General features: G+C 70.0%; 37 protein-coding genes and 1 tRNA gene (2 of these 38 only partly in view). 17 read left to right on the top strand and 21 right to left on the bottom strand.

The window, feature by feature from the left end; all coding sequences use genetic code 11:
- Positions 1–1,311 carry the 5' portion of a tetratricopeptide repeat protein gene (locus tag G6O69_RS29685; RefSeq protein WP_172306845.1) on the bottom strand. 333 nt of this gene lie to the left of the window's left edge, so 1,311 of the gene's 1,644 nt are visible here — the first part of the coding sequence; the start codon lies at positions 1,309–1,311; its stop codon lies off the left edge, out of view.
- Positions 1,312–1,431: 120 nt separating this feature from the next.
- Between G6O69_RS29685 and G6O69_RS29680 the strand changes: the two genes are divergently transcribed.
- The 4 genes from G6O69_RS29680 to G6O69_RS29665 all read left to right on the top strand — a co-directional run bounded on the left by G6O69_RS29680 (position 1,432) and on the right by G6O69_RS29665 (position 16,371).
- Positions 1,432–3,165: an ABC transporter substrate-binding protein gene (locus tag G6O69_RS29680; RefSeq protein WP_172306844.1), complete on the top strand. Its 1,734-nt coding sequence runs from the start codon at positions 1,432–1,434 to the stop codon at positions 3,163–3,165.
- Positions 3,101–3,973, top strand: a complete 873-nt coding sequence (gene rlmB / locus G6O69_RS29675) for a 23S rRNA (guanosine(2251)-2'-O)-methyltransferase RlmB (protein WP_255215907.1) — start codon at positions 3,101–3,103, stop codon at positions 3,971–3,973. Before G6O69_RS29680 ends, rlmB begins: the two co-directional genes overlap by 65 nt.
- 434 nt (positions 3,974–4,407) lie before the next feature.
- Entirely contained in the window at positions 4,408–15,213 is a 10,806-nt protein-coding gene (locus tag G6O69_RS29670) for a tetratricopeptide repeat protein (RefSeq protein ID WP_172306842.1), read from the top strand.
- A gap of 162 nt (positions 15,214–15,375) precedes the next feature.
- Complete coding sequence (locus G6O69_RS29665) at positions 15,376–16,371, top strand: hypothetical protein (protein ID WP_217909939.1); 996 nt, start codon at positions 15,376–15,378, stop codon at positions 16,369–16,371.
- 87 nt (positions 16,372–16,458) lie between these two features.
- On the opposite strand, the gene udk is transcribed toward G6O69_RS29665, so the two are convergent.
- Both udk and G6O69_RS40705 read right to left on the bottom strand, forming a co-directional pair.
- Positions 16,459–17,088 (bottom strand): uridine kinase, encoded by a 630-nt coding sequence (gene udk, locus G6O69_RS29660; RefSeq protein WP_172306840.1) that lies wholly within the window; start codon positions 17,086–17,088, stop codon positions 16,459–16,461.
- A gap of 152 nt (positions 17,089–17,240) precedes the next feature.
- Positions 17,241–17,948 (bottom strand): MopE-related protein, encoded by a 708-nt coding sequence (locus G6O69_RS40705; protein ID WP_255215906.1) that lies wholly within the window; start codon positions 17,946–17,948, stop codon positions 17,241–17,243.
- A 212-nt stretch (positions 17,949–18,160) separates the two neighbouring features.
- Between G6O69_RS40705 and G6O69_RS29650 the strand changes: the two genes are divergently transcribed.
- Genes G6O69_RS29650 through G6O69_RS29640 form a run of 3 tightly spaced genes read left to right on the top strand, consistent with a single transcriptional unit; the run spans position 18,161 to position 21,226 of the window.
- Positions 18,161–18,688 carry a hypothetical protein gene (locus G6O69_RS29650; RefSeq protein WP_172306839.1) on the top strand — a complete coding sequence of 176 codons (528 nt, stop codon included), beginning with the start codon at positions 18,161–18,163 and terminating at the stop codon, positions 18,686–18,688.
- Positions 18,685–19,815 carry a tetratricopeptide repeat protein gene (locus G6O69_RS29645; RefSeq protein ID WP_172306838.1) on the top strand — a complete coding sequence of 377 codons (1,131 nt, stop codon included), beginning with the start codon at positions 18,685–18,687 and terminating at the stop codon, positions 19,813–19,815. Before G6O69_RS29650 ends, G6O69_RS29645 begins: the two co-directional genes overlap by 4 nt.
- A 25-nt stretch (positions 19,816–19,840) precedes the next feature.
- Positions 19,841–21,226, top strand: coding sequence for an AI-2E family transporter (locus G6O69_RS29640; protein WP_172306837.1), 1,386 nt, complete (start codon positions 19,841–19,843; stop codon positions 21,224–21,226).
- A 12-nt stretch (positions 21,227–21,238) separates the two neighbouring features.
- Here G6O69_RS29640 and G6O69_RS29635 read toward each other — a convergent pair whose 3' ends face one another.
- Entirely contained in the window at positions 21,239–22,306 is a 1,068-nt protein-coding gene (locus G6O69_RS29635; protein ID WP_172306836.1) for a poly-gamma-glutamate hydrolase family protein, read from the bottom strand.
- Between the two features lie 366 nt (positions 22,307–22,672).
- On the opposite strand from G6O69_RS29635, the gene polA reads away from it, so the two are divergent.
- A complete protein-coding gene (polA, locus tag G6O69_RS29630; RefSeq protein ID WP_172306835.1) occupies positions 22,673–25,492 on the top strand; it encodes a DNA polymerase I in 2,820 nt (939 codons plus the stop codon).
- A gap of 70 nt (positions 25,493–25,562) precedes the next feature.
- Here polA and G6O69_RS29625 read toward each other — a convergent pair whose 3' ends face one another.
- Positions 25,563–26,390 carry a hypothetical protein gene (locus G6O69_RS29625; RefSeq protein ID WP_172306834.1) on the bottom strand — a complete coding sequence of 276 codons (828 nt, stop codon included), beginning with the start codon at positions 26,388–26,390 and terminating at the stop codon, positions 25,563–25,565.
- 179 nt (positions 26,391–26,569) lie between these two features.
- Positions 26,570–27,181 carry a phosphoribosylglycinamide formyltransferase gene (purN, locus tag G6O69_RS29620; protein WP_172306833.1) on the bottom strand — a complete coding sequence of 204 codons (612 nt, stop codon included), beginning with the start codon at positions 27,179–27,181 and terminating at the stop codon, positions 26,570–26,572.
- Between the two features lie 27 nt (positions 27,182–27,208).
- Here purN and hslV point away from each other — a divergent pair, with 27 nt between their 5' ends.
- The 4 genes from hslV (at position 27,209) to G6O69_RS29600 (ending at position 31,706) form a co-directional block, all read left to right on the top strand.
- Positions 27,209–27,754, top strand: coding sequence for an ATP-dependent protease subunit HslV (gene hslV, locus G6O69_RS29615; RefSeq protein WP_172306832.1), 546 nt, complete (start codon positions 27,209–27,211; stop codon positions 27,752–27,754).
- A 10-nt stretch (positions 27,755–27,764) separates the two neighbouring features.
- Positions 27,765–29,261, top strand: coding sequence for an ATP-dependent protease ATPase subunit HslU (gene hslU / locus G6O69_RS29610; RefSeq protein ID WP_172306831.1), 1,497 nt, complete (start codon positions 27,765–27,767; stop codon positions 29,259–29,261).
- Between the two features lie 149 nt (positions 29,262–29,410).
- On the top strand, positions 29,411–30,019 hold the full coding sequence (locus tag G6O69_RS29605; RefSeq protein WP_172306830.1) for a VTT domain-containing protein: 609 nt from the start codon (positions 29,411–29,413) through the stop codon (positions 30,017–30,019).
- Between the two features lie 226 nt (positions 30,020–30,245).
- Complete coding sequence (locus G6O69_RS29600; RefSeq protein WP_172306829.1) at positions 30,246–31,706, top strand: DUF2520 domain-containing protein; 1,461 nt, start codon at positions 30,246–30,248, stop codon at positions 31,704–31,706.
- Between the two features lie 15 nt (positions 31,707–31,721).
- On the opposite strand, the gene G6O69_RS29595 is transcribed toward G6O69_RS29600, so the two are convergent.
- Positions 31,722–32,939 (bottom strand): hypothetical protein, encoded by a 1,218-nt coding sequence (locus G6O69_RS29595; RefSeq protein ID WP_172306828.1) that lies wholly within the window; start codon positions 32,937–32,939, stop codon positions 31,722–31,724.
- Between the two features lie 120 nt (positions 32,940–33,059).
- Positions 33,060–35,477 (bottom strand): AAA family ATPase, encoded by a 2,418-nt coding sequence (locus G6O69_RS29590; RefSeq protein WP_172306827.1) that lies wholly within the window; start codon positions 35,475–35,477, stop codon positions 33,060–33,062.
- A 162-nt stretch (positions 35,478–35,639) separates the two neighbouring features.
- Here G6O69_RS29590 and G6O69_RS29585 point away from each other — a divergent pair, with 162 nt between their 5' ends.
- Positions 35,640–35,990 (top strand): NAD(P)H-dependent oxidoreductase subunit E, encoded by a 351-nt coding sequence (locus G6O69_RS29585; RefSeq protein WP_172306826.1) that lies wholly within the window; start codon positions 35,640–35,642, stop codon positions 35,988–35,990.
- Positions 35,991–36,134: 144 nt separating this feature from the next.
- Here the strand turns inward: G6O69_RS29585 and G6O69_RS29580 are convergent, their stop codons facing one another.
- The 8 genes from G6O69_RS29580 to G6O69_RS29545 form a co-directional block, all read right to left on the bottom strand.
- Positions 36,135–36,290 (bottom strand): hypothetical protein, encoded by a 156-nt coding sequence (locus G6O69_RS29580; protein ID WP_176397158.1) that lies wholly within the window; start codon positions 36,288–36,290, stop codon positions 36,135–36,137.
- Entirely contained in the window at positions 36,287–36,598 is a 312-nt protein-coding gene (locus tag G6O69_RS29575; RefSeq protein WP_176397157.1) for a hypothetical protein, read from the bottom strand. Before G6O69_RS29575 ends, G6O69_RS29580 begins: the two co-directional genes overlap by 4 nt.
- 81 nt (positions 36,599–36,679) lie before the next feature.
- Positions 36,680–38,257 carry a hypothetical protein gene (locus G6O69_RS29570; protein WP_172306825.1) on the bottom strand — a complete coding sequence of 526 codons (1,578 nt, stop codon included), beginning with the start codon at positions 38,255–38,257 and terminating at the stop codon, positions 36,680–36,682.
- 121 nt (positions 38,258–38,378) lie between these two features.
- Positions 38,379–40,040, bottom strand: coding sequence for a hypothetical protein (locus G6O69_RS29565; RefSeq protein ID WP_172306824.1), 1,662 nt, complete (start codon positions 40,038–40,040; stop codon positions 38,379–38,381).
- Between the two features lie 227 nt (positions 40,041–40,267).
- Positions 40,268–41,698 carry a DUF4215 domain-containing protein gene (locus G6O69_RS29560; RefSeq protein WP_176397156.1) on the bottom strand — a complete coding sequence of 477 codons (1,431 nt, stop codon included), beginning with the start codon at positions 41,696–41,698 and terminating at the stop codon, positions 40,268–40,270.
- A gap of 109 nt (positions 41,699–41,807) precedes the next feature.
- The gene (locus G6O69_RS29555) at positions 41,808–43,295 is read right to left on the bottom strand and encodes a hypothetical protein (RefSeq protein WP_176397155.1); all 1,488 of its coding nucleotides are present in this window, start codon (positions 43,293–43,295) and stop codon (positions 41,808–41,810) included.
- Between the two features lie 103 nt (positions 43,296–43,398).
- Entirely contained in the window at positions 43,399–44,853 is a 1,455-nt protein-coding gene (locus G6O69_RS29550; protein ID WP_172306821.1) for a hypothetical protein, read from the bottom strand.
- 256 nt (positions 44,854–45,109) lie between these two features.
- A complete protein-coding gene (locus G6O69_RS29545) occupies positions 45,110–46,570 on the bottom strand; it encodes a trypsin-like serine protease (protein WP_172306820.1) in 1,461 nt (486 codons plus the stop codon).
- 205 nt (positions 46,571–46,775) lie between these two features.
- On the opposite strand from G6O69_RS29545, the gene G6O69_RS29540 reads away from it, so the two are divergent.
- From G6O69_RS29540 to G6O69_RS29530, 3 genes are all read left to right on the top strand, one after another.
- Positions 46,776–48,374, top strand: coding sequence for a vWA domain-containing protein (locus G6O69_RS29540; protein WP_172306819.1), 1,599 nt, complete (start codon positions 46,776–46,778; stop codon positions 48,372–48,374).
- Positions 48,375–48,460: 86 nt separating this feature from the next.
- Entirely contained in the window at positions 48,461–49,819 is a 1,359-nt protein-coding gene (locus G6O69_RS29535) for a hypothetical protein (RefSeq protein ID WP_217909938.1), read from the top strand.
- 8 nt (positions 49,820–49,827) lie between these two features.
- A complete protein-coding gene (locus G6O69_RS29530) occupies positions 49,828–50,697 on the top strand; it encodes a hypothetical protein (protein WP_172306817.1) in 870 nt (289 codons plus the stop codon).
- Here the strand turns inward: G6O69_RS29530 and G6O69_RS29525 are convergent.
- The 5 genes from G6O69_RS29525 to G6O69_RS29505 all read right to left on the bottom strand — a co-directional run bounded on the left by G6O69_RS29525 (position 50,694) and on the right by G6O69_RS29505 (position 56,598).
- Positions 50,694–51,383, bottom strand: coding sequence for a siderophore-interacting protein (locus G6O69_RS29525; protein WP_172306816.1), 690 nt, complete (start codon positions 51,381–51,383; stop codon positions 50,694–50,696). The two genes, G6O69_RS29530 and G6O69_RS29525, sit on opposite strands and share 4 nt — an antisense overlap.
- A 6-nt stretch (positions 51,384–51,389) precedes the next feature.
- Complete coding sequence (locus G6O69_RS29520) at positions 51,390–53,120, bottom strand: ABC transporter ATP-binding protein (RefSeq protein WP_172306815.1); 1,731 nt, start codon at positions 53,118–53,120, stop codon at positions 51,390–51,392.
- Positions 53,117–54,943: an ABC transporter ATP-binding protein gene (locus G6O69_RS29515; protein ID WP_172306814.1), complete on the bottom strand. Its 1,827-nt coding sequence runs from the start codon at positions 54,941–54,943 to the stop codon at positions 53,117–53,119. Before G6O69_RS29515 ends, G6O69_RS29520 begins: the two co-directional genes overlap by 4 nt.
- Positions 54,944–55,207: 264 nt before the next feature.
- Positions 55,208–55,291: transfer RNA gene (locus G6O69_RS29510), tRNA-Leu, on the bottom strand.
- Positions 55,292–55,395: 104 nt separating this feature from the next.
- The gene (locus tag G6O69_RS29505) at positions 55,396–56,598 is read right to left on the bottom strand and encodes a serine/threonine-protein kinase (RefSeq protein ID WP_172306813.1); all 1,203 of its coding nucleotides are present in this window, start codon (positions 56,596–56,598) and stop codon (positions 55,396–55,398) included.
- Positions 56,599–56,704: 106 nt separating this feature from the next.
- Here G6O69_RS29505 and G6O69_RS29495 point away from each other — a divergent pair, with 106 nt between their 5' ends.
- A protein-coding gene (locus tag G6O69_RS29495) for a serine/threonine-protein kinase (protein ID WP_172306812.1) crosses the window boundary here: on the top strand, positions 56,705–57,671 show its start. It continues 1,031 nt past the right edge of the window; only the first 967 of its 1,998 coding nucleotides appear in the window; the start codon lies at positions 56,705–56,707; its stop codon lies beyond the right edge, outside the window.

Below are 57,671 nucleotides of genomic sequence, written 5' to 3'. Positions count from 1 at the left end.
CTTGCCGCCGGCGTTTGCTGCCTCGCCGTCCGGGTTGCCCTGAGCGGGAGCCGAAGACGCGCGACGCTGGGCGTGCTCTGCCGGCTCGCGCTCGCGAGCACCTCCGCGCCGGGCCTCTCCGAGGTTGGGGCGATCCCCTCGCGCGGGCGGCAGCCCGAGGGTGTCTCGGCGCGCGTCGTCGAAGCCGAGGAAGGCCGCGAGCTCGTCGAGGATGACCAGGCGCAGCTCGCCCTCGAGCAGCGCGGGGTCGGCGATGTAGCGCAGCAGGCTGAGGCGGTAGACGACCAGGCCGACGAGGGGAGGGTTTTGTTCCTCGTTGTTGCTGCGCGCGGCGAGGGCGAGGGCGCGGACCCGGGGATCGACACCTTCCAAGACCAGCTCGAGGGGAGGGGTGTCCGGGACGAGGACCACGAAGTCGGGATCTCGGGCGAGATCTTGCAGACCAACGTCCTCGCAGCTGCGCAGGATGTCGACGACCTGGCGCTGGAGGTCGGTGGACTCGGGTGCCCACTCGGGGATGGGCGCGCGGACGTCGAGCTGGAGCACCTGGAGGGCCGCGCGGGCGGCCTTGAGGCTGTTCCCGGCCAGGTAGGCGGCCTCGTTGATCAGGTACCAGAGCTCCGCGTCCTCGCTGAGGTGGCGCAGCAGACGCTCGAGCACCGGCAGGGCGAGCTCGGGCTCGCCGAGGTCGAGGTAGATCCGAGCCAGGCGCAGGTTGCAGCCAAAGAGCCGGGCGATGATCAGTTCGAATTCGTCGTCGTCGGTCTCGATGCCCGCGGCCTCGCGGAGCACCGCGACCAGCTGACTCGACTCGGTCTCCTCGCCGAACACGATGTCGAGGAGCTCGAGCTCGGGCAGCGCGGGGATCCGGGCCATGGCCGCGGAGGCCTCCTCGAGGCCGAGCAGGGCCTCGATCTCGAGCAGCCCGAGGTCGAGGCGGTCGGCGGCGTTGGCCTCGTCGAGCTCCCGGGCCTGCTCGGCGCGGCTGAGGGCGCGACGCGGCTCGTCGAGCTCGTAGAGCAAGACCTGCGCGGCCGCGAGCTGGGCGTCGACGTACTCGGTGTCAGCCTCGATGGCGCGCTCGTACCACTCCAAGCTGGAGTCGGCGTCACCCTCGGCGAGGCTGATCGCGGCCATGAGCATGGCGGCGTCCGGGACGTTGGGTCGCAGGCGCTGAGCGTGGTGCGCCGAGTTGCGGGCTTGTTGGTAGTCACCGCGGTCGAGCAGCGACCAGCCGCGGTCGAGGTGGGCCGTGTAGCGGCTCGTCTCGCCGAAGGAGTCGTCGTCTCCATAGTCCAGCTCGCGGGGCACCGAGCGGATATACACCGGCCGGGGGCCCGCCGCCCACGCTCTCGACCGATGCGCAGGCGATGCGCAGGGCCGCGTCGATGAAAGTTGGGGCGCAGGCCCCCAACACGTACACTCCCGGCCGTGTTCGAAGGCCCCTCGTCACCCCTGGAGCGGCCCGGATGGGCTCGCCGACTGCTCTACGTCACGGCGCTGACGGTCCTGCCGCTGCTCAGCTGCAAGACGAGCCGCGCCAGCGAGCCCGAGCTCGTCGAGCCCGGCCAGGTCCCGGCCGAGCTGCGCGACGAGTGGGAGGCCTTACTCGATGCACGTGAGAAGGATCGTGCCGGCGCGAGGGTGGAGGAGGCCGCCGACGCGCTCCTCGGCCAGGATCCGCCGACTTTGCTGCGCGTCGGCGCGCTCCAGGCCAAGGCCGAGCGCCAGTACCTCCTGGGCGCGGACGCGGAGGCGCTGCGTCTGTGCGACGAGGCCCTCGCGCTGCTCGCGGCCACCGGCGACAGCAAGGCCAAGGCTAGCGAGGAGATGCTGGCCGAGGTCCATCGGACCCTGGCGCTCACGCTGGTCCGGAGTGGAGATCCCCAGCGGGCGGTCGAGGAGCTCGATCTTCTGGAGGGGTGGGGGAGCGTCGAACGCGAGACTTTGCGTGGAGCACGCGCCGTCGCGCTGGATCGTCAGGGAGATCAGTCGGCGGCGCTCGCGGCCTTCGTGGCCTGGCGCGAGCTGCTGACCGACGACTCTCCGGATGCGGGCTACGCGGAGGACCGGATCCGTGCGCTGGTCACGGGCCTCGACCGCGCGACCATCGAGGAACTGGCGAAGAACGCGCCAGGTCCCGACGCGGCCGACTGCCTGCGGGCGACGATCGGGATCGCACCTGGCGACCAGTCTCCCACCTGGGTGTCGAAGTGTCGGCCGCTGCCCGCGCGCATCGGGATCTTGCTGCCGCGCTCGGGCAAGCTCGCGGCCCTCGCGGACGCGCAGTTTGCGGCGGCTGTCGCGGCGGTCACGGTCCTCGGCAGCGAGCGCCCGGTCTCCGTGATGTGGCGAGATAGTGGATCGACGGCGGCGAGCACCAAGGCGGCGGCGACCCAGCTGCTCGCGGATGGCGCCGAGGTCATCGTGGGTCCCGTGGGCGCGGACAACGTGCGCGCGGCGGTCTCGGTCGCGGGACACGAGCGCTTCTTGCTCCCGGGGGAGAGCGTCTCGAGCGCGCGAGGGATCGCGCCAAGTCTCGAGCAGCGCGCTCGCACCCTCGTCGCCCATGCCGCTGACCACGCCCCCGCCGCGGCCACCTCGGTGCTCGTCATGATCCCCGAGAACGGCTACGGGAGGCGGGCTCAGAAGGCTCTCGAGTCAGATCAAGGATCGTTTTCCAAGTCATTGAAATTCATGACTTATACATCCTCGACAAAAAGCTTCTCTCCAATCCTTCGGCCGGTCGCGGACGCGCTCCAAAAAGGCGCGCCCGTCGTGGTGGTCGACGCGCTCCCGCGGACGGAGCTGATCGCGCGACAGCTGCGCCGTGATGGCTTGCGGATCGCCGGGGGCAGCGTCGATCAGGAGGGCGCAGAGGTCGCGGTCTACGCCATGGGGGAGGGTCTGTCTCCCGAGCGTGTGGGGGCCAAGCACGAGAGCCTCGACGGCGTGGTCCTCGCGCCTGTCGCCGCGCCCGACGCCGAGTCCCGAGACTTCGAAGATCGCTACCTCGCCCAGCAGGGGCTGCCGCCCGATGACCAGGCGCTCCTCGTGTGGAGCGCGCTCGAGGCGGCATGGTCGGGAGCGTCATCGACGCATGAACCCCAGGTCCAATTGGTCCGGGTCGAGGGAGGCCGCGTTGTCGCGCTCGGGACGCCCTGAGAAGGGAAAGGGTCGCGCGCGCAGCGGCAAGAACGCTCGGGGCGACCAGCGCGCCAAGAGGAGCGGGCTTCGCGCTGACGAGCACGGGGTACCGGGCGAGCGCGCGGTGACCGAACTGCTCCGCGCGCAGCCCGAGCGCGTGCGTCGTCTGCTCGTGGCCGAAGGTCGGGACTTCGAGGCGCTGCTGAGTCTCGCCGACGAGCAGGGGGTGGCACCGGAGCGCGTGGACCGTGAGGTCTTCGACGAGCTCATTGGTCCAGGCCTGGCCCGGGGGGTGCTGGCGATCGCCTCGCCGCCGCGGCGCTGGGACTTCGAGGCGCTGCTCGAGCAAGAGGACGGTCCGCGGACGCGGCGTGGCCATCATGTCATCGTGGCCCTCGATGGCGTGGTCGACCCTCACAACCTCGGGGCGATCATTCGTAGCTCCGAGTTCTTCGGCGCCGCGGGGGTGGTGTGGACGCGGGACCGGTCGGCGCCGCTGAGCCCGGCGGCCGTCCGGGCCTCGGCGGGGGCGACCGAGCGCCTGCCCCTCGCGCAGGTCACCAACCTCTCTCGGGCCCTCGAGGACGCCAAGCGTGGCGGCCAGTGGTGGGTCGCGGGGACGGTGGTCGACGACGGCCAGGCGCTCCACGAGTTCGCCCTCGATCCCCCGGAGGCGCTGATCTTGGTGCTCGGGAGCGAAGAGCGAGGCATGCGGAGGCTGACCCGGGAGCGCTGCGACTTCCTGCTGACCATCTCGCGTGCGGGGGAGCTGGGCTCGCTCAACGTCTCCTCGGCCGCTGCGCTCGCCCTGGGCATGCTGGGCTGAGGCGCATCGGTGGGGCTGGGCTGCTCGCGTGCTGTGCAGCATGCGCGAGCGGATCTAGGGCCACGCGGAGGGCGGGCGGACGCGGGCCGATCTGCTCGCTCCAGGTTCGCGATTTCGACACCCGGAGGTGGTGTCGATCGGGTACCGTCGGCGAGGAGAGGCGAGCGAGGGACGACGCGACCCGACAGGTCGCGACGCGCGTCCGTCGTGCTCGACTCCGGGACCATGGGTGAGGACCGGGCCCGCGTCAGCGCGGGCTCGAGGGCCGGTCTGTGGTCCAGCCCGCGGTCGGGGAACTAGCCCCCCTTTTGCCTAGATACCGCGTGGCCGACTCGCTACCCTTGGCCTCCGCTTTCGCGGCGCGTCGATCGCCGTCCGCAGGGCATCGCTCTGCGTCGACCCGTGCGCTGCACGTTCGCTCAAAAGACACGACCATGGCCGAAGTTCGCTCCGCTCTCCTCTCGCATCTGCGCGCTCCCGAAGAAACCACCAAAGAGGCCCTCGCCGCCGCCGTAGAGAGCTCGGGCAAGGACCTGGCCGCGGCGTCTCAGGTCGCGCGCGACGAACCGAGCAACGACGAGGCGGTGGCGATCGTGCTCGCGCATCTCGTGCTCGCGCAGCAGGCCGACCAGGACCCGGGGGTGATCATCGATCGCGCCAAGGCCCTGGCTCAGCGGGCGCCTCGCAAGGACGAGGGCAACGCGGTCGCGCTGCTGTGTGGCGAGGTCGTGTGGCGAGCGGGCGGGCAGCCGCGGGTGGCCGAGCCCTACTTCCGCCGGGTCCGTCGCAACGACGCGGCCAACGAGGCGGTGGTCGGCTTCTACCGCGAGCTCTTCTCCGGGCCCAGCGACGGCAGCCAGCTGATGCAGGTGCTCGTCCAGGCCCGGCGCGCGAGCAAGGACCCCGATCATCGCTTCGCCCTCGCCGAGGAGATGGCGAGCGTGGCCCAGGAGCGGCTGGGCAGCACCGATCGCGCCATCGAGGTCTGGCGCGCGGTGGTCCGCGAGGACGGCCAGGATCCCCGGGCGGTCGCCAACCTCGAGCGCTTGTATCGCGAGGGACGCAAGTGGACGGCGCTCGTCGAGCTGCTCAAGGACCAGTTCGACGCGATCGCCGACGAGGAGGCGACCAAGCAAGAGCGCATCGACAAGCTGCTCGAGATCACCGAGCTCTACCGCAAGGAGCTGCGCCTCGAGGCCATGGCCCTGGCGACCTTGCAGCGCATCCTCGACATCGACCCGCGCCACCAGGGCAGCCTCGAGGTCCTCGCCGACACCTACGCGTCGAGCAAGCGCTGGAACGACCTGCTGGGCGTGTTCCAGCGTCTGCGCGACGCCGCCAGCGAAGACGGCGACAAGCAGGCCGAGGCCGACGTGCTGCGCAAGGTCGCCAAGATCTGGGTCGAGAAGCTGGGCAACCCGCAGCGCGCCCTCGAGCCGCTCAACGAGCTGCTCGAGCTGCTCCCCGGCGACCGCGGGGCGCGGGACATGATGGCCAGCATCCACGAGCAGCGCCGCGACTGGCGGGCGTTGATCGCCCTGCGTCGCGACGAGCTCGCCGAGCGCGAGGGCGAGGAGGCGCTCGCTCTGCGCCTCGAGCTCGCGCGCCTGGCCGAGGACAAGCTCGGCGATCGCCGCGAGGCCATCGCTGGCTGGAACGCGGTGCTCCAGCACCACGGCGAGATCGAGCAGGCCCTCGACGCGCTCGCGCGGCTCTACGAGCGCGAGTCTCGGTGGGCCGAGGCCGCCGAGATCCGCCACCGCCAGGTTGCGATCGCCGACTCGGTCGGCCGCGCGGTCAAGCTGCTCACGGACATCGGCCACATCTACTCGGAGCGCCTGCGAAACCAGCGGGACTCGATCCGCGTGTGGCGAGAGATCGCCCGCCTGGTCCCTGGCCACGACAAGGCCCTGCGCACCTTGAGGGACGCCTACGTGGCCGCGGGCATGTGGGACGAGCTGACCGAGCTCTACGTCGCCCAGGGCCGGGTCTCCGATCTCGTCGACGCCCTGCAGAGCGCGGCCGATCGCGTCAGCGCGACCGAGGAGCGCGTCGACCTCTACCGCCGCGTCGCGCAGCTGTGCCGCGAGCGCCTCGGCCAGCCCGAGCGCGCCGTCAAGGCCCTCGAGCGGACCTTGGCGATCCAGCCCAACAACCTCGTCGTCGCCCGCGAGCTGCTGCCGATCTACCGCGAGCAGGCCAACTGGGCCGCGCTCATGCGCACGCTCAACGTGCTGCTCGACGCCAGCGAGGACGTCGACGACAAGCTCGAGCTGATCGAGCAGCAGCGCCAGGTCGCGGCCGAGCGCCTGCAGTCGCCGCAGCTCACCTTCCAGTGGGCGGCCCGGGCCTACGAGCTGCGCCCGACCGACGAGCAGCTGCGCGAGCGCCTCGAGCGTTCGGCGGCCGACAGCGACAACTGGGACGAGCTCACGCGGATCTTCGAGCGGCGGATCTCCGGTGAGCGCCCCGCGGGCGAGGGTGACGAGCTCGCCCTCGCCAAGGTCAAGCCGGCCGAGCGCGAGGAGCAGCTGCTGCTCCTCGGCAAGCTCGCCGTGGTCGCCCGCGACCAGCTCAGCAAGCCCGACGACGCCCAGCGCTACTTCCGGCGCATCGTCGAGCTCGACCCGCGCAACGAGGCGGCGATGTCCGCCCTCGAGTCGATCTACACCTCGACCCGGCGCTGGGACGATCTCAGCGAGGTCTACCGCAAGCGCCTCGACGTCGCCCCGGACGACGCCGCGCGGCTGTCGACCCTGCGCGGCCTGGCCCGGCTGCAAGAGGAGCACCTGCGTGATCTCGACGCGGCCGTCGAGACCTACGACCGCATCCTCGAGCTCGAGCCCGAGGACCTCAAGACCCTCGACGCGCTGGCCTCGATCCTCCGCGGGCGCGGTGAGTGGCCGCGCCTGGCGGCGATCCTCGAGCGCAAGCTCGAGCTCCCGGCGCCGCCCGAAGGCGAGGGGCCGCGGGCGATCGAGCCGGCCGACATCCCGGTGCTCTACGAGCTCGCCCACATCCGCGCCGTCCGCCTCGACGCCATCGAGGCGGCGATCGGCGGCTTCCTCGAGATCCTCGCGCTCGAGCCCATGCACCGCGAGGCCGTGACCTCGCTCGAGGAGATCTATCGCGCCGATCCGTCCACGGCGGTGAAGATCATGCGCGGGCTGCTGCCCTACTACCAGCGCGTCGGCGACAAGGCCCGCGAGGCCGAGGCCATGGAGGTCTTGCTCGCCGCGGCCGAGACCCCCGCCGAGGGGAGCGAGGGCGAGGCCAGCGAGGCGGCCCGAGAGCAGCGCCGCGAGCAGCTCGCCGCCCTGGCCGCGATCTACGAGCAGATGCCCGAGCGCCGCAGCGACGCCCTGCGCATCTACGCCGAGCTCTTCGAGGGCGACCCCGCCGACTGGGAGGGCCGCCAGCTGCTCCAGCGCCTCGGCCGGCAGCTCCAGTCGATGGAGCTCGTCGCCAACGCCTACGTGCGGGCCCTCGACGCGATCAAGGACAAGGCCCAGGCCCTCGAGGCCGAGGGACAGGCCCTCGAGCGCGCCGAGGCCAACCTGCGCCGCGACCTGCTCCTCGAGCTCGGGGCGATCTTGCGTGACGACCTCGGGCGCCCGCTCGACGCCGAGAAGGCCTACGCGGAGATCCTCGAGCGCGACGAGACCCACCAGGCAGCCTACGACGCCCTCGAGGCCCTGCTGCGCAAGCGCGACGCCTTCCCCGAGCTCGTCGAGCTCTACCGGCGCCGCGTCGACGTGGTCTTCAACCAACGCGAGCAGCGTGAGCTGCTCGGGCGGATCATCGAGATCGCCCGCAGCGTCCTCGGCGATCGCCAGACGGCCGTCGAGACCGCCGAGGAGCTCCTCGACCTGATCCCCGACGACCTCCCGACCATCGAGCTGCTCGCGCAGATGTATGGCGAGGCAGGGGAGGGCGAGGACCTCGACAAGCTCGAGGAGCTGCTCGGGCGCTGGGCCGAGCTGGTCTCGCACCGCGAGCTTCGCCACGAGCTCGGCTGCAAGCGCGCGGCCTTGCGCGTGCAACATCAAGGCGACGCCTTTGGGGCCGTGGATCTGCTCGGCTCGATCCTCGCGGAGAACGGGGACCACGAGCAGGCCAGGGCGCTGCTCGAGGAGCTCCTCGACGTGTCCGAGGTCCAGATGCAGGTCGCCGATCTGCTCGAGCCGCTCTACAAGCGCCGCGGCGATCACCACGGGCGGATCCGCATCCTCCACGTGCGCCGCAACCACGCCGCGGCCGAGGAGCGCCGCGACGACGCCACGGCCTGCCTGCTCGAGATCGCGCGGATCCAGGAGTACGAGCTCGACGATCACGAGCGCGCGTTCTCTTCGCTGCGCGAGGCCTACCTCGAGGATCCCCGCCGCCTCGACTCGCGCGAGCAGCTCGCCCGCGTCGGCCACGACCAGGGCCGCGAGCGCGAGCTCGTCGAGATCTGGGGCGAGGCCCTGGCCAGCGAGCACGCGCAGGACAAGACCCTGCGCATCGATCTCACCCACCGGATCGCGGTGCTCCTCGACGAGCGCCTGCACGACTCCGCGGGCGCGCGCAGGGCCTGGCTCGACCTGCTCGAGCTCGATCCCCCGGACGCGGCCCTGGCCCACAAGACCGTCGAGGCCCTGGTCCGCCTGCACCTCGAGGCCGGCGACTTCGCGGCCCTGGTCGAGGCGCAGCGCGCCCTGCTGCGCTTCATCGAGCCGCACCACCAGCAGGTCCAGGTCCGCCTGCAGATCGCCAGGATCCAGCTCGAGCAGCTCATGGATCGCATCGGCGCGGCCCTGTCCTGGGCCGAGGTCATCGACATGGAGCCGGGCAACCGCGAGGCCCTCGAGGCGCTCGAGGCCCTGCTCATCGAGGAAGAAGAGTGGCAGCGGCTCACCGAGCTGCTTGAGCACCGGATCACCGTGACCGAGGAGCCGCGGCTCCAGGCCCAGCTGTGGCGGCGGATCGGTGACATCCGCAGCGATCGTCTCGACGCCAAGCAGCAGGCCATCGAGGCCTTCCAGTCGGTCCTCGATCTCAAGACCGGTCACGACGACGCGGTCTATGCCCAGACCAAGCTCGTCGAGCTCAACCGCGCGATCGAGCGCTGGCCCGACGTGGAGGAGGGGCTGCGCCGGCTGATCGCCCTGGCCGACACCGAGGCCGAGCGCGTGCGCCTGCTGGCCGAGACCGCCGAGGTCGTGGGCAAGAAGCTCGAGCGCCTCGACGACGCCCTCGACCTGCTCAAGCGCGTCCTCGACCTCTCGCCCACGGATCAGCGCGCGCGCTCGCTGGTCTCCGGCTACCTCGAGGGCGATGACACCCGCGAGCGAGCGATCCGCATCCTCACGCCGCTCTACGAGGCCGAGCAAAACTGGGCCGCGCTGCTCGAGCTCCAGGAGCTCCAGGCGCGCAAGCAGCCCAGCGGCCGCCGCCGCCTCCAGGCCCTGCTGCGCGTGGCCAGGACTCAAGAGGAGAAGCTCGAGGATCCGGCCCGGGCCTTCGCCGTGCTCTGCGAGGCGATGACCGAGGCCGGCGACCAGCCGGAGCTCATGGAGATCCTCGAGAAGGTCGAGCGCCTCGGGGCGATGCCCGAGCGCGCCGAGGCCCTGTTCGAGGCCTACAGCCGGACCGTCGATCACATCCTCGACTCGGAGCTTCAGCAGCGCGTGCTCACGGCCATGGGCGAGGTCGCCCTCAACCGCCTCGGCCGCCTCGACGACGCCCGAGCGATCTACGAGCGCCTGCTCGAGAGCAGCCCCGACGACGACGTGGCGACCGACGCCCTCGAGCAGATCTACGTGCGCCAGGAGGCCGACGAGGCCCTCGCCAACTTGCTGGTCCGCAAGGTCGATCGCACGACCGAGGCGGGCGCCCGCGACGATCTACTGATCCGCGCCGCCGAGATTCACCACGCGCGCCTCGACGACGCCGAGCAGGCCATCTCGCTCTACGAGCGCCTGTCCGACGAGGGCCTGGCCCGCGAGGACGTCCACGCCGTGCTCGAGCCGCTCTACGAGAGCACGGGCCGCTTCCGCGAGCTCGCCTCGCACCTGACCCGCAAGCTCGGCCACCTGCGGGGCAAGGCCGCCGTCGACACCCACCTCCGCCTCGGGCGGCTCTACGGTGAGCACCTCGAGGATCCCGAAGAGGGCATCCGTCACCTCGGCGCGGCCCTCAAGTCCGACCCGGACCACGCCGTGGGCACCGACGAGCTCTCGCGCTACCTCCAGGATCCGGCCATGCGCAGCCGCGCCGCCGAGATGCTCGAGCCGGTGTTCCTGGCCGTTCAGGACTGGCCGCGCCTGCTGCAGATCCAGGAGGTCCGCCTCGAGGAGACCGAGGATAACGCCGAGCGCGTGGAGATCATGGTCCGCATGGCTCGCATGCAAGAGGAGCAGCTCGAGGATCTCGACGCCGCCTTCGAGGCCTACGCGCGGCTGTTCAAGGCCGACCCGACCAACACCCGCGTGCGCGAGCACCTCGGCCGCCTGGCCAACGTGCTCGCGGCCGCGGATCGCTACGCCGAGCTGCTCACCGAGTACGTCGACGGTCAGCCCGACGACAACTCCGACGAGACCCTGGCGATCGTCCACGAGTGCGCGCGGCTGTGGGCCGGTTCGCAGCGCCAGCCGGCCAAGGCCGTGCCGCTCTACCAGCGCCTGCTCGAGGCCCAGCCCGACAACCGCGGGCTGTTCAGCGAACTCGAGTCTGCGCTGAGCATGGGCGAGATGTGGCGCGAGCTCGCCGACGCCTACTGGCTGCAGGCCGAGGACTGTTTCGAGGAGGATCGTCAGATCGACCTGCTCATGCGCCTGACTCGGGTCGCCCTCGACGTGCTCGACGAGCCGGCGCTCGCGGCCAAGGCCTTCCAGCGCATCCTCGAGATCCAGCCCGAGAACGACCGCGCGCGCTCGCAGCTAGAGCAGGTCTATCAGCAGACCGAGCGCTGGGCCGACCTCCTCGAGCTGCTCCGCGACCGGCTCTCGCGGAGCATGAACCAAGACGATCGCACGCCCTTGTACCTGCAGATCGCGGATCTCCAGGACGAGGCCCTCGACGACGCCGAGGGGGCTCTCGACAGCCTCGAGGGCCTGCTCAACGAGGTGCCCTACGAGCCCAACGCGATCGCCACCCTCGAGCGCATCGCCGAGGCCCGCGTGCCCCAGCGCCACCGCGTGTTCAACATCCTCCAGCCGATCTACGAGGCCACCGGCAACACCCCGCGGATGGTCGCGGTCTGTGAGTGGCGGCTGACGGTCACCGAGGATCCGGCCACGCGCCACGAGCTCCACCGCGAGCTCGCGGGTCACCTCGAGAGCATCCCCGAGGGGGCGCCCTACGCCTTCCAGGCCCTCGCGCGCGGGCTCCAGGAGCCCGGCCCCGCCGACTCGCTGATGACCCTCGACGCGGAGATCAGCCGCCTGGCCGAGTCGCTGCAGATGCCCGGGGCCCTCGCCGACGCCCAGGTCGCGGCCTCGCAGAGCGAAGCCCTGGCCAGCGACACCGATCGCCGCCTCGAGCTGCTGATCCGCGCCGCGCGGATCCGCAGCGAGGACTCCCCGGAGATCGCCGTCGAGATCCTGCGTCGCGCCCTCGCGCTGCGCGACGATCACGAGGAGGCCCTGGCGCTCATGGACGTCGCCCTGGTCCGCCTGGGCTTCCACGAGGATCTGCGCGAGGTGCTCTCGCGCCGGGTCGAGGTCGAGGTCGACGACGTTCAGCGCGTCGAGCTGCTGCGCCGACTGGCCACGCTCCACGAGGACATCCTGGCCAACCCCGAGGCCTCCGAGGCCGCGTGGCGGCGCCTGCTGGAGATCGAGCCCAACGACGTCGAGGCCCTCCAGCGCCTGAGCCGGACCTACGCCGCGAGCGGCTCGACCTCCGAGCTGGTCGAGATCCTCGAGCGGCGCATCGACGCGAGCAACGACGGCGAGGAGCGCCGGACGCTGCGCATGCAGCTGGCCAGCATCCACCGCGAGTCGGGCAAGAACCGCGAGGCAGAGATCGACGTGCTGCGGGCGCTGCTCGCCGAGGCGCCCTCGGACGACGACGCGATGGCGGCCCTCGCCCGGGCGCTGCTCGCCGAGGAGCGCCACGGTGAGGCCGCGGACGTCGTCCAGGACCGCGCCACGATCGCGGCCACGGCCGAGCGCAAGGCCACGCTGATGCTCGACGCCGCGCGGCTCTACGCCGGGCCGCTCGAGGATCTCCATGGCGCCGTCGAGCGCTACGAGCAGGTCCTCCAGCTGCTCCCGGGTCAGGAGGGGGCGGTCGCCGATCTCGTCGAGCTCGCCAAGCGCGAGGAGGTCTCGGAGCAGGCCGCGACCTTGGTCCGTCCGCACCTCGAGGCGGGCGGGCGCTGGCCGGAGCTGACCACCGTCTTGGCCGCGCGCACCCAGCTGTCCGAGGATCCCGAGGAGGTCGCCACGACCCTGCGCGAGCTGGCGGGGATCCGCCACGAGAAGCTCGGCGACGCCGCCGGTGCCCTCGAGGCGACGATGCGGCTGATCGACGAGTGCCGCGCGGACGAGCTCGAGGAGCCGCTGGCGGTGGCCATGCGCCTCGCCGGCGAGCTCGATCGTCTCGACCCGCTGATCACCGAGCTCGGCGAGCGTGCCCACGACGAGGCCCGCGATCCCGAGGTCCGCGTGGCCATCGCTCTCGCGGCCGCCCACGCGGCCTCGGACTTCATCGGTGACCCCGACAAGGCCCTGGCCGTGCTCGTGCCCCTGCTCGACGCCGAGCTCGCGGATCTGCAGACCTGCGAGCGCATCGAGGAGCTGGCCATGCGCAAGGGCGACGCCGCCCTGGTCGAGCGTGCGCTGCGAGAGGGCACGCGCCTGGCGGTGGGCGGCGACAAGCAGCTGGCGATGTTGGTCCGCCTCGGCCAGGCGCGGATCAACGTCGAGCAGTGGACGGAGGCCGTCGAGGCCTTCCGCGACGCCCTCGACATCGAGCCGGGGCTGAGCGAGGCCGTGCGCGGCCTCGAGACCGTGCTCGAGCGCCGCGAGAGCGCGGACGAGCTGCCCGAGGGCCTGCTCGACACGCTCGAGAACGCCTACCAGAGCGCCGGCGACAACGTCGGCCTGGCCCGGGTCGCGCGGGTCCGCCTGCGCGGGCTCGAGGGCATCGATCGCGTCGCGCTGCTCCAGACCCTGGGCACCTTGCTCGAGCAAGGTGGTGGGGGCGCGGACGAGGCCCTCGAGGCCTGGGGCGCGCTCTTGGCCCTCGACGCCGAGTCGGCGCAGGCCCTCGAGCGCGTGCTCGCGCTGGCGGAAGAGGGCGGACTGACGGCCCGCGCGGCCGAGCTCCTGGCCGTGGCCGTGGCCGCCGCGGCCGAGGCGGGGCGGACCAGCCCGGCGACTTGCCTGGCGGCGACCAAGCTCTTCCTCGAGCGCCTCAACCAAGCCGAGCAGGCCAAGCGCGTGCTCGGGCCGCTGCTCGACGAGCAGCCCGATCACCCCGAGGGGCTGAGCCTGCTGGTCGCGGCCGAGCGCGCCCTCGGGGACGCCCGCGGCCTCCACGACGCGCTGACCCGCTCGGCGGCGGCCCAGGTCGATCCGCAGGTCGCCGCGGATCTGTGGCGCGAGGCGGCGGCGGTCGCCGAGCAGCTCCTCGCCGAGCCGGCCACGGCCATCGAGGACCTGCGGGCGCTGCTCGAGGCCGACGAGACCGATCGCGGCGGGTGGACGCGGCTGCTGGCCCTGCTCGCTCAGGCCGGCGACGCCGAGGCCCTGGCCGACGCCCTCGGGCGCCGCGTGATGATCACCGACGACGACGCCGAGCGCCGCGAGCTTCGCTACCGCCTGGCCAACCACCTCGTGGAGAAGCTCGAGCGCTCCGACGACGCCATCGGCGTCTACAACGACATGCTCGGGGCCGAGCCCGACGACCTCGTCGCGCTCAAGGAGCTCGAGGTCCTGCTGCGTCGCCTCGAGCGCTGGCAGGACGTCCGCGACCTCCTCGATCGCAAGCTCGAGGCCGTCTCGGCCGAGGGTGAGCAGCGGGTGACCGTGCAAGAGGAGATGGCCCGGCTCGCCGAGGACAAGCTCGACGACGTCACCGACGCGGTCGAGGTCCTCCAGCGCGTGGTCCTCGAGCACCCCGAGCGCGACACCGCCCGGGCCTGGCTCGAGCGCCTGCTGACCAAGGAGGAGCGCTGGCACGACCTCTCGGAGCTAGTCGAGGGCCGCATGGATCGCGCCCGCGAGGCCGGGGACACCGAGGGCTACCGCGAGCTCGCCTCGCAGCTCGCCAGCTTGCTGGCCGAGAAGCTCGACGACAGCGATCGCGCCCAGGGCATCCTCACGGATCTGCTCGAGGTCGATCCCAGCTACGTCCCGGCGATCCTCTCGCTGGCCTCGGTCTACGAGGCCCGCGGCGACGACGGGGCGATGCGCCTGACCCTCGAGCGCGCGGCCAAGCTCGAGCCCCAGGGCCAGCTCGGCGCGCGCTTGCAGCTGCGCCTGGCCAAGCTCAGCGAGGGCGGAGAGGAGCGCCGCGCTCACCTCGAGAAGGCCCTGCAGCTCGACCCCGCGAACCTCGAGGCCGGCCGCGAGCTGCTCGCGCTCAGTCGCAGCGAGGAGCGCTGGGAGCAGGTCGCGTACCTGCTCGAGATCGCCGTGGGCCGGGCCAAGAACGACGAGGAGCGTCGCAAGCTCCAGCTCGAGCGCGTCGACATCCTCTCGGCCAAGGTCGGTGACGCCGAGGGGGCCCTGCGGGTGCTCGCGGGCATCTACGAGCAGGTCCAGGACAGCGTCGAGGTCAACCGGCGCATCGCCGACGCGCTCTTCTCCTCCGAGCGCCTCGAGGAGGCCGCGGGCATGTACCACTGGCTCGTCGAGATCACCGCTGGCAAGCGCAGCAAGAAGCGGGCGCACTACCTGACCCGCATGGCTCGCGTCGAGATCGCCGGCGGGGCCCCGGACGCGGCGCAAAAGCACCTCGAGGAGGCCTACCGCCTCGACACCACCAACGTCGAGACGCTGATGACCCTCGGCAGCCTGCACGAGGACAACGAGCGCTGGTCCGACGCGCTGAAGATCTATCGCTCGATGCTGCTGCAAAACGCCGACAAGTCGGGGCTGCTGCGTCGCGGCGACATCTACCTGCGCCTGTCTCGGGTGCACCTGGGCCTCGAGGAGAAGCCCAAGGCCCAGGCCATGCTCCGCCGCGGTGTGGAGGAGGACTCGGACCACCAGGGGCTCAAGGACGCGCTCGCCGAGATCGGCGGCTGAGGTCCAGCGGCGGTGAGCCGCGAGTGTCGAAGCGCCCGTCGTCGGATGTTCCGGCGGCGGGCGTGTCCTATGGGCGGGAAGCTGGCCTGCTAGCAGGCCAGCTGCGCGCCGGCCACCGTCCTCAACCCCTTGAAATGACGCATGTTGGCGTTGGCAGGCGGCTTGCCAAGCAAGCCGGGCATGCGCCCGCTCGACGTCCTCGCCAGCTTGCACGAGAGCTTCGTACATCTGCTGGGCACGCTGCTCTGCCAGGATCCGCAGACGCTGGTCGCCGCCATCTCTCGCGCACGGGGAGCGCTGCCGCAGGGGACGCTGCGGCGACGTCCGACGAGCTTCGAGATCCCCGCGCTCGTGCGCCGTGCACATCTTCGAGTCGCGGACATGCTGATCACCGTCGATGGCGACGACGGGCGGGCGTGCTTCGTCTTCGTCGTCGAGTTTCAAGACGTGGTCGATCAGGCCAAGCGTTGGCGGTGGATCGAGCTCAGCGCCGCCGCTGCGGCCGAATTCCAGGCGCAGTCTCAGCTGCTCGTCTTCGCCATCGCGCCAGGCGTCCGCCGGTGGATCAGAGGGCTGCTCCCCCAGCTCGAGCCGAGCCCCGTGCTCGTCGAGGCGGTGCACGTCGATCTTCTCGTAGGTCTCGAGGATGCACGCAGGCGTCCGCTCGCCACGATCTTGGGCGCGCTCGTGCACGCGAGATCCGAGACGCCGCGAAAACGACGGATGGCCGGTATACGGGCCGCCCTGGTCGCGCTCACGAACCTCGACGACCGACTGATGCGGCGCTACGGTGTGCTCGTGTCGATGGCAATACCAGGTTCAATGATCGAAGAAGCCACATCTCAGCTGCGCGAGTCGGGCGTGGTCGAAGACCCCGAGCAGGGAAAGCTCGAGGTGGTCGGGGACATGAGCGAGCTTGGGGCGCTCGAGGGCTTCGTCCGCACCAGCTACGCGTTCAGTCTCGGTGAGCGAGAGGGAAGGGCGGAGGTGCTCCGCGCGAGCGTGCTCGATCTCCTCGAGGTCCGCGGCGTCGCGCTGACGAGCGAGGCCCGGGAGCGTGTGCTCGCGTGCAAGCAGCCCGACCAGCTCCAGCGTTGGTACGAGCTGGCCAAGTCTCAGGCGCCCCAGGCCATCGAGGCGCAGCTACTCTCGAGCTGAGGACATGGTTCTCGAGCGCAGGCGACCCACGAAGCGCTCGATTCGGGCCTGAGTTTTGGGTCCGAGTTTCGAACCCAGGATTCGAATCTAGATCGTCGCTTCGCGCAGCCGAGCCAGGAGCACGTCGATGGCCACGCGGTTCTCCCCACCTTCGGGGATGATCAGGTCCGCGGTGCGCTTGCTCGGCTCGACGAACTGCAGATGCATCGGCCGGACGGTCTCGTAGTACTGCTTGCGCACGGACTCGAAGTCGCGCCCGCGATCACGCATGTCCCGGCGGATCCGCCGGATCGCACGGATGTCGGCCTCGGTGTCGACGAAGATCTTCACGTCGAGCTCCCGGCGCAGGCGCTCGTCGACGAACACCAAGATGCCCTCGACGATGACCACCGGCGCAGGCACGACGCGCTGGGTGTCGGGGAAGCGCCGGTGGGTCTTGAAGTTGTAGATCGGGACGTCGACCGGGTTGCCGGCCTTGAGATGCTGGAGGTGCTCGACGAGCAGCTCGGTCTCGAGGGCCTCGGGGTGGTCGTAGTTCAGCGCGTGGCGCTGCTCGAGGCTGAGGTCGGGCCGGTCGCGGTAGTAGCTGTCATGCCGCAAGGTAGCGACCAGCTCCGAGGGGAGCGCCGACGCCAGGGCGTCTGCGACGGTGCTCTTGCCCGAACCGCTTCCGCCGGCGATTCCGATGACGAGGCTGGTATGAGGCCGGTCGGACATCGGCGCGGAAGATAGCAACAGGGCGTCCCCCGATGCCCCGCGCTTTATGCGTTCCGAGCAGCGGATAGCTCACGTGAAAACGCTCGCCTGCGCGCCACAGATGCGGGCGAGGAGGGGAGCGTCGTGGCGGCGAGTCGCCGGCTATCGGTTGCTCACTTGAGGAGGCCGGCCTTGCGGGCCTCTTCTTCGGAGATGCAGTCCTCGTCGACCTTGTTGTCGCAGTCATCGTCGACCTTGTTGCAGATCTCGACGGTGCGGATGTGCGTGGGCATGCACTTGATGGAGCCGGTCACGCATTGTTTGATGCCCTCGGCGCAAGCGCCGGCCTGGCCGGTCTTGCAGCTGGCGCCGGTACCCTCGACGTCGCCGTCGTCGATCTCGCCGTCGCAGTCGTTGTCCCTGCCGTCGCAGACCTCGGCCGTGGGAGCCTTGGCGGTGGCGCTGCACACCGACTGGGTACCGTCGGCGCTGCACGAGTAGGTGCCCTCGGCGCGGCATTCGCCCTCACCGGCGAAGCACTTGGCGCCCTCACGCTCGAAGCCGTCGTCGACCTTGCCGTTGCAGTCGTCGTCGATCTTGTTGCACAGCTCGCGCTCGGGGAGCACGGCGCCGTCGCAGGTCGACCAGAAGCCCTCGGCGTCGCAGACGCGGAGGCCCTCCTGGCAGATGCCACGGCCGGCGGTGCCCTCGGGGCCTTGCTGGCCGTCGGCCTGGGTGTAGCAGGGCTCCTTGCTGGACGGGTAGCACTCGGCCGACTCGCGCTGGCCGGCTTGCTTGCGGGCCTTGGCGAGCTCCTTGTCGACGTCGCTCATGCCCTTGGGGGTCGAGCAGCCTGCGACGAGGCCAGCGCTGAAAGCCATGCAAAGAATGAAAGACAGACCGCGGGGGCGGACGGACTCGAGCATGCGCCCAGGATACAATGTCCGATGCGCGTGTCACAGGTCTGCTGTACGCCTGTTCCCGATGCCCGGCTGATCACCGACTGATCCGTGGCCGTGCGAGGGCGCCGATCAGCTGATCGCAGGAGGGGGGCTCTGGTCGCGCCGCGCTCGTGATACCCTGCGCCGGATCCGTGTCCGTCGTCGGTAGGGCATATCTCGGCGTCTGCCTCTTCCTCTTCATCCTGGGGTTGTTCTGGTTCACGCTCGTGCTCCAGGAGAACCGGGCTGTGGTCGAGGTGGTTCTTCTGGTTCCACGCTTCGACTTCGCCGATCCGCTGATCCGTCAGCGCTTCGCGGTCCCGCTGATCGGGATCATGGCGGGGTGGGGCGCGGGCGTGAGCTTGCTGCTGTTGGGTATCACCGTGGTGCCCTTCCGCATCCGCAGCATCGCGCTGCTCCAGCGCCGCCTGCGGGAGCTCGAGCGCGAGATCCTCGAGCTGCGCACGCTGCCCCTGCGCCAGCAGGAGGAGGACGAGATCCTCGCCGCGGAGGCGCACCTCGACATCCGCGCCAAGAAGGTGATGACGGAGAAGATGCGCCGCGATCGCATGCTTCAGCAGGACATGCTCCAGCAGGAGACGAGCAGGCCGGAGCTGCCCGCGCGCGGCAGCGCGAGCGCCCGCCCGTCCGTGGGCGGCCAGGGTAGGGGCAAGCCATGAGCTACGTATTCGTGGCTCTGATCTGCCTGCTGGTCGGCTTCGCGGTGGGCTGGTGGTACATCGCGCCCATGCGCCCGGTCCGCGAGAACCTCGCGCGGCGCAACCGCGTGCTCTATGAGCTCGCCGAGGGGGACAGCGAGAACGTCGCCCAGGAGCTCGAGCAGATCTGCGAGACCGAGCCCGGCGATCCCACCGTGTTCCTGGCCCTCGCGGCCCTCGATCGCCGCAGGGGCCGCGTCGAGCGGGCCAAGGCCGTGCACCGCACGGTGCTGGCCTCGGCGGATCTTCCCTCGGAGCAGCGCGTCGCGGCGCTCGTGGGCCTGGGCCGGGATCTCCTGGCGCAGGGCAACGAGCGGGCGGCAGTGGGTGCCCTCGTGCGGGCCGCGAGCTTGGCCCCGCGCTCGGTGGCGACCCTCGAGACCCTGGCCAAGGCCCTCGAGCGGGCCGGCGCCTGGGAGCGGGCGGCCGCGGCCTGGGAGCGCCTCGAAAAGCAGGTCGAGGGGCGCCGCGCCCAGGAGGCCCGCGTCGGTCGTGGCCACGTCGTCGCGGGTCAGGCCAGCGAGGCGCTCGAGGACGGCGAGGACAAGAAGGCTCGCAAGCTGGCCGAGCGGGCCGTGGACCTCGCCCCCGACAGCGGCCACTGCTGGGCCGTGCGCGCCCGGGTGGAGGCCGAGTTTGGCGACCCCAGCGAGGCCCTCGAGTCCTGGCAGCGCGCCTGGGAGCTCAGCCCCGCGGGCGCGCGGACCATCGTCCCCGAGGCCTGGGAGTGGGCGAGCGAGCACGGCCGCCAAGGCGACCTGATGGAGCGCATGCTCTCGAGCCTGCGCATCGCTCGTGAGCCTCACCTGGTCGTCGCGCTGGCCGAGCGCGTGGCTCGCCAGCACCTCGATCAGGCCGCGGCGGCCCTCGAGCGCGTCGCCGAGCGCAGCCCCTCGGCCCAGCTGGCGCTGATCCGCATGCGTCTGGCTCGCGGCCAGCGCGAGCAGGCCAGCGAGGCGGCGATGCGGGCGCCCGCGAGCTCGGGCCTGCTGTGCCGCCGCTGCAGCGCGACCATGGAGCGCTTCAGCTTCCGCTGCCCCAGTTGTGGGGCGTGGGACTCTGCGACGACAGTGGGGCTAGAGGGCTAGTAGGCTCTGGGCCAGGGGATGAGCGGTGGCTGAGGAGCGCAGCGGTGGGACAGAGGGTGCCAGGGCGGAGGCCAAGGGCGCCCAAGCAGGCGAGGCCGAGCGCCGGCGCTCGTGGTGGCTGTGGGGCGTGCTGCTCTTCGTCCTGCTCTGCCTGATCTTCTTTCGCCGGGTGCTGCTGCCCTTCGTGTTCGGGGCGCTCATCGCCTACCTGCTCGAGCCCCTGGTCCGCCGCATCGGCCCGCGCATCGGCCGAGCCGGGGCCGTGGCCGTGGTCTACGTCGTCTTGCTCGGGCTGCTGGTGGGCTTCTTTGGCGGCCTGCTCCCCGGGGTGATCTCCGACCTCGCCCGGCTCAGCGAGTCGACCCCCGAGGCCGTGCAGACCCTCAACGACGAGTGGCTGCCGCGGGCCAGCGCGTGGTTCGAGTCGACCTTCCCGGGGCTCCTGCCCGCCGAGTCGACCCCGCGCGGGGTCCAGGAGAGCGCGAGCGAGCTCGTCGTCGAGCCGCTCGACGACGGCAGCTACCGCGTGGATCTGCGCGAGCTCCACCTCGAGGTCCACGACAGCGGCGGCGGCTGGGTGATCCAGCCCGACCGCCCGCGCCAGGACAGCTTCGGCGCGATCGTCCGCGACCTCGTGGCCAGCAAGGGCGACGAGCTCACCGAGGCGGCCGCGGCCACCGTGCGCGGGGTGGTGACCGGCGTCGCCGCCTTCCTCACCGACTTCGTGCTCGCCTTCCTGGTCGCGGCCTTCGTGCTCGTCGACCTCGATCGCATCCAGCGCTTCATCCGCTCGCTGATCCCCCCACGCCACCGCGAGCAGCTCGGAGAGCTGATCGAGGGGATCGACGAGGGCATGGCCGGGGTCGTCCGCGGGCAGATCCTGATCTGCCTGGTCAACGGGACCTTGGCCTACATCGGCCTGCGCCTGTTCGGGGTCCACTACAGCCTGCTCCTCGCGATGATCGCGGCGCTCTTCAGCGTCGTCCCGGTGGCGGGGATCTTGGTGGCCACGATCCCGATCATGGGGGTGGCGCTGCTCTCGGGGGACGTCGGCCTCTCGGGCCTGGCCTTTGGCAAGTCCGCGGCCATGCTCGGCTGGCTCGTCGTCATCCACCTCTTCGAGGCCAGCTACCTCAACCCCAAGATCATCGGCATCGCCTCCAACATCCACCCGGTGGTGCTGCTCTTCGCGCTGCTCGCCGGCTTCGAGGTCGCCGGGGTGCTCGGCCTGGTGCTGGCGATCCCCGTGGCCAGCGTGGTCCAGACGGGGGTCATCTACGCCCGCAAGCGCGCCAACGTGGGGCGGCCGCGCAAACGGACCACGCGCCGGGGTCTGCGCTCGGCGAGCCACCCGGCGGCCGGATCGGGCTCGCGTCCCGTGCTCGTCGACGACGAGCCCAAGGAGCCCTGAGCCGGCCGTGGCTCAGATGAGCTGCCACATGATGATGGCGACGGCGTCGGCGATCTCACGCCAGTAGGTCTGGCGAACAGCGTAGCTCTGCTCGATCTGGATGCCTCCGTTGCCGCCAGCCGTCAGCCAGTTGACGAAGTTTTTTGGCGAGTCTCCGTTGAAAAGGTCGTCTGGTTGGGCGATGTAGACCTCGAGGTTGGAGTTACCAGTCATCATCAGGATCGCGGCGCGGATGGCCTGCTTGAGCTCCAACGGTCCTCCGCCGCCAATGAGCACGGATCCATTGCTCATACCGTGGAAGGATACGGCGTAAGCAAAACCACGGTTGGCGACCGCGGCGAGCCCTGGGTGGCTCCTCGTGCTCAAGTCTTCGCTCGTAATATGCCATCGATCATATGAACCTCCGCCTTGACGATAGCCGCGACATATCCAGGACGAGGGGTTCTTGCTGGCCAGGACCTGGCGCAGGCGCTCGGCTTGCTTGTCGGTGCGGGACTCGATCCAGCCGCCGTGGGCGGCGCAGGCGATCAGCCCCGTGTGGCTGTCGTCGTCGATGAGTTCCTCGATGAACTCACTTTGGTTCTTGGCTGCGTTGATGCTGTTGGTCGAGGCGAAGATCGAGGTCCGCAGCTCGGCCTGCGTGTCCTCGGAGGTGCCCAGCCGCTGGCGTCCCGAGAGCCCCATGCGCACCGTGAAGATGTCGTTGTTGTCGGAGAGGATGCTCTTTACGGTGTACAGCGCGTAGTTATCGCTGTCTCGCGTGATGCGGACCTGGTCGCCGATGTCCAGGTCGGCCATGGCTGCGAGCTCTGGGGTGATCGAACAAGCACATTCATCCGTGATCAGCGTGAGCTGATTGAGGAAGGCGTGGCGGACGGAGACGTCCTTGGAGAACCCGCTGACCGGGACCTGTTCGGGGCCGTCGCTCTCGACCTCATCGACGAAGGGGGAGGGCTCGTCATCGTCCCAATTTCGCAGCGTGTCGGGGGCGTCCTCGTAGTCGCAGCCCTGGCTGAGCAGGGGGAGGGTCGCCGCGCCGAGCAGCTGCATGAAGCGTCGGCGGTCGAAGTCATTGGCCAATGGGGGGGGAGTGGCGTTTCGTACGTTCACTTGTTTTCATCTCCAGCGAGGGGTGACGGCCAGCTGTAAATGTAAGACCCGTAACGCGCACAGCATGGCATTCGTGAGCTTGTATGTGTAGATCTATTTTCGCGCACGTGTCGATTGATTAATTCAGTATATTTATAAAATGGTCGAAATCGATTGGTACTGTCTCTATTGGCATATCGGTGACTACAGGGCCACGGGCTGGCGGCGGGGGGGGCGTTCGATACGCCGGCTCACGTGTGGGCCCTGGGGTGCGCTGACGCGCCGGTGTACAACCTCGGGGATGACCGCAGCGAGCGTTCACCCCTCCCACACCGACCAAAACTCGGAGCTGCTTCGATGAGCGGTCGACCCTCGGGCGGCGTCGGCAGCCTCTTCCTGGTCGACGCGAATAACTTCCTGTTTCGGGCGTACCACGCCCTGCCGATGCTGACGGCCCCGGATGGGCGCCCGGTCAATGCCGTTCATGGCTACGTTCGCATGGTTCAGGCCGTCCGCAAGGAATTCGCGCCTCAATATCTGCTCTCGGTGTTCGACGCCAGCGGCGGCAAGAACTGGCGAAAGGACCTCTACGCCGAGTACAAGGCCAACCGGCCGCCGCCCCCGGAGGACCTGCGCCCGCAGATCCCTCTGGTCCGCGAGGCCACCGACGCCCTGGCCATCCCCTGGGTCGAGCACCCGCGCTACGAGGCCGACGACCTGATCGCCGCCTACGCCGAGGCGGGGGCCAAGGCGGGCCTCGAGGTGGTGATCGTGTCGACGGACAAGGACCTCATGCAGCTCGTGCGTGGGGACGACGACGCCCGCGACGGGAGCGTGCGGCTGTGGGATACGATGAAGAACCGCCGCGTGGGCCCGGTGGAGGTCGTCGACAAGTTCGGGGTCGCGCCCGAGAAGCTCGGTGATCTTCTGGCCCTGGCCGGCGACAGCAGTGACAACGTCCCGGGGGTCGCGGGCATCGGGCCCAAGACCGCCGCGAGCTTGCTCGACGAGTACGGCGATCTCGAGGGCATCTTGGCGAGCACCGACAAGATCAAGCAAAAGAAGCGCCGGGAACGCCTCGAGGAGCAGGCCGATCTCGCCCGCCTCAGCCGGGAGCTCGTCGCCCTGCGCACGGACTACGACCTGCCCAAGACCCTCGACAGCCTCGTCGACAAGGGGCCGGATCGCGCGACGATGGAGGCCTTCTTCGGCCCGCTGGGCTTCCAGGCCACGCTGACGGGGGCTGTGCGCAGCGGCAGCGGCTCGCGCCGGGTGGCGCCGCAGACCCTGGCCGACACCCTCACCAAGCTCGACTCCCTGAAGGTGGACGGCGCGGCGACGGTGGTGATCGAGGGCGATCAGGGCGAGGCCCTCGACGTGTTCCTGGCGGCGGCCCGAGCGGCGGGCGGCCTGGGCTTCGAGCTGCAGCTCTCCGGCGAGGACCCCCTGCGCGCCGACGTGATCGGCGTGGCCCTGGCCATCCCCGGCGGCGAGGCGGGGAGCTTGGCCCAGCCGCCGATCTACCTGCCCCTCGGCCACCGCAGCCTCAGCGACGGCGAGACCAAGCAGTGGGCGCAGGCCGAGCTCTTCGCCAAGCTCGGCCCGCTGCTCACCGACGCGGCCCTGCCCAAGTACACCCACGCCCTCAAGAACCAGGAGGTCGTGCTGCTCGGGCCGGGGCTGGAGCTCTCCCCGCGGGGCGTGGGGATCGACACCATGTTGGTCTCCTACACCCTCGATCCCGCGCGCAGCGACCACGAGCTCGCCGGGCTGGCCAAGGATCTGGGCGGTCACGCGCTCGCCGATCGCGAGAGCCTGGTCGGCAAGGGCAAAAAGCGCGTCGGCTACGATCAGGTGGACGTGGCCATGGCCGCGCCCTGGGCTGGCGAGCGCGCGGGCCTGATAGCGACTCTGGGCCCGCACATGGCCAAAGCGGTCGAGGACGCCGGCGAGCTCAGCGAGCGGCTCTACCGAGACATCGAGCTGCCGCTGACCACGGTCCTCGCTCGCCTCGAGCGGCGCGGGATCCTCTTGGACAAAGACGAACTCGGGCGCCAGGCCGAGGAGCTGGGCGAGCAGGTCGACGCCCTGCGCGCCGCCATCGAGGAGGAGGCGGGGCACCCCGTCGACCCCAACTCGCCCAAGCAGCTCGGCAAGCTGCTCTTCGAAGAGCGCGGGCTGCCGGCCAAGAAGAAGACCAAGACCGGCTACAGCACCGACGCCGCGACCCTCGAGGAGCTGAGCCTGCTCGATCCGATCGTCAAGCACATCCTCGACTACCGCAGCCTGGCCAAGCTCAAGGGCACCTACCTCGACACCCTGCCCACGCTGGTCAACCCCGACACCGGCCGCCTGCACACCCACTTCCACCAGGCCGTGGCCGCGACCGGGCGGCTGTCGAGCAGCGACCCCAACTTGCAGAACATCCCGATCCGCACGGACCAGGGGCGTCGCATCCGCCGCGGCTTCATCGCTCCCGAGGGCAAGCTGCTGGTCACCTTGGACTACTCGCAGATCGAGCTGCGCGTCCTGGCCCACCTGTCCAAGGACCCCAACTTGTGCCGCTCCTTCGTCGAGGGCGCCGACGTCCACCGGCGGACCGCCGCCGAGGTCTTCGAGGTCTCCGAGGACGAGGTCAGCGACGAGCAGCGCCGGGTGGCCAAGGCCGTCAACTTCGGGGTGATCTACGGCCAGAGCGCCTTCGGCCTGGCGCGCCAGCTGGGCATCCCCCAGGGCCGGGCGGGGCGCTACATCAAGGCCTACTTCAAGAAGATCCCCGGCGTGGCCAGCTACATGACGGCGCTGATCGACACGGCCAAGGACACGGGCTTCGCCGAGACCATCTTTGGTCGCCGCCGGCGGATCCCCGAGCTGCGTCGGCGCGGGTCCGTGGCCCGCTCCTATGGCGAGCGCATCGCTCGCAACACGCCGATCCAGGGCAGCGCCGCCGACATCCTCAAGATCGCCATGGTCGAGGTCGAGCGCCTGCTACAGACCAAGGCGTGGGCGCGGATGCTGCTCACGGTCCACGACGAGCTGATCTTCGAGTGCGACGCGGAGCGCGTCGAGGCGCTCGTGAAGCTGGTCAAGCCGGCCATGGAGGGCGCGGCCAAGCTCGACGTGCCGCTGGTGGTCGAGGGCGGCTGGGGCCCGACCTGGGAGGCCGCCAAGGGCTGAGGCCAAGGCTGAAAAACAAAGGGCCCGCGACCGCTTCGAGCGGGGCGGGCCCTTTGTTTTGCAGGAGCGCTCAGAGCCCGCAGACCGCCCCTTCGTCGGCGCAGCCGAAGCTGGCGGGGTCTTGGTTGGCGTCGAAGCGACACTGCACGCACTCCGGGGCGTTGAAGTCGCCGAGGGTGCACTGGCCCAGGAAGAAGCACGCCTGGATCGCGCAGATCTGCAGGTCGAAGAGGGCGCTCGCCTCGTCGTCGGGCAGGTCTGCCGTGCACTCGTCGATGCAGGTCTGACCAAAGTCACCGCACTCGACAAGGCAGGCCGTCCCGTCGGCGCAGGTCCCTCCGCCGGTGGTGGTGCTGGTGGTCGTCGTGGTCTCGGTGGTCTCGGTCGAGGTCGTGGTCTCGGTCTCGGTGGTCTCGGTGGAGGTCGAGGATGTCTCGGTCTCGGTCTCGGAGCTGGTGGTCTCCGTGGACGAGGTCTCGGTCGAGGTCGAGGATGTCTCGGTCTCGGTCTCGGTCTCGGAGCTGGTGGTCTCCGTGGACGAGGTCTCGGTCTCGGTGGTCTCCGAGGAGGTCGAGGAGGTCGAGGAGGTCTCGGTCTCGGTCTCGGAGCCGGTGGTCTCCGTGGACGAGGTCTCGGTCCAGTCCGTGGTGTCTTCCCAGTCCTCGCCCCAGTCGGGCTCGGTCTCGCCCCAGGTGTCGAGCGGGGTGGTGTCCCAGGTGCCCGTATCGATGTCCGCGATGGTGTCGTTGGTCCCGCTCGCGGTGGTCTCGTAGCTCCACGTCTCACCGATCTCGTCACCCACGCTCTGCGCGTCGATGATGGCGTCGGTGCGGCCACAGCCGGCCAGGAGCGAGATGGCGGCCAGCGACAGGCCAATGCTCGAGCGAAGACAAGACATGATGGACCTCATGTTGGCATACCCACGGGAGATTTGCGCAAGGTCGCGGACAATCGTCACGCGGGGCGACGCGAGCGCCTGTGCTCCATCCGCGGAGCCGGGGCGTTGATGGCCCGCGGCTGGGGATCCTTCATGGCCAGGCCGTGGCGAGCGGGCCGGCCGTCGTCGTCTGGCCGCGCTCAGGCGGGCTCGCAAAAGCGGTCTCGGATCACTCGCCAGTAGAGCGCGTGCTCAGCGCGAAGCACTCGCTGCTGGAGTGATTCCGGGGTGTCGCCCTCGGCCACGGGGACCGGGATGTGGGCGAGCACGGGGCCCTCGTCGTAGCGAGGATCGACTAGGTGGACCGTGGGCCCGGACTGCTCCACGCCCGCCTCGAGCACGGCTCGGTGCACGTGCAGGCCGTACATGCCCTTGCCGCCGAAGCGGGGCAGGGGACCGGGGTGGATGTTCACCACCCGATCGGGGAAGGCCTCGAGGATCCGCGGGCTGACCAGGGCGAGCCAACCGGCGAGGACGACGACGTCGATCTCGTGGGCGCGCAGGAGCTCGAGGATCCGGCTGTCGGGGTCGGGCTGCTCGCGCAGGTCGACCCCGCGCAAGTTGACATGGACCTCGGGGATCCCGTGTTTGCGGGCGCGCTCACGGGCGCCGGCCTTGGCCTTGTTGACGATCACCAGGGCCACGGGCGCAGGCAGGTCCCCGCGCTCGTGGGCGTCGATCAGCGCCTGGAGGTTACTGCCGCCGCCGGAGGCGAACACGGCCAGGCGGGGGGGCGACGGGGCTTCGGGCATCGGCGCCGAGCATATACTCTCGGCCCCATGAACGACGCCGCGATCCGCTCGACCACGGTCCTGTGCGTACGCCGCGACGGCAAGGTGGCCCTCGGGGCCGACGGTCAGGTGTCCATGGGCAACACCATCGTCAAGGGCAGCGCCGTCAAGGTCCGCAAGCTCGCCCGCGGAAAGATCCTCGCCGGCTTCGCGGGCTCGGCCGCCGACGGCCTGACCTTGTGCGAGCTGCTCGAGGCCAAGCTCGAGAGCGTGGGCGGGAACTTCACCCGCGCCTGCGTCGAGCTCGCCAAGGACTGGCGCATGGATCGTCGCTATCGCCGCCTCGAGGCCCTGATGATCGTCGCCGACCGCGAGCGTTCCTTGCTGCTCTCGGGCACCGGCGACGTGATCGAGGCCGAAGACGGGATCTTGGCGATCGGCTCCGGAGGCAACTACGCCCTGTCCGCCGCCCGGGCCCTGCTGCGCCACAGCGAGCTCGACGCCCGCGGCCTCGTCGAGGCCGGCCTGCAGATCGCCGGTGAGATCTGCGTGTTCACCAACCACCAGACCACGGTCCTCGACTTCGAGGACTAGAGGAGCCCCCATGCGCATTCTCCCGAGCCTCAGCCGCAACGACGAAGAGGTCCGCTCGCTGACCCCGCGCAAGGTGGTCGCCGAGCTCGATCGCTTCGTGATCGGTCAGCAGCGCGCCAAGCGGGCCGTGGCCATCGCCCTGCGCAACCGCTGGCGCCGCCAGCAGGTCGAGGGTGACCTGCGCGACGAGATCTCGCCCAAGAACATCATCATGGTCGGGCCCACGGGGGTCGGGAAGACCGAGATCGCCAGGCGCCTGGCCAAGCTCAGCAACGCGCCCTTCGTGAAGGTCGAGGTCAGCAAGTTCACCGAGGTCGGCTACGTGGGCCGCGACGTGGACTCGGTGATCCGCGACCTCGTCGAGGTCGCCGCCAAGCTCGTCCGCGAGGAGAAGGAGTCCGAGGTCTGGGAGGCCGCGCGCCAGCGCGCCGACGAGAAGATCCTCGATGCTCTGCTGCCGCCCTCGCCCGGTGGCGGATCCGGTAGCGGATCCGGTAGCGGAGCAGGGACGCACGGCTACACCCAGCGGCCCGGGGATCCACCCAAGCAAAAGCCGGCCAACGAGGCCAGCCGCGAGAAGCTGCGCAAGCTGCTCGAGGAGGGCAAGCTCGAGCAGCGCGAGATCGAGATCGAGGTCGAAGAAGAAGGCGGCGGCCTGCAGATGCTGCCTGGCATGGGTCCCGGCATGGGGGGCCCGGGCGGCGTGGGCGGCCCCGGTATGGGTGGCATGGGCGGCCCTGGCGGCTTCGACGGCGGTCAGCTGGGCGAGCAGCTAGGCGAGCTCTTTGGCGGCCTGGGCAAGCGCAAGCGCAAGCACAACACCACCGTGGCCGAGGCCCGCGACCTGATCGCGCAGCAGGAGGCCCGCAAGCTCGTCGATCGTGACGAGGTCCGCCGCGAGGCCGTGCGCCGGGCCGAGCAGCTCGGGGTGGTCTTCCTCGACGAGATCGACAAGATTTGCTCGCGGGAGAGCGGCCGCGGAGCCGACGTCTCGCGCGAGGGCGTCCAGCGCGACCTCCTGCCCCTGGTCGAGGGCTCGACCGTCGCCACCAAGTACGGGCCGGTGCGCAGCGATCACGTGCTCTTCATCGCCGCCGGGGCCTTCCACATGGCCAAGGTCAGCGACCTGATCCCCGAGCTCCAGGGCCGCTTCCCGATCCGCGTGGAGCTCGAGAGCCTCGGCGAGCAGGAGTTCGTGCAGATCCTGCGCGACACCGACAACTCGCTGATCAAGCAGTACGAGGCGCTGCTTGCCACCGAGGGCGTGATCGTGGAGTTCGGCGACGACGCCGTGGCCGAGCTCGCCCGGGTCGCCGCGGCGGCCAACGACCAGCTCGAGAACATCGGCGCCCGACGGCTGCATACCGTGCTCGAGCGGGTCCTCGACGAGCTCTCCTTCGAGGCCTCGGAGATCGGCGCGCAGACCGTGAAGATCACGGCCGGCTATGTCCGCGAGCGCATCGGTGACCTGCTCGCGGATCAGGATCTGTCCCGGCACATTCTCTAGAGCGATTGCTCCAGGCGAGCCTGGCTGAAGGCCAGGGCGGATCTTGCGCTGCTTTTGGCCCTCCCTCGCCTGTGGGCCACCGCGACCTGCGTGCGGCCACCAGCGAACGAGGTTTGACGTCGGGTGGGCGTGGCGCTATCCGGGCAACGATGTCCGCTGACGCGGTGAGCGAGCCTGCGGAGCCCAAGCGCCTGAACTTCCGCAAGGCCTTGGTCATGGCGGCGCTCGCGGTGATGGGTTTCACCGTGTTCGCCGCGCTGCTCGGCTGGCTGTTCCGCGAGCCCCTGGTCGCGCTCGGGCAGTGGTTCGTGGCCAGCTTCGGCGGCCCCGGCATCGCGGTCGGCTTCTTCATCCCCGACGCCTTCACGGTGCCCATGCCCAACGACGCGTTCACGGCCTTCGGGCTGTGGGGCGGCATGCCTTTTTGGGAGGTGGTCGCCTGGGGCAGCCTCGGCAGCCTGGCGGGAGGCAGCGCCGGCTGGCTCCTGGGTCGCTACCTCATCGCGCGCAGCCACCGGCTCGAGGCTTTCATGCGCCAGCGCGGCGGCGACGACATGCGCGAGCACCTGCGCCAGGGCGGGCGCTGGTTCCTGGCGGTCGCGGCCGTGACCCCGATCCCCTACTCGATCACCTGCTGGGCGGCGGGGGCGACCAAGCTGCCCTTCGTCGAGTTCCTGACGATCTCGCTGCTGCGGGTCCCTCGGGTGGCGCTGTTCTTGTGGCTGATCCAGCGCGGCTTCCTGACCATCGCCGGCTAGGAGCCCGTGGTGAACCCAACACGACACCTGGCTTGGTCTTTTCGCCGAGGGCTTTGTCGCCAAAACTGGCAGTACGCCCGGTACAGCGGCGTTTTGGCTTCGCGCCCTCGACGAAAAACCCGGCGCCAGGAGCCGCGCTGGGTTCCACCACGGGCTCCTAGAGCGGCAACCGCTCTAGGAGTCTGCGGTGAAAGACAGCGCGGCGCTGGGGCGGTACCGTGGGCCGGTGAGCGACGATCGCCCGGTCCTCGCCGTGCTCGGCGGCAGCTTCGATCCTCCCCACCTCGGCCACGCGCTCTTGCCCCGCTTCTTGATCGCGGGCGGCTGGGCCGATCGCGTGATGGTGGTGCCCTGCGCCGACCATCCCCTGGGCAAGCGCCTGGCGCCCTTCGCCCGGCGCACGAGCTGGGCGCGGCTGGCCTTTGGCCCGGACCTCGACGGCGGTCAGGTGGTGCTCAGCGAGATCGAGGCCGAGCTCGCGGCCCAGCGAGATGGCCGGCCGAGCTACACCCTCGAGCTGCTCGAGGCCCTGGCCGCGCGCCACCCGGGCTGGCGCGTGCGCCTGGTGGTGGGCTCCGACATCACGCGCAGCGGAGAGACCGCCCGCTGGCATCGCTGGGACAAGATCTGCGCCGACTTCGAGCCGATCGTGGTGCCGCGCGCGGGCTGGTCGGATCCGGGGGCGGCCAGCTTGCCAGAGGTCAGCAGCACCGCGGTCCGCGAGGACCTCGACACGCTGCGGGCCGCCGTGGCGGCGGGCGAGTGGCCTGCTCGATCCGGCCAGACCGTCCCGGAGACCGTCCCCGAGACCGTCCCCGAGACCGTCCCCGAGACCGTAGCGAAGGCGCGAGCGGGGCTGCGGGCGCGGGTCCCCGCCGCGGTCGTGCCGGCCCTCGAGCGCTGGATCGCCGGGGACGAGCCGCGGGTGTGGGTGATCGGCCACGGCCACGTGGCCAGCCACGCGCTGCCCTGGCTGTGGGATCGCGGCTTCGTGGTCGAGGCCGTGGGCGCGCGGGCGCTCGTCCGTGGCGAGGCCGCGCTGCCCGAGGGGCCGCCGCCGATCGGCGTGTGGATCCTGGCCCAGGACGGCGCACTGCCGGATGTGGCCGCGACCCTCGTGGGCCGGCTGCCGACCTCCGTGCCCGTGCTCCACGCCGCGGGCGCTCGCCTGGCCCGGGAGCGCCTCGGGCCGCTGGCGGAGGCCGGTCACCCCGTGGGCACGCTCCACCCGATCTGCTCGCTGCGCAGCGAGCAGGGCTGGTCGCGGCTGCGTCGGGCCAGCTTTGGTGTGGCTGGGGCCGGCCCCGCCAAGCGCCTGGCGCGGCGCCTGATCGGTGACGCGCCCGTGCTCGAGCTCGACGGCCTCGACGCGCGCGGGCGCCTTGCCTACCACGCCGCCTGTGCCCTGGCCGCGAACCACCTCGCCGTGCTGGCGGCCAACGCCGCCGGGATCCTTCGGGATCTGGGCCTCGAGCCGGGGGACCACGCCATGGGCGAGCTGCTGTCGAGCTCGCTCGAGAACCTCCTGGCCCTGGGGATCCCCGCCGGCGTGACGGGCCCGCTCTCGCGCGGGGATCGGGCAACGGTCGAGGCGCACCTGAAAGCCATCGACGATCCCGACGCCAGGGCGCTCTATGCCCTGCTCAGCGCGCGCCTCGAGGCCCTGCTGCGGCTGCCTCGGGGGTGAGGGGGAGGCCGAGGCTCAGGAGGGCGGGGGCCCGCCTCGTTTGCGGCCAAAGCCCCTGGGGCCGTCGCCGATCTTGGCGATCAGCTCGGCGACGCTCTCGTCCTCGAAAGGCGCCGCCTCGAGCGCCTGCGTGGACCAGCGCTCGAGGGCGCCCAGGTCACGCCGGAGGTTGCGCTCGTGGTGCGGCGGGATGCGTCGCGTCAGCATGGCGCGCAGCCGCGGGCAGGCCCTGGCGGCGGCCTGACGGCTGACCCGGCTGACCCCCGTGAGCCAGCGCGGGACCCAGGGCTCGTGCACACCAAAGTTGTCGGCGACGCCGGCGACCCAGCTGGGCCGCGCGCTCACCCGGGTCAAGCTGCGCTCGAGCACCGCGGCCAGAGGCGGCTGCGCGTCGAGGGCGATGGCCAGGGCCGGGAGCAGCAGGGGGGCGGCGTCGTCGGGGAGCGTGGGCAGGGCCTGGAAGAGGCGCTGGCGGAGGCGGACGCTCGTATCCCACATGGCGCGGCCCAGCTGTCGCTCGTGCGCGGGGCTCCAGGGGCCCGCCAGGGCGCGCTCGAGGGCCTGGAGGCGCGAGCCGGCGTCGCCGCTGGCCCAGGGAAGGGCCTGGATCTGGCCCCAGCGGATCAGCCACGTCAGCCCGGCGGCGGCGGGGGCCTCGAGCTGGTCGCGTTGCAGCGGGCCGTAGCGCGCCCGCCCTGGGCTCGCGGCGAGGCTCTGGATCACGCGGAAGCGCCGGGGCATGGCGCCGAGGATCAGCCGCCTCGGCCGGCTGGGGCAGCTGGCCTCTCCCAGCGCCGCGAGCAGCCCACGCTCGAGGGCGTCGTCGTACTCGGGGGTGTCGACGTGGAGCTCGTCGACGAAGCGCAGCGCGGGCTGGCGCAGGAGCTGGGTGAGCAGATCGAGGACCAGGAGCGGCCGGGGGCGCTCGTAGTCGCGCGGCCGGGCGTCGACATAGACCGAGCGGACCAGGCCCATGCTCCAGCGCAGGCGCAGGCGCTCGGGTAGCTCGCCGAGGTCGGGGCCGAGCAGGGCCTCGGCGTGCTCGAGGCGCAGGCGCTCGGCCCGAGCGCGAAGCGCGAAGACCTCCTCGTGGATCGCCGCGTCCGTGCGGGTGGTGTCGGCGCTGCGCTCACGGGCGCGCAGGTGGAGCGCGACGATCTCTCCGAGGGGGGCGCCCGCCGACAGCTGCCTGTCGGCCCAGACGCTCAGCGCCTCGCGCTCGTTGGGCCACACCCGAAGATCGAGCCACGAACTGCGGGCGAGCGCAAACCCCTCATTTTGGGCCGGGCCCGAGATTGGCCGCAGAGACCCGTCCAGGACCCCTTTTCGGGCCATGAAGCTTTTTGGTTAAATTTAGTTTTGCGCGCCGCCGGGGGCGTCGCCCTTGGCGACTCGCGGCGCGCGGGCGCAGAGCAGCCGGCCGTCCTCGTCGCGCCGAACCTCGATCTCGTCGCCGGCGCGGACCTGACCGCGAAGGATCGCCTCGGCCACCATGCTCTCGATCTCGCGGCCGAGCAGGTGGCGCAGCGGGCGGGCGCCCAGGGCCGGATCGACCCCCGCGCGCTCGATCAGCTGCTCGATCACCTCGTCGTCGACGCGGTAGCGGATGCCCCGCTCATGGGCCAGGCGCGCCGAGCTGCTGGTGATCAGCCGGCGGCAGATCGCCAGCATCTGCTCGCGGTGGAGCGGGCGCAGGACCAGCGGGGCCTCGATGCGGTTCCACAGCTCCACGGGGAAGTGGGCGCGGGCGCGCTCGAGCACGGTCTCGTCCTCGGGCTGCTCGCCATGCTCGCCATGCTCGGGCCGGTGCATCATCAGCTCCGCGCCGAGGTTGGAGGTCATGATCACCACCGCGTGGCGAAAGTCGATCGTCCGCCCGCGCCCGTCGGTCAGCCGGCCCTCGTCGAAGACCTGCAAGAGCAGCTGGTGCACGTCGCGGTGGCTCTTCTCGATCTCGTCGAGGAGCACGACGCGGTGGGGATTTTGGATCATCGGATCCGTGAGCGCGCCGCCTTGCTCGTGGCCGACGTAGCCGGGCGGGGCGCCGACGACCCGGGCGACGGCGTGGGCCTCGGCGTACTCGCTCATGTCCAGGCGCAGCAGCGCGTCGTCGCGCTCATAGAGCGCGCTGGCCAGGGCCTTGGCGATCTCGGTCTTGCCCACGCCCGAGGGGCCCAGGAGCAGCACCGAGGCGATCGGCCGCCCGCTCGAGAAGCCCGCCCGGTTGCGGCGGATCAGCGCGGCGAGGGCCTCGAGCACGTGCTCGTGGCCGACGACCTGGCGGGCGAGCTGGACGTCGAGATCGAGGATCTCGCGCTCGTTGCGACCCTCGACCCGGTTGCGGGGCAGACCGGTGCGCTCGCAGACGATGTCGATCCACAGCTCTGGATCGAGGACCTGATGGCCGGAGCGCACGGCTCGGGCGCAGGCGAGATCGAGCAGATCGAGGGCGCGCCCGGGCATCGCCAGGCCGCTCAAAAAGCGATCCGCGATCCGGGTCAGCTCGCTGAGGTGGGCGCGAGGATCGAGGCTCAGCCCGTGCTGCTCGAGGATCGCCGGGCTCGCCAGCTTGACGGCCTGGTGGACCTCGGCGGTGTCGAGGGGCGGGAGCAAGACCACGTCGAGGGTCTCGAGGATCCCCGGCATCCAGGTCTCGAGGCGGGCGCGGGTCTCGTGCGAGAGCACGGTGAGGATCCGCGGCGTGCCGCTGGCCCAGGCGCGGGCGAGGGCCGGCAAGAAGCAAGGCGGGGCTTCGGCGGCCACGCGATCGAGCTCGTCGAAGATCACCACGCCGCCGGCCTCGGCGATCAGCTCGAGGTCATCGGCCAGCGGCTCGCCCTCGTCGGCGTAGCGCGGGGCCTCGAGCCGGAAGATCGGGCGATCGAGGATCGTCGCCAGGTGCGTGGCCAGGAGCGTGCGCCCGCTGCCGTGCTCACCGACGAGCAGCGGGGCCCGGGGGCTGCGGCGCAAGAGCGCGTCGGCGAGCATGGCCAGCTCGCGCTGGCGCCCGGCCATGGGCGGGAGCTTGGCGGGGTGGAGCGAGCGCAGCTCGTCGGGCTCGGGCTCGGCCTTGTGCTCGTCTCGGGCCCGCGCCGGGAGGGCGCGAGGCTCGGGTGAGGGTGCGGGGGAGGCCGCGTGGCTGCGGGCAGGCTGGGCAGCCTGGGTTGGCCGGGTCCCCGCGGCGCGCACGGGCTGGGGGCGAGCGTGGGGCTGAGCGGTGGCGCTCGGCGAGGCGGCGCTGCTGTGTCCGCCGCCGCGCAGAGACTGACGCGGGGAGGGGGGCGCCGGCCGGGCGCTGCTGCCCTCGCGGATCGCCGACATGCGCAAAGAGCCAGAGCTGCTCGCGCTCTTGCCTGGCCTGGCCGCGGGCTCGGGTCGCCGGCTGACGCGCTGGCGGCCGCGCTCGCGGACGCGCTCGATCAGCAGCCGACGCAGCTGCCCCGTGTTGGCGCCGGCGAGCTGCAGGGCCTGATAGGCGTGGCAGTCCGCGCTGCGGACGATCGCCAGGAGCTGCTCGAGCTCGCCCTCGGGGCCGACCCGTCCGCCGCGCTGTTGCAGGCGCAGGTGCCAATCGGCGGGCTCGCTCTCGATCTCGTCCGCGAGGCGGTCGCGGATCGCCGGCAGGGCGTCGACGTCGACGCCGACCTCGGTGAGCACAGCGCGCACGAGCTCGTGGCCCGCGAGCCCGATCAGCAGGTCGCAGGACGAGCCGTGACCGGCGCCTGCGCGCGAGCGGCGTGGTGGCGAGCGGAAGGCGAGCGCCTCGGGCATGGCCGCCAAGCTATGGGGTCTGATGTTCAGGGGCAAAAAAGCGGTGGAATCGCAGGCGCCGGAGGGGGGGACCCGGGATCATTGAAGAAAATCACGCGCCAGGAGGGCGCCTGGTGATCGTGACCATTGCGAAGACCGGGCTTTGCTCGCACTTTCCCCGGGATGACCAAGCCCCGGTTCCAGATCCTCGTTTGCGACGGCCCGAGCTGCGGGGTGTGCCACGGCAGCGAGGAGCTCGTCGAGCTCATCGAGCAGGAGGCCGAAGGCAGCGAGGCGCTCCGCGGCCGCGTCGATGTCGTCAACCTGACCTGCTTTGGGCGCTGCGACGAGGGGCCCAACATGCTCGTGCGCGAGCTGAAGGAAGGGGAGGACGGGAGCGTGGAGCCGGACTTCGAGGTCCTGCTCGGGACGCGGGGGCTCTATCTGGGGATGGATGAGGAGCGGGTTCGGCGGATGCTGAAGGAGCACGTCGAGGGGGGGGCGGCGATCGAGGAGTGGGTGGAGGACTACTAGAGCGGCGACCGGTTTGAATTCGCACCGTCAGGCACATCTTGGCGGCCCCGTGGTCGTTGTCGCTCGGCGCTCGCAGTGGGTCCACCACAGCTTCGGCCTCGCTCCTAGCCACGGAACCGCCAAGACGCACCTGAGGGCGCGCCTTCAAACCGATCGCCGCTCTAGGATCCGGTGGGGCTGTCTGCGGTACACGCAGACCTCCCACTCCTCGTGTTTGACGTAGGTGGGGCGCTGGTCGAGCTTCCTGAGCCCAACGCCCGCGCACTGGCCCGCGACGCCGCCGACGTAGTTGAGGATCATACCGCGGGCGCCGACGCCCCCCCCCGAGGCGAAGCCTTGCTGCTCGAGGCAGGGGACGGAGGTGTTGAGGTCGGTGTAGTCGAGCCGAGGCCATTCAGGCGGCCGCCGCCGGCGGTCTGGACCTCGTTGGTGGAGCCGCCCCCGGGTTCCTTGGCGGGGCCGTCAGAGCGCCTGACGACCTGCCAGAGGAACATGCGGTGCAACTGGTGGCCCATGGCCCGGAAGAGGATGTGCAGGCGCAGCCACCGGTCGAAGGTGTTCCAGGCGGAGTCGATGCGACGGTTGAGGGGGCGATGGAAAGCGGCCATGGCCGGACTGTCGGCCGAGTTGTTTCACGAGGCCAAGCTAGGCGGAGAGGGGGCGCGCCGGAGCGCGCCCCTCTCCGGCGGTCAGAACACCGAGACGGGGGACGCCGAAGACGGGAGTTCGTCGTCGCCGATGTCGTTGTGGTGGCCGAGGCCGAGCTGGCCCCAGAGGTTGCGGCCCCAGCAGCGCACGTCGTGGTTCTCGAGCAGGGCGCAGGTGTGGCGGTCGCCAGCAGCGATGGCTATCGTGCTCCCGCCGAGATTGACGAAGCCTCCGTCCGTGGGGAGTTCGTCGTCGCCGATGTTGTTGGTGTGGCCGAGGCCGAGCTGGCCGTAGTCGTTGCGGCCCCAGCACATGACTTTTCCACCGGTGAGCAGGGCGCAGGTGTGGTAGGCGCCCAACGCGAGCTGCTCGACGGTGTCAGGTAGGCTCACGGGGTTCACGTCGGAGGGGAGTTCGTCGTCGCCGATGTCGTTGGTGTGGCCGAGGCCGAGCTGGCCGTGGGTGTTGTCGCCCCAGCACATGACGCTGCCGTCGCTAAGCAGGGCGCAGGTGTGGTTGCCGCCGAGTTCAAGGTCAACGACCTCGGTGTCAGGCGGCAGGCCCAGCGAGACGGGGTCCGCGTCCGTGGGGAGTTCGTTGTTGCCGATGTCGCCGAGGCCGAGCTGGCCGTAGACGTTGTTGCCCCAGCAGCGCACGTCGTGGTTTTCGAGCAGGGCGCAGGTGTGGTCGGCGCCAGCGGCGAGCTTGACTGCCTTTCCACCGAGCGAAAGGCTCCCTCCGGGCGAGGTAAGTTGGGAGAAGTTGCCGTAGCCGAGCTGGCCGTAGATGTTCCAGCCCCAGCAGGTCACCGTGCCATCGTCGAGCAAGGCGCAGGTGTGGAAGTTGCCCAACTGGACATCAATGACCGAGGAGAGGCCGAGTCCCTCCAGGTTGGCGAGGGTCTCGTTGTCTCCATAGTTGCCAGAGCCACCGTTTCCGAGTTGGCCCCAGTAGTTGCGGCCCCAGCAGCCCACGTCGCCGTCGTCGAACAAAGCACAGGTGTGGTCTCCACCGAGGCTGATGGCTGTTGGGGGGGCCGGGAGCAGCAGGTCGCCGGCGTCCGAGGGGAGTTTGCTGTTACCGATGTTGGAGGTGTGGCCGAGGCCGAGCTGGCCGTTGTCGTTCTGGCCCCAGCAGCGCACGCGGCCACCATCAATCAGCGCGCAGGAGTGGTAGTCGCCGAGGCTGAGCGCGGCAACGGAGGTGAAGGTGCAGTCGTTGTCGCAGCCGTCACCGTCGACGACGTTGCCGTCGTCGCACTCCTCGCCGTCCTGGACCTCGCCGTCGCCGCAGGCCAGCAGGGGCCCGGTGTCCTCCTCGGAACTGGAGGTCTCCTCGGAGTCCATGTCATCTCCGAGACCGGAGGTCTCCTCGGTTTCCCCCACAGGGCCGGTCTCGGAGCCCCCAGCCCCGTCGCCGCTCTCGCCGACCCCGTCGGTCTCCTCGTCGGCGACAACATCCCCGGTCTCCTCATCGGCCAGGCACTGGCCAGGGAGGGCCTCACAGAAGGGCACCTGGGTGCACGCCAGCGAGGGCGAGGAGAGGACAGCGAGAAGGGCAGGGAGGCCCAGGCGGGCCGACGCGTTCTTGTTGGTCTTCATCCGGGCATCGTCGGGCATGACGAGGGACGAATGAAGACGGGGAGGCGCGCGCAGGCGCGCGGGCAGGCCCGCCCAACACCCGCTCTTCGAGCTCGTCGGCGCGACCCCGCAGCGCGCCGGAGCGCGCCCTCGTCGGCGGTCAGAACACCGAGACGGGGTCTACGTCCACGGGGAGCTCGTCGTCGCCGATGGAGTTGGTGTGGCCGAGGCCGAGCTGGCCGTAGCCGTTGCGGCCCCAGCAGCGCACGTCGTGGTTCTCCAGCAGGGCGCAGGTGTGGTTGTAGCCGGCAGCGATGGCTATCGCGCTCCCGCCGAGTTCGACGAAGCCCGCCTCGCTCGGGAGTTCGTCGTCGCCGATGTTGTTGGTGTGGCCGAGGCCAAGCTGGCCGTCGTCGTTTTCGCCCCAGCACAAGACTTCTCCACCAGTGAGCAGGGCGCAGGTGTGGTAGCCGCCGATAATGTTGCCGGTGTTGCCCAACGCGAGCTGCTCGACGGCGTCAGGCAGACTCACAGGGGGCTGGGTGGAGGGGAGTTCGTTGTCGCCGATGTGGTTGGTGTGGCCGAGGCCGAGTTGGCCGGTGCTGTTGCGCCCCCAGCACATGACACCGCCGTCGCTGAGCAGGGCGCAGGTGAGGTTGCCGCCGAGTTCGAGGTCAACGACCTCGGTGTCAGGCGGCAGGCCCAGCGAGACGGGGTCCTGGGAGGAGGGGAGTTCGTCGTCGCCGATGTTGTTGGTGTGGCCGAGGCCGAGCTGGCCGTAGTTGTTGAGGCCCCAGCAGCGCACGTCGTGGTTTTCGAGCAGGGCGCAGGTGTGGCCGCTGCCAACGGCAAGCTTGATTGCCGCCCCGCCGAGCGAAAGGCTCCCTCCGGGCGAGTTGAGGTTGGAGGTGTTGCCGTATCCGAGCTGGCCGTAGCTGTTGTAGCCCCAGCAGGTCACCGTGCCATCGTCGAGCAAGGCGCAGGTGTGGAAGCTGCCCAACTGGACATCAATGACCGAGGAGAAGCCGAGACCCTCCAGGTCGGCAAGGGTCTCGTCGTCCCCGTAGTGGTCAAAGCCACCGTTTCCGAGTTGGCCGTAGCCGTTGTTGCCCCAGCAGCCCACGTCGCCGTCATCGAACAAAGCACAGGTGTGGACCCAGCCGAGGCTGATGGCTGTTGGGGGGGCCGGGAGCAGCAGGTCGCCGGCGTCGCTCAGGAGTTCGTCGTCACCGATGTGGTCGGTATGGCCGAGGCCGAGCTGGCCGTTGCTGTTGCGGCCCCAGCAGCGCACACGACCGCCGTCAATCAGCGCGCAGGTGTGGTCCCCGAGGCTGAGCGCAGCAACGGCGGTGAAGGTGCAGTCGTTGTCGCAGCCGTCACCATCGACGACGTTGCCGTCGTCGCACTCCTCGCCGCCCTGGACCTCGCCGTCACCGCAGGCCGAAGGGGTGCCGGTGTCCTCCTCCTCGGAGCTGGAGGTCTCCTCGGAGCTGGAGGTCTCCTCGGAGCTGGAGGTCTCCTCGGAGCTGGAGGTCTCCTCGGATCCCATGTCATCTTCGAGACCGGAGGTCTCCTCCGTTTCCCCCACAGGGCCGGTCTCGGAGCCCCCAGCCCCGTCGCCGCTCTCGCCGACCCCATCGGTCTCCTCGCCGGCGACGGCATCCCCGGTCTCCTCATCGGCCAGGCACTGGCCAGGGAGGTCCTCACAGAAGGGCACCTGGGCGCACGCCAGCAAGGGCGAGGAGAGCAGGGCGAGAAGGGCAGGGAGGCCCAGGCGGGCCGACGCGTTCTCGTTGGTCTTCATCCGGGTATCGTCGGGCATGACGAGGGACGAATGAAGACGGGGAGGCGCACGCAGGCACACGGGCAGGTGCGGGCAGGTGCGCGGGCAGGTGCGCGCGCAGGCCCGCTCAACACCCGCTCTTCGAGCTCTTCGGCGCGACCCCGCAGCTCTTGATCTCACGCTCGATCAAGCTGACCGCGCTGGGGCTGTAGGAGATCTCGACGCTCCCGGACTCCTCGTGGGTCACCGTGCGGCCTCGCCGGCGGTCAGAACACCGAGACGGGGTCTACGTCCACGGGGAGTTCGTCGTCGCCAATGTAGTTGGTGTGGCCGAGGCCAAGCTCGCCGTAGTCGTTGTCGCCCCAACAACGCACGTCGTGGTTCTCGAGCAGAGCGCAGGTGTGGCTGCCGCCAGCAGCGAGGGCTATCGCGCTCCCGCCGAGTTCGACGAAGCCTGCGTCCGAGGGGAGTTCGTCGTCGCCGATGTAGTTGGTGTGGCCGCGGCCAAGCTCGCCGCCGCCGTTGTAGCCCCAGCACATGACTTCACCACCGGTGAGCAGGGCGCAGGTGTGGACGTTGCCCAACGCGAGTTGCTTGACGGCGCCAGGTAGGCTCACGGGGGCCTGGGAGGAGGGGAGATCGTCGTCACCGATGGTGTTGGCGTGGCCGAGGCCGAGCTGGCCGTAGTCGTTGCGCCCCCAGCACATGACACTGCCGTCGCTGAGCAGGGCGCAGGTGTGGAAGCCGCCGAGTTCAAGGTCAACGACCTCAGTATCAGGCGGCAGGCCCAGCGAGACGGGGTCCACGTCCGAGGGGAGTTCGTCGTCGCCGATGCGGTTGGTGTGACCGAGGCCGAGCTGGCCGTTGAAGTTGAGGCCCCAACAACGCACGTCGTGGTTCTCCAGCAGGGCGCAGGTGTGGTGGCTGCCAGCGGCGAGCTTGACTGCCGCTCCACCAAGCGAAAGGCTCCCTCCAGGCGAGTCAAGGTCGGAGTTGTTTCCGTAGCCGAGCTGGCCGTAGCTGTTGTTCCCCCAGCAGGTCACCGTGCCATCCTCGAGCAAGGCGCAGGTGTGGTAGCCGCCCAGCTGGACATCAATGACCGAGGAGAAGCCGAGTCCCTCCAGGTTGGCGAGGGTCTCGTTGTCTCCGTAGTTGTCGGTGCCACCGTTTCCGAGTTGGCCGTAGTCGTTGAGGCCCCAGCAGCCCAGGTCGCCGCCGTCGAACAAAGCACAGGTGTGGTTTCCGCCGAGGCTGATGGCTGTTGGGCGGTTTGGGAGTGGCAGGTCACCGGCCTCGCTGGGGATCTCGTCGTCGCCGATGAAGTTGGTGTGGCCGAGGCCGAGCTGGCCGAAGAGGTTGTGCCCCCAGCAGCGCACGTCGCCACCATCAATCAGCGCGCAGGTGTGGGCCCAGCCGAGGCTGAGCGCGGCAACGGCGGTGAAGGTGCAGTCGTTGTCGCAGCCGTCACCATCGACGGCGTTACCGTCGTCGCACTCCTCGCCGTTCTGGACCTCGCCATCGCCGCACATCAACAGGGGCCCGGTGTCTTCCTCCTCGGAGTCGACCCCCCCAGTCTCATCACCAGCAACGCATCTATCAGGGAACTGCTCGCAGAAAGGGGTCAGGCACGCCCAGGCCGTGGAGGTGAGGGCTACGGCCAGGAGAGGGAGAAGGGGGAGCTTGCCGGGGAGCCGCATGCCTCCATCGTCGGGGATGATGGAGGAGAAGGGGGTGGTCGGCTTGGGCCGGTGGAGATGAGAGCGGCCGGGAGAGGGACCGCCGGAGAGGGCGCGCCCTCTCCGGCGGTCAGAGCACCGAGACGGGGTCCGCGTCGACGGGGAGTTCGTTGTCGCCGAGGTTGGAGGTGTGGCCGAGGCCGAGCTGGCCGACATTGTTCCAGCCCCAGCAGCGCACATCGTGGTTCTCGAGCAGGGCGCAGGTGTGGTAGCCGCCAGCCGCGATGGCTATCGCGCTCCCGCCGAGTTCGACGAAGCCTGCGTCGGCGGGGAGTTCGTCGTCGCCGATGTGGTTGTTGTGGCCGAGGCCGAGCTGGCCGGAGCCGTTGCGGCCCCAGCACATGACTTCTCCACCGGTGAGCAGGGCGCAGGTGTGGTGGGAGCCCAACGCGAGTTGCTCGACGGTGTCAGGTAGGCTCACGATGGGCTGGGAGGAGGGGAGTTCGTTGTCGCCGATGTAGTTGGTGTGGCCGAGGCCGAGCTGGCCGTAGTAGTTGTAGCCCCAGCACATGACACTGCCGTCGCTGAGCAGGGCGCAGGTGTGGCCGAGGCCGAGTTCGAGGTCAATGACCTCGGTCTCAGGCGGCAGGCCCAGCGAGACGGGGTCCGCGTCCGTGGGGAGTTCGTCGTCACCGATGAAGTTGGTGTGGCCGAGGCCGAGCTGGCCGACACCGTTGTTCCCCCAGCAGCGCACGTCGTGGTTCTCGAGCAGGGCGCAGGTGTGGTTTCCGCCAGTAGCGAGTTTGATTGCCGCTCCACCGAGCGAAAGGCTCCCTCCGAGCGAAGCAAGGTTGGAGGTGTGGCCATAGCCGAGCTGGCCGTAGTTGTTCCAGCCCCAGCAGGTCACCGTGCCATCGTCGAGCAAGGCGCAGGTGTACTGGTAGCCCAACTGGACATCAATGACCGAGGAGAGGCCGAGCCCCTCCAGGTTGGCGAGGGTCTCGTCGTCTCCATAGTTGTCGTTGCCACCGTTTCCGAGTTGGGCGTAGGTGTTGAGGCCCCAGCAGCCCACATCGCCGCCGTCGAACAAAGCACAGGTGTGGTCTCCGCCGAGGCTGATGGCTGTTGGGGGACCTGGGAGTGGCAGGTCGCCGGCCTCGCTCGGGAGTTCGTCGCCGCCGATGCTGTTGGTGTGCCCGAGGCCGAGCTGGCCGTCGTAGTTGTTGCCCCAGCAGCGCACGCGGCCACCATCAATCAGCGCGCAGGTGTGGGCCCCGCCGAGGCTAAGCGCTGCAACGGTGGTGAAGGTGCAGTCGTTGTCGCAGCCGTCACCGTCGACGGCGTTGCCGTCGTCGCACTCCTCGCCATCCTGGACCTCACCATCGCCGCACACCGAAGGGGTGCCGGTGTCCTCTTCCTCGGAGCCGACACCTTCATCGGTCTCGGACCCCTCATCTTCGCCCTGACCGTCACCGCCCTCGCTGCTCCCCTCAGTCTCATCACCAGCAACACATCTATCAGGGAACTGCTCGCAGTAAGGGGTCAGGCACGCCCAGGCCGTGGAGGTGAGGGCCACGGCCAAGAGAGGGAGAAGGGGGAGCTTGCCGGGGAGCCACATGCCTCCATCATCGGGGATGTTGGAGGAGAAGGGGGGGGCGACTTGGGCCGGTGGAGATGAGAGCGGCCGGGAGGGGGCGCGCCGGGGCGCGCCCCTCGGGCGGTCAGAACACCGAGACGGGTTCCACGTCCACGGGGAGCTCGTCGTCGCCGATGCGATCGGTGTGGCCGAGGCCGAGCTGGCCGGAGGTGTTGTTGCCCCAACAACGCACGTCGTAGTTCTCGAGCAGGACGCAGGTGTGGTGGGTGCCTGCATCGATGCTCAGCGGGATCCCACCGAGTTCGACGAAGCCTCCATCCATGGGGAATTCGTTGTCGCCGATGGTTTCAGTGTTGCCGAGGCCGAGCTGGCCGGCGTAGCTGTCGCCCCAGCACATGACGTCTCCACCGGTGAGCAGGGCGCAGGTGTGGTTGGCGCCCAGCGCGAGCTGCTCGACGGCACCAGGCAGACTCACGGGGGACTGGGTGGTGGGGAGTTCGTTGTCGCCGATGGAGTTGGTGTGGTTTAGGCCGAGCTGGCCGTAGAAGTTGTAGCCCCAGCACATGACGCTGCCATTGCTGAGCAGGGCGCAAGAGTGGTAGAGGCCGAGTTTGAGGTCAACGACCTCGGCATCAGGCGGCAGGCCCAGCGAAAGGGGGTCCGCGTCCACTGGAAGTTCGTCGTCCCCGATGTTGTTGGTGTGGCCGAGGCCGAGCTGGCCGACGTTGTTGGAGCCCCAGCAGCGCACATCGTGGTTCTCGAGTAGGGCACAGGTGTGCCCGATGCCAACGGCAAGCTTGATTGCCTTTCCGCCGAGCGAAAGGCTACCTCCGGGCGAGGCGAGGTCGGAGGTGTTTCCGTAGCCGAGCTGGCCGAAGTTGTTCAAGCCCCAACAAGTCACCGAGCCGTCCTCGAGCAAGGCGCAGGTGTAGCCGCTGCCCAACTGGACATCCATGAGCGAGGAGAAGTCGAGTCCCTCCAGGTTGGCGAGGTCTTCGTTGTCTCCATAGTTGTCGGTGCCGCCGTTCCCGAGCTGGCCGGAGACGTTTTTGCCCCAGCAACCCAAGCCGCCGTCGCCGAACACGGCGCAGGTATGATTCCCGCCGAGGCTGATGGCCGCTGGAAGACTGGGAAGCAACAGGTCGCCGACATCGCTGGGGAGTTCGTCGTCACCGATGATATTGGTGTGGCCGAAGCCGAGTTGGCCGGAGTCGTTCAAGCCCCAGCAGCGGACACGACCGCCGTCGATCAGCACACAGGAGTGTGAATTGCCGAGGCTGAGCGCTGTGACAGGGGTCGCCGTGCAGTCGCTGTCGCAGCCGTCGCCGTCAACGGCGTTGCCGTCGTCGCACTCTTCCCCATCCTGGACCTCAGCGTCGCCGCAGACCGAAGGCGTGCCGGTGTCTTCTTCGCCGGTGTCTTCTTCGCCGGTGTCTTTTTCGCCGGTGTTCTCGGAGCTTGTGTCTCCCTCGGTCGTATCTGAGGTTCCGGTGCTCGTGTCGTGGGTACCCGTGGTCGAGTCCGTAGACTCGGCACCATCTGTTCCGAACTCATCATCGGCGACGCACAGGTCAGGCATCGCCTCGCAGGAGTCCTCCTCCGAGCACGCTAGCGATGGCGCGCCAAGGACAAGTAGAAGTAGAAGAGGAAGGCCGAGCTGAGTCGCGTGGTTCTCACGTGGTCTCACGCGGCCATCTTGCCCCGCGTGTGTTCATGTCATGGCGATGATGGCAGCGAGGCGCTCGGAGGGGTCGCTCGTCAGCCGAGGCCACCGTTGTTTCCTGTCAGCTGATAGCACGTTGGGGATCTGAGCCTTCCCGTCGATAGCGAGGGCCTCAGTCGCGACGCCGACGCAACACCACGAGCCCCAAGCCAAGCAGCGCCGCCCAGCCGAGACCGCCAGGTCCTCGCCCACTCGAGCAGCCGCAGCCCCCGTCTTCGTCGAGGCCAGGGTCGCCACCCGTGCCGTCGCCTTCGTCCCCGTCGGCGCTGTCCTCTGAGCCGGCGTCTCCCTTGCTGCTCTCATCCTCGGTGTCCTCGGGCTCCTCGGGGACCGTGACGTCGCCGATGCCGATGGCCACGGGCGCGGACTCGACGATGTTGCCCCCCCAGTCCTCGGCCACGGCGACCAGGGTGTAGACGCCGGCGGTGGGGAAGGTCGCGCCCTCGAAGCCCCAGGGGTCGACGCCGTCGGTGCTGATCTCGGCGTCGTCGATCTCCAGGCGGACCTCCTTGATGGCGGGGCCGTCGGGGTCCTTGATGGCGTCGACGAGGATGTCGACGCTGCTGCCCTCGGGGAAGATGTCGCCCCAGGCTGGAGAGGTGATCGCCACGCTCGGGGGCAGGTTGTCGTCGAAGTCGGTCCACGCGACGCCGCACAGCGAGTCGTCGCCGCCGGCGGGGGTCCCCGAGCACCAGTTCGCCCACGTCCCGCTGCCTTCGTTGGCGGGGGCCGCGTTGAAGCCGGTGCAGTTGGGCGTGGGCGCCCAGTCCCCGTCGGTGGTGGTGCAGGGGGTGAGGTCGAGGCCGCTGTTCTCCTCGAGCCAGGGGATGGCGCCGTCGAGCAGCGAGTAGGTGCCCGCGCCTCCGCAGGAGCCGGCGACCGTGGACGCGATGCCGGCGGTCCGCCAGGTGCCGTCGGGGAGCTGCACGAACATCGGCCCGCCCGAGTCTCCCGGGCAGATCGAGGCGTTGTCGGATCCGCCGAGGACCGCGACGTTTTTTTCGAGGTTGACGGCGAGGAGCTCCGAGAAGCCCCAGGTCTTGGGCCCCGGATCGTCGGTCAGGGTGTAGCCAAAGCCGACGGCCGCGACCTCGGCCCCGAGGTAGAGCGCCGTGGTCTCGCAGGGGCCGTGCAGGGGCGGGGTGATCGGGATGTCGGTGACGGGCTCCGCGAGTCGACAAAAGGCCCAGTCGATCGGCTGATCCGTCTCCTCGGAGTAGTCGGGATAGACCATGCAAAAGGACACGGGGACCTCTTGGCCGCCGCTGTAGGCCTCTTCGGTGAAGCGGATGGTCTTCTTGCCCGCGCCGCAGTGGGCGGCGAAGACCACGAGCTCGGGGTGGATCAGTGTCCCCGAGCACAAGCCGCCGCCGGTCACCGCGACGGTCGTGGGCCAGGCGCACTCGTCGGCCAGATCGCCGTTGGAGATGGCCTGGGAGTCCTCGGGTCCCTCGATCTCCGTGGGCCCCTGGGAGTCCTCGGGGCTGCCGGCGCGGGCGATGCTGGGCACGGCCAAGCTGGCGAGGACGAGGGCGAGGGCGGCGTGGCGAGAGGTGGTGGCGGGCGAGGGCACGTCGCCACGATAGACAAAAGGGGGATCCGAAGCACCACCAAAGCCGAGCGAGCCGAGCGTTCGCAAGGTGAGGAATCGAACTTCGGGCTCATGCCCAGGTCGTGGTGCGCCGGACCCACGCTGCCTGGCTGGAGCTGATAGGCTAGGTGTGATGTTTGCGCGCGCGCGAAGCTTGGGCCTTGCTCTCGTCACGATGGGGGGCGTCATGGGGTGTCGGGTCAGCGTCGATCCTGTCGAGCTGGAGTCCGAGCTCGAGCCCGAGAATCAGCTGAAGCTCGCCGTGAACAAGGATGTCGACGTCTTGTTGGTGATCGACAACTCGGGATCGATGGGCGAGGAGCAGGCAAATTTGGCGGCCAACTTCGCGGCGATGATCGATGTCCTCGAGGACAAGACCGTGCGCGCGAACTATCGGATCGCGGTCACGACCACGGACAACGACAACCCGTGGTGTACGGGCACGAGCCCCGAGGGCGGGAACTTCGTGGCCAGCTCGTGCCGTAGCCGTCTCGAGCAGTTCTCGTTCGGCGACGACGTGGACGTGCAGGCGCAGGCTTGTCTGGACATCTGCGCGCTCGATGACGAGGCGCTGGTCATCCAGCCGACGACGACCGAGCGCGACTCGGTGGCGGCGCCGCGGCCGTGGCTCGAGCGCATCGAGGGGCAGACCAACCTGCCGGCCGGGGTGGGGACGGCGGAGGCCTTCGCCTGTCTGGCGCCCCAGGGGATCGATGGCTGCGGCTTCGAGAGCCCGCTCGAGTCGATGTACCTGGCGCTGCTCCGGTCGGAGACGATGGGCGAGGCCAACTATGGGTTTTTGCGGCGCTCGGCGATCCTGGCGATCATCATCGTCACGGACGAGGTCGACTGCTCCTACGACAAGAATTGGGCGACGATCTTCGCCTTGGATGGCGAGCGGACGTTCTGGTCGGATCCCGACGACGAGGGTCCGACCTCCGCGGTGTGCTGGAACGCCGGGGTGACCTGTCAGGGCGATCCCGCCAGCTATGAAAGCTGCGATCCCGTCGACCTCGACGTGCTCGGCGTACCCACCGAGGACCCGGACGCGGCGGTGCTCCATCCGATGTCGCGCTACATCGACTTCGTGGCCGATCTCGAGGCGCAGAAGAAGGCGCTGGATCCCAGCCAGGAGGTCATCGTGGCGTTGATCGGCGGCGTGGACGCCTACGGGACCGCTTTTTATGCGGACGCGAGCAGCTCCAACCCAGACTTCCAGCACGACTTCGGCATCGGGCCGGGCTGTGAGGGGCAAAAGGGCGAGGCGGCGGTGCCCCCGGTGCGCAACCGCGAGTTCGTCGACGCCTTCACCCCGGGGAACCTGTTTTCAGTGTGCAGCGATGACTACACGGGGCCGCTCGAGACGATCGCGGCGCGCATGCGCGATCAGATCATCCCCTCGTGCTACGCCAAGTGTGTCGCCGATACGCATCCGGACATCCCGCTGCTCCAGCCGAGCTGCGAGGTCGAGGAGCTCGTGCCCGGCGGCGAGCCAGCGCTCTTGCCCGAGTGTCTGCGCGACGGCGAGTGGGGGCCCTACCTCGAGGATCCGGAGATCGGCGGCTACCGCCTGCCCGAGGACGCGCAGGCTTGCTATGCGATGCTCGTCGATCCCGACGAGTCGACGCCCGAGGAGCTCGACGACATGGCGCCGGAGTGCATCGGGGAAGGGATCAACATGGAGTTCGAGATTGTCCGGCGCCCCGGATTTCCGGCGGCAGGAGGGACGAAGATCTCGGGCAACTGTGTGCTCTCGGAGAGCCCCGAGCTCGACTGCCCCAGCTGAGACGGGTCGAGACTGTTCGAGACGGGTCGAAGTCGGTCGCGGCCGGCTGGGGCGCGGCATTTTGAGTGCTGGATTCGAGACATCCGGTGTATAAGTGCGCTGTGCTCGCGCTGGCGACCGCGCTCTTTTTCGCCTTCGCTCCACCGGCGGAGGGCGCCCCATCGGACGCCGAGGGTGGTGATGTCGGTGCGGCTAGTGACGCGGAGGTGGCCGCCGCGGCCGACCCGGCCGGTGATGCCGATGCCGACCCGGCCGGTGATGCCGAGGCCGTCGAAGTCGATGCCGACGTCGACGCGGGCCTGCGGGCCACGGTGCTGACCCTCGCGCCAGCCAAGGCGGGCACATACACCCTCGTCGACGAGCGCGGCCGGACCATCGCCGAGGGGCTCGCGCTGGGCGAGGGCAAGACCCACGCGTTACAGCTGACCCCGGGGATCTACCGCGTCATCGACGAGCAGCAGCTCGAGCATCCGCTGGTCGTGGCGGGGACGGTCGAGCTGATCTGGGATGGCATGGGCGTGTTGCCGGTCGAGGCCTACGAGCGCCGCGAGCTCCAGCTGGCTTTCCTGGAGCTCGCCCTGGCCCAGCAAGGCCCTCCGAACATCAAGCATCCGTCGACGCAGAGGCCGCGTCGCAATCGTCGGGTGTGGGCGAGCCCGCTGGCCTCGACCCTGGCCCCGGGCATCGGCCAGGTGATCAACGGCCAGGGAGGCAAGGGCGTGGGCCTGCTCTTCGCCACCGTTGCGAGCCTGACCGGCTCGATCGTGCTCTACAACATGCCCTCCGACGGCACGCGTCCGCTCGGCAAGGAGTACGCCCGGCTGATCGGCTACGGCGTGCTGTCCACGGCGGTGCCGATGCTGTGGATCTACGCGATCACCGACGCCTACGCCCACGCCCACGAGCCCGCGCGCGAGGTCGTGCCGGCCGTGGATCACAAGGTCCGGCTGAGCGTGAACCGGACCATGACCGTGGGCTTTCGCGCCGACGTGAACCGGCCGGGCTTTTACGACAACTGGAGCGTGTCGCTCATGGGCCAGGCCACACGCCGGCTGAGCGTGGGCGTCTCGGATCTCTCGCTCGCCGTGGGCAAGGATGTCGACATCCCCGAGTTCGGACAGTTCGGCTTGCGGGCCGACTACCGCGTGTACGATCGCGGCCGGCTGTGGATCGACCTCGGCCTCGGCGTGGCCATGCAGGTGGTCAGCAGCCGGCCGAGCCAGGCCCTGGACCCCGAGGTTGCGATCGAAAAAAACGACCTGCGCTTCGGGGCCACGCCCTACGGCGTCGTCGACCTGCGCGTGTTCCCGGTCAACCACCTCTCCCTCGACTTCAGCCCGCGGCTGAGCGTGCCCGTGACCACGCGATGGTTCTCGGCCGGCCGCGCCCTGCCTCGCTTCGCGCCCAACCTCGAGCTCGGCGGCGGGGTCTCCGTCTACTTTTGAGCGCTGCCATGGCCCGCCCAGACCCGACTTCGACCCCGACCTCCACGCGCGTGGCCGCGACCCGCGGCGCTCGCTGGGCCTTCGCGGGCTTGCTGCTGAGCTCGGCCTGCGTGTTCGGCTACCGCGGCGAGCAGGGCTTCTCCGACGAGGCCAGCCTCTCGGGGGTCGACACGGTGCGGATCGAGGTCCCGCCCACGCAGCTGTCCCTGGTCGGGGACCCGGGGCGAACCTTCATCGACTGGCGGGGCAGCTTCAGCACCCTGGGCGGCACACCCAAGGACGCGCTGGCCCAGGCTGGGGGCGCGCAGATGGTCTGGGAGACCTGGGAGCGCATCGCCCGGCTGTCCGTCGACATACCCGCGGAGCTCCGCGAGATCACGGTCCTCGACGAGCTGCGCATCGAGAGCGCCAGTTATCTGGATCACGAGATCGTCGGCACCGGGGACGTGTTCGTGACCAGCGTCGACGCCTTCTTGTCGGTCACGCTCGAGGGCGGCAACGTCGAGGTCCTCGGGGGCGCCGAGCAGATCGTGATCGATACCGGCCGCGGCGACGTCACCCTGTCCACGGCCGCGCCCGTGGACGTGCGCTCGGGCGAGGGCCGCGTCGACATCGAGTCCGAGGCCAACAGCGACATCATCGTCGAGACCGCTGGCGAGGTGAGCATCGCCCTGTCGAGCTCCTCGAGCCTCGACATCGAGATCGCGGACGCCGGAGCGATCCTCATCGACCTCGACGACGTCGCGCACATGGGCTCGGGCAGCTTTCGCCGGGTCACGGGGACGGGGGCAGCCACGGTCCAGGTGCGGGCCGGGGGCGGGCGCGTGGACCTGAGCATGCTGGCCAGCATCAACACGGACACCGACACGGGCTCCTAGAGACCGCGTTTGTTGTCGGCCCAGTAGGGCTCGACGCGGAGCTGCCGAGGGGGAAATTTCTGCGCTTTGAGCACCTGGCGAAGCCGCTGGATGGTCTGGGCGTGGCCGGAGAGGTAGAGCGCCGCGCCGGGATCGGGCGGGTTCGCCTCGAGCCAGGCGACGAGCGCGTCGCCACGCTCGCGCCCGTCTCGCGGCAGGATCCGCGTGCTCGAGGCGGCCGCCTCGGCGCAGTCCGTGTCCGCCTCGAGGTAGGCGTGAAAGCCCTCGAGCTGCGCGCCCAGCCACTCGGCCAGGCCCAGGCAGGTCTCGTCCCCGAGCAGGAGGTGCGCGGCGCTCTCGGGGTCGACGCGGAGCTTGCCCGATCCGGGGCCGAGCAGGCTGGCCGTGTCGCCGACCGCGAGGCCCTCGGCCCAGGCCGAGCCGGGTCCGCGGCCGTGGAGATGAAAGAGCACGTCGAGGCTGCCGCGCTCGGGATCCACGGCCGCGGGCGTGTAGTGGCGGAAGCTGCGGGGATCGACGTGAAATTCGACCACGGTGTTGGGGGCCACGGGGGCGCCGATCAGCGCAGGGCCCTGGAAGCGGACGCGCTTGAATTGCGCGGCCGGGCAGCTGGTGGCGATCACGGACACGGGCTTTCCAAACAGCCGGGACATGGTCCCGGCGAGCATCTGTGGCAGCTCGGGCATGGATCTTCACGCTCCAGTCTTCACGTTCCAGGCTGCGCTTTGTTGCTGTGTGGCCCACAGCTCGGCGTAGAGGCCGTCTTCGCCGAGCAGCGATTCGTGGGTGCCCTGCTCGACGACGCGGCCGGCGTCGAGCACGAGGATCTGATCGGCGTCCTGCACGGTCCACAGTCGGTGGGCGATGACGATCACCGTGCGCCCGCGGGTCAGGGCGGCGATCGCCTGCTGGATCTCGCGCTCTTCGTGGACGTCGACGCTGGCCGTGGCCTCGTCGAGGATGAGGATCGGCGCGTCGGCGACCACGGCCCGGGCGATCGACAGGCGTTGGCGCTGACCGCCGGACAGGTCGGCGCCCCCCGGGCCGAGGATCGTGTCGTAGCCGTGGGGGAGGGCCATGATGAAGTCGTGGGCGTGGGCAGCCTTGGCCGCCTGAATCACCTCTTCCATGCTGGCGTCGGCGCGCCCGAGGCGGAGGTTGTCGAGCACGCTCTCTTGAAAGAGCACCACGTCCTGAAAGACCGTGGCGATGGTGCTGGTGAGCGCGCGCAGGGGGAGCGCGCGGATGTCGACGCCGCCCAGGCGGATGGCGCCTTGCTCGACGTCCCACAGCCGCGAGAGCAGGTGGGCCAGGGTCGACTTGCCCGAGCCGGAGGGGCCGACCAGCGCGGTGATCTTGCCCTCCGGGAAGCGCACGGACACGTCGTGGAGCGCGGGCGTCTGCGCGTAGGCGAAGCTCACCTCCGCGACCTCGAGGGTGCGCGAGCGCGGGAGCTCGCCGCCGTCGACGTCGGGTTGCTCGGGCTGGGCGAAGAGCTGGCGCATGCGCTCGAGGGTCCGGCCAGCGTGGCGCGAGGCCGTCAGGTAGAGCACGAGCTCGGAGAGCGTGCGCGTGAAGTGGACGCTGAGTATGGCCACGAGCAAAAAACGCGCTGGCGGGAGGCCGTCGCCGACCCAGGCGGAGCCCGCCCAGAGCACCAGGCTGAAGCCCAGGTGGACGAGCAGGCCGAAGGTGAGCACGGCGGGGGCCGGGGCGAGCTCGACGCGCATCTGCTGGCGCTCGAGGGTCTCGAGCTTGCCCTCGATGCGCGCGCGGTAGCTGTCCGTGGCGCCCAGGGAGCGCAGGGTCTCGATGCCGCCGATGTACTCGACGAGGGCGTCGAGGACGGCGCGGCGATCCGCGAAGAGCTGGTCGCCCGCGCGGTTGAGCCGGCGGTAGCTCCAGGGGATGGCGAGCAGGGCGAGGGGAACGGGGGCGAGGACGACGGCGGCCAGGCGCCAGTCGGCGACGAGGAGCACGGCCGCGAGCGCCGCTGGCAGGGCGATGTTGGCGACGACGAGCCCCCAGGAGTGGGTCGCAACCTCGCTGTAGAGCGCGAACTCGTCGGTCAGCACCGCGCTCGTGCTGCCCAGCCTGCGCTTGGACCAAAAGCCCATCGGCAGGCGGCGCAGGTGATCGGCGAGGCGCAGGCGCGTGGCCGCGACCAGGTTGTAGGTGGCCGTGAAATTGTTGTTCGAGCCGATCGCCTTGAAGACGTAGGTGCCGAGCAGCAAGGCGACCAAAACGGCGACCAGGGCCGGGAGGTCGAGCGTGTCGACCTGGCCGGCGAAGATCCGGTCGAGGGCGAAGAAGGCGACGAGCACCGGCGCGGCCTCCAAGATCGCGCCGAGGGAGGCAAAGATGATCCCTCGCCGGAGCCGAGGTTCGCGGATCCCCGCGAGGTCGAAGCCAAAGTCGATCACGAGAGCACCTGCTTTGCGTTCGTGGGCGCGGCCGCGTGGATTCGCCAGCGCCCGGCCGCTTCCTGGGCCGTCCACATGCGCTGATAGAGCGGGCAGCGCTCGACCAGCTCGCGGTGGCTGCCCTGGTCGACGAGGCGGCCGGCGTCGAGGACCACGATCCGATCGGCCGTGGCCACGGTCCGCAGGCGGTGGGCGATGACCACCACCGTGCGGCCATGAAGGAGCGCGCCGAGGGCCTGCTGGACGGCGCGCTCACTGTGCGCGTCGAGCTTGGCGGTGACCTCGTCGAGGACGACCACGGGGGTGTCTCGCAGCAGCGCGCGGGCGATCGCCACGCGCTGGGCCTCGCCCCCGGACAAGCTCGCGCCGCGCTCGCCCACGAGGGTGTCCCAGCCGCGGGGGAGCTGCTCGATCATTGGCAGCAGCGCGGCGGCGCGGGCGACCTGCTCGAGCTCGGCGTCGCTGGCCGCGGGCCGGGCGAGGCGGAGGTTGTCGCGCAGCGTGCCGTGGAAGAGGTGCGCTTGCTGGGCGATGACCGTGATCAATTCGCGGCGCTGCGCCGCGGACAGCGTGGCGATCTCGACGTCGCCGATGCTCGCTCGCCCCTCGCTCGGCCGTCGCGTGCCGGCGATCAGCTGGGCGAGGGTCGTCTTGCCCGCCCCCGACGGCCCGACGATCGCGGTGATCGAGCCCGCGGGCGCGGTGAAGGACAGGTCCTGGAGCGCCGGCCCGCGGTCGGTCGCGTAGCTGAAGCTCAGGTGCTCGAAGCGCAGCTCGGTCGACTCGGGCTGCTTTTCGAGGGTGGTATCGAGGGTGGTCTCGAGGCTGATCTCCTGCGTGGCCTCGGGATCGAAGGCCGGGGCGCCCTCGCGGTCGATCTCCGGGGCCTCGAGCAGGCTCTGGATCCGAGCCCAGCGGACCTTGTTCATCTGGAGGTCGCTGAACAAGAACAGCAGCTTGAGCAGCGCCGCGGTCAGGCCGAAGCCGAGCAGCAAGAAGAGCACCAGGTCGGGGCGCGAGAGCTCGCCGGCGCGGTGCAGGGCCACGCCCACCGGCAAGACGACGACCAGGTTCGACGACAGCAGCGTAAAAAAGGCCATGTAGCCGATCGCCGTGCGCCGGGTCATGCTGGTCGCCAGGTCGCGGATGGCCAGCACGCTGCCGCGGACCCGAGACATCGAGCTGGCGTCGCGGTCGTGGGCCTTGAGCACGACGATCCCCCGGAAGAATTCGAGGATGGCCACGTTCGCGCGGCGCTCTGCTGCGTGCCAGGCCGACATCTGCTCGCCCACGTCGCGCATGGAGATCGCCATGATCAACACGGCGAGGGGCAGCAGGGCGACGCTGGCCACGGCCATGCGCCAGTCCACGGTCAGCAGCACGATGACGCCGGCCAGGGGCACGAGCAGGGCGGAGGCGAGCTCCGTGAGCTGGTGCGCGACGACGTTCTCGAGCGCGTCGATGTCCTCGACGAGGGCCTTCTTCAGGTCGCCCGGCGACTTGCGCTCGAGGACGCCCAGGGGGATCTTGGCGAGCTTGGCGATCATGCGCTCACGCAGGCCGCGCAAGACCCGGAAGGCGACGGCGTGGGAGATCACGAGGGAGCCTCCTGTGAGCAGGTAGCGAGCGGTGACGGCCGCGAAGGCGAGGGCGGCGAGGCTCGTGAGGCCGGCGAGGGCAGGGGGGTCTGCGAACACGCGCAGGGCGGCCAGGTAGACCAGGGCGTGGGGGACCAGCTCGAGCAACGAGGCGAGGATCGCCAGGAGCACGCTCGTCAGGAGGAGGCCACGGTGTGGGCGCAGAGACTGGATCAGCGTTCTCATCGGAGCATCGAGGGCTTTCGATAGAATTGAAAAGCAAATTCATTAAGCGCGCGAAGTCGAGCTTCCGCAATATGTTTTTGAAATTTAATTTCATTATCGTGCGATGAGAAACAGGCACCAAGGCGCACCTGGAGCCCAAGCGCAGGCGAGCTCCAAGTCGCCCATGCGACCCAGGCCCGTGCTGGCGGGGACCCTGGAGGTCCTGGCCGCGCCGAGCTGATCAAAAGAAAGGAGCCCAGGCGACCGTGGTCACCTGGGCTCTCGTACCAGAGGCCGGACTCGAACCGGCATGGAGTCACCCCCGGCGGATTTTGAGTCCGCTGCGTCTACCGATTTCGCCACTCTGGCGTGGGGGCGAGGATTTAACACGGCGCCGAGGGGGGCGCAAGCGGCTCCGCGGGCCGGCACTGGAGCCCGGCCCGAATCCCTGGGCTCCGGTCTGGATCGGTCGCTCAGGCCTGCGGGTAGGACAGCTGGAGCGTGAAGCCGCCGAGGCTCAGGACGTCGCCGGGCTGGATCGCGCAGCGGGCCGCGACCGAGGCGCCGTTGACGGTCACCGGTCGGCCCTCGACCGCGCGAAATTCGGCGGGCTTGGGCGGCCCCGCCCACTCGATCAGCCCCCAGACCTCGTCGTCCCCGTCGAGGCGCAGGCGCAGGTCCAGGCCGAGGCCAAAGCCCACGCGGTGGCTGCCGGGAGGGACCATGCGATAGGCCACGGCGCCCTGGGGATCGCTGACGCGCATGGTCACGACGGGGGCCTGGCCGAGGACGTGGTGGAGGATCCACCCGAGGGAGTTGGCGAGGGCGCCGGCGTTTTGCGGCCGGTCCTCGGGACGCTTGGCCAGGCAGGCGTCGAGCAGGGCCACGAGATCCTCGGGGGCGTCCTTGCAGGCCGCGTGCTGGTTGAGGGGCGTGGGGGTCTCGCGGGCGTGGACGCCCATCCAGGCCACGGGGTCGTCGGCGTGGGTGCGGACCACGTCGCTGCGCGAGCGATCGGGGAAGAAAGGGCTGTGACCGGTGAGCAGCTCGTAGAGGATGACCGCCAGGGAGTAGATGTCGGCGGCGGGGCTGAGCGTGGAGCTGTAGGCCTGCTCTGGCGGGGCGTACTGCGGGGTGCCCACGAGCACGTGCTGGGTGGTCACGTTGTCGCCGGCCAGGGCGTGCTCGCCAAAGCCGCGGGCCGAGGCGAAGTCGATGATCTTGAGGTTGCCGTCGGGCTCGACCCAGAGGTTGCCGGGCTTGAGGTCGCGGTGGACGACGCCGCGGTTGTGGACCTCGGCCAGACCCAGGCAGGCCTGGTGGATCAGGCCGGCCGCCTGAGCGATGCCCATGGGTCGGTCGAAGTCGTGCCAGTGGTCGAGGCGAGCGCCCTCGAGCGCCTCGAGGACGATGTACCAGTGGTCGTCTGCGCCCATGCCCGAGCCGAACACTCGGGTGACGTGGTTGTTTGTCAGCTCCTCGAGGACCGTGATCTCGCGCATCGCCCGGCGCGCGCTCTCTTGATCGCGCACGGGGTCGAGGGAGATGCGAACGGCCACTTCGTGGTCGTAGCCCTCGGCCTTGCAGCGGTAGACCCAAGACGCGTCGTATTTGCGGACGACGGACAGGATCTCGAAGGATTCGTAGCGATCACCAGGATTGAGCTGAAGCGCCATCTCGCGCACGCTAGCCTGTCCCTTGGTAGGTGGACAAGGCCCGGCGGGGTCCAGGTGGACGCGGCCGGTTAGGCAGCGGATACTCCGGAGGTAGGGCGAGCGCGCAGTGGGAGATCAAAAACTCCATCCCGACCTCGAGGCCTTGGTCGGTCGATTGATTCACGATCGCTACCAAGTCGAGGCGTCGATCGGCGCAGGGGGCATGGGAGCCGTGTTTCGAGCGCGTCACACCGGCCTCGATCGGCCCGTGGCGATCAAGGTCCTGCACCCCGAGGTCGGCCGCGATCCAGGGATCTCCAAGCGCTTCGATCGTGAGGCGACGGCCGCCTCGCGCCTCGATCACCCCAACTGCGTGCGGGTCACCGACTTCGGCACGCTCGAGGGCGGGGGCAAGTACCTCGTCATGGAATTCCTCGAGGGCGAGGAGCTCACCGATCAGCTGACGGGCGCCTGGCCGGCCGGCCGGGCGGTGGCGCTCATCGACCAGGTTCTGCTCGGTCTCGAGCACGCGCACCACTTCGGCATCGTCCACCGCGATCTCAAGCCCGAGAACATCTACCTCACGCGTGACTTTCGTGGCGACGAGGTCGTGAAGCTCGTCGACTTCGGCATCGCCAAGCTGCTCGACGGCGAGGGCATGCACGAGAAGCTCACCCGCGCGGGCGTGGTGTTTGGGACGCCGCGCTACATGTCGCCCGAGCAGGCCAGCGGCGGGAAGATCGACGAGCGCACGGACCTCTACGCCGTGGGCTTGATCCTCTACGAACTCCTCGCCGGGCGGCCGCCCTTCGTGGCCGACGAGACCGCGCAGCTGCTGCGCATGCAGATCCTCGCGCCGCCGCCTCCGCTGCCCGAGTCCGTCCCGCCAGCCTTGGCCAAGATCGTCGAGCGGCTGCTCGCCAAGTCCAAGGCGGAGCGCTACGCGAGCGCCAGCGAGGTCCGGGGGGATCTCGCCGCGCTCGGACCGGATCTACTTGCCGGAGCCGGAGCCGTCGGGGGCGCAGCTGCGGTCGCGGGCGGAGCGGTCGTGGGCGGAGCAGTCGCGGGCGCAGCTGGTGCGGCGTCAGCTCCAG

This window comes from Pseudenhygromyxa sp. WMMC2535 (genome assembly GCF_011083025.2).
The sequence above is the reverse complement of the archived record's forward strand: the minus strand, read 5'-3'. Positions and strand labels throughout refer to the sequence as shown.

Coding starts and splice junctions, on each gene's coding strand:
- G6O69_RS29625 (WP_172306834.1), bottom strand. CDS start 26,390: ATGTCTTGTCTTCGCTCGAGCATTGGCCTGTCGCTGGCCGCCATCTCG.
- hslU (WP_172306831.1), top strand. CDS start 27,765: ATGCGCATTCTCCCGAGCCTCAGCCGCAACGACGAAGAGGTCCGCTCG.
- G6O69_RS29590 (WP_172306827.1), bottom strand. CDS start 35,477: ATGCCCGAGGCGCTCGCCTTCCGCTCGCCACCACGCCGCTCGCGCGCA.
- G6O69_RS29575 (WP_176397157.1), bottom strand. CDS start 36,598: ATGGCCGCTTTCCATCGCCCCCTCAACCGTCGCATCGACTCCGCCTGG.
- G6O69_RS29565 (WP_172306824.1), bottom strand. CDS start 40,040: ATGCCCGACGATACCCGGATGAAGACCAACGAGAACGCGTCGGCCCGC.
- G6O69_RS29555 (WP_176397155.1), bottom strand. CDS start 43,295: ATGTGGCTCCCCGGCAAGCTCCCCCTTCTCCCTCTCTTGGCCGTGGCC.
- polA (WP_172306835.1), top strand. CDS start 22,673: ATGAGCGGTCGACCCTCGGGCGGCGTCGGCAGCCTCTTCCTGGTCGAC.
- G6O69_RS29645 (WP_172306838.1), top strand. CDS start 18,685: ATGAGCTACGTATTCGTGGCTCTGATCTGCCTGCTGGTCGGCTTCGCG.
- G6O69_RS29525 (WP_172306816.1), bottom strand. CDS start 51,383: ATGCCCGAGCTGCCACAGATGCTCGCCGGGACCATGTCCCGGCTGTTT.
- G6O69_RS40705 (WP_255215906.1), bottom strand. CDS start 17,948: ATGGCTTTCAGCGCTGGCCTCGTCGCAGGCTGCTCGACCCCCAAGGGC.
- udk (WP_172306840.1), bottom strand. CDS start 17,088: ATGTCCGACCGGCCTCATACCAGCCTCGTCATCGGAATCGCCGGCGGA.
- G6O69_RS29515 (WP_172306814.1), bottom strand. CDS start 54,943: ATGAGAACGCTGATCCAGTCTCTGCGCCCACACCGTGGCCTCCTCCTG.
- G6O69_RS29530 (WP_172306817.1), top strand. CDS start 49,828: ATGGCCCGCCCAGACCCGACTTCGACCCCGACCTCCACGCGCGTGGCC.
- hslV (WP_172306832.1), top strand. CDS start 27,209: ATGAACGACGCCGCGATCCGCTCGACCACGGTCCTGTGCGTACGCCGC.
- rlmB (WP_255215907.1), top strand. CDS start 3,101: ATGAACCCCAGGTCCAATTGGTCCGGGTCGAGGGAGGCCGCGTTGTCG.
- G6O69_RS29605 (WP_172306830.1), top strand. CDS start 29,411: ATGTCCGCTGACGCGGTGAGCGAGCCTGCGGAGCCCAAGCGCCTGAAC.
- purN (WP_172306833.1), bottom strand. CDS start 27,181: ATGCCCGAAGCCCCGTCGCCCCCCCGCCTGGCCGTGTTCGCCTCCGGC.
- G6O69_RS29550 (WP_172306821.1), bottom strand. CDS start 44,853: ATGCCTGACCTGTGCGTCGCCGATGATGAGTTCGGAACAGATGGTGCC.
- G6O69_RS29670 (WP_172306842.1), top strand. CDS start 4,408: ATGGCCGAAGTTCGCTCCGCTCTCCTCTCGCATCTGCGCGCTCCCGAA.
- G6O69_RS29540 (WP_172306819.1), top strand. CDS start 46,776: ATGGGGTGTCGGGTCAGCGTCGATCCTGTCGAGCTGGAGTCCGAGCTC.
- G6O69_RS29560 (WP_176397156.1), bottom strand. CDS start 41,698: ATGCGGCTCCCCGGCAAGCTCCCCCTTCTCCCTCTCCTGGCCGTAGCC.
- G6O69_RS29580 (WP_176397158.1), bottom strand. CDS start 36,290: ATGATCCTCAACTACGTCGGCGGCGTCGCGGGCCAGTGCGCGGGCGTT.
- G6O69_RS29505 (WP_172306813.1), bottom strand. CDS start 56,598: ATGGCGCTTCAGCTCAATCCTGGTGATCGCTACGAATCCTTCGAGATC.
- G6O69_RS29585 (WP_172306826.1), top strand. CDS start 35,640: ATGACCAAGCCCCGGTTCCAGATCCTCGTTTGCGACGGCCCGAGCTGC.
- G6O69_RS29570 (WP_172306825.1), bottom strand. CDS start 38,257: ATGCCCGACGATGCCCGGATGAAGACCAACAAGAACGCGTCGGCCCGC.